The 57,671-nt window shown below is 61.7% G+C and carries 45 protein-coding genes and 11 pseudogenes (1 of these 56 running past the window's edge); 21 read left to right on the top strand and 35 right to left on the bottom strand.

Translation table 11 applies throughout. The annotated features are described in order from the left end of the window. Positions 1–446 precede the first annotated feature (446 nt). Positions 447–761 (top strand): YMGG-like glycine zipper-containing protein, encoded by a 315-nt coding sequence (locus tag NKJ26_RS20500; protein WP_352696715.1) that lies wholly within the window; start codon positions 447–449, stop codon positions 759–761. 464 nt (positions 762–1,225) lie between these two features. Here the strand turns inward: NKJ26_RS20500 and NKJ26_RS20495 are convergent. The 4 genes and pseudogenes from NKJ26_RS20495 to NKJ26_RS20480 all read right to left on the bottom strand — a co-directional run bounded on the left by NKJ26_RS20495 (position 1,226) and on the right by NKJ26_RS20480 (position 4,435). Then, positions 1,226–1,956, bottom strand: a pseudogene (locus NKJ26_RS20495) (IS5 family transposase). Between the two features lie 73 nt (positions 1,957–2,029). Further along, positions 2,030–2,572, bottom strand: coding sequence for a hypothetical protein (locus NKJ26_RS20490; protein WP_352696718.1), 543 nt, complete (start codon positions 2,570–2,572; stop codon positions 2,030–2,032). A gap of 470 nt (positions 2,573–3,042) precedes the next feature. Continuing rightward, complete coding sequence (locus tag NKJ26_RS20485; RefSeq protein WP_352696714.1) at positions 3,043–3,348, bottom strand: hypothetical protein; 306 nt, start codon at positions 3,346–3,348, stop codon at positions 3,043–3,045. Positions 3,349–3,518: 170 nt separating this feature from the next. Next, positions 3,519–4,435: pseudogene (locus NKJ26_RS20480) on the bottom strand (NADP-dependent oxidoreductase). A gap of 220 nt (positions 4,436–4,655) precedes the next feature. On the opposite strand from NKJ26_RS20480, the gene NKJ26_RS20475 reads away from it, so the two are divergent. Beyond that, positions 4,656–6,188 (top strand): hypothetical protein, encoded by a 1,533-nt coding sequence (locus NKJ26_RS20475; RefSeq protein WP_352696713.1) that lies wholly within the window; start codon positions 4,656–4,658, stop codon positions 6,186–6,188. On the opposite strand, the gene NKJ26_RS20470 is transcribed toward NKJ26_RS20475, so the two are convergent. Beyond that, positions 6,162–6,380, bottom strand: coding sequence for a hypothetical protein (locus NKJ26_RS20470; RefSeq protein ID WP_352696712.1), 219 nt, complete (start codon positions 6,378–6,380; stop codon positions 6,162–6,164). The genes NKJ26_RS20475 and NKJ26_RS20470 overlap by 27 nt on opposite strands. 325 nt (positions 6,381–6,705) lie before the next feature. On the opposite strand from NKJ26_RS20470, the gene NKJ26_RS20465 reads away from it, so the two are divergent. Further along, entirely contained in the window at positions 6,706–8,982 is a 2,277-nt protein-coding gene (locus tag NKJ26_RS20465) for a hybrid sensor histidine kinase/response regulator (RefSeq protein ID WP_352696711.1), read from the top strand. A 150-nt stretch (positions 8,983–9,132) separates the two neighbouring features. Here the strand turns inward: NKJ26_RS20465 and NKJ26_RS20460 are convergent, their stop codons facing one another. Together NKJ26_RS20460 and NKJ26_RS20455 are read right to left on the bottom strand one after the other, a co-directional pair. After that, positions 9,133–9,372, bottom strand: a complete 240-nt coding sequence (locus tag NKJ26_RS20460; RefSeq protein ID WP_352696710.1) for a hypothetical protein — start codon at positions 9,370–9,372, stop codon at positions 9,133–9,135. Between the two features lie 164 nt (positions 9,373–9,536). Further along, positions 9,537–11,282: an adenylate/guanylate cyclase domain-containing protein gene (locus NKJ26_RS20455; RefSeq protein WP_352696709.1), complete on the bottom strand. Its 1,746-nt coding sequence runs from the start codon at positions 11,280–11,282 to the stop codon at positions 9,537–9,539. 778 nt (positions 11,283–12,060) lie between these two features. Between NKJ26_RS20455 and NKJ26_RS20450 the strand changes: the two are divergent. Next, positions 12,061–12,180: pseudogene (locus NKJ26_RS20450) on the top strand (IS5/IS1182 family transposase); the annotation flags it as partial. An 87-nt stretch (positions 12,181–12,267) separates the two neighbouring features. Here NKJ26_RS20450 and NKJ26_RS20445 read toward each other — a convergent pair. Next, a complete protein-coding gene (locus tag NKJ26_RS20445; RefSeq protein WP_352696708.1) occupies positions 12,268–12,516 on the bottom strand; it encodes a hypothetical protein in 249 nt (82 codons plus the stop codon). A 139-nt stretch (positions 12,517–12,655) separates the two neighbouring features. Here NKJ26_RS20445 and NKJ26_RS20440 point away from each other — a divergent pair, with 139 nt between their 5' ends. Further along, positions 12,656–12,859 carry a hypothetical protein gene (locus tag NKJ26_RS20440; RefSeq protein WP_352696707.1) on the top strand — a complete coding sequence of 68 codons (204 nt, stop codon included), beginning with the start codon at positions 12,656–12,658 and terminating at the stop codon, positions 12,857–12,859. Here NKJ26_RS20440 and NKJ26_RS20435 read toward each other — a convergent pair. The 10 genes and pseudogenes from NKJ26_RS20435 to NKJ26_RS20390 all read right to left on the bottom strand — a co-directional run bounded on the left by NKJ26_RS20435 (position 12,843) and on the right by NKJ26_RS20390 (position 27,348). Continuing rightward, positions 12,843–13,334, bottom strand: a complete 492-nt coding sequence (locus tag NKJ26_RS20435; RefSeq protein ID WP_352696706.1) for a hypothetical protein — start codon at positions 13,332–13,334, stop codon at positions 12,843–12,845. The genes NKJ26_RS20440 and NKJ26_RS20435 overlap by 17 nt on opposite strands. Before the next feature lie 278 nt (positions 13,335–13,612). Continuing rightward, positions 13,613–13,794: pseudogene (locus NKJ26_RS20430) on the bottom strand (transposase); the annotation flags it as partial. Positions 13,795–13,855: 61 nt separating this feature from the next. Continuing rightward, positions 13,856–14,146, bottom strand: a complete 291-nt coding sequence (locus NKJ26_RS20425; protein ID WP_352696705.1) for a DUF7684 family protein — start codon at positions 14,144–14,146, stop codon at positions 13,856–13,858. Between the two features lie 225 nt (positions 14,147–14,371). Further along, positions 14,372–15,025: a hypothetical protein gene (locus NKJ26_RS20420; protein WP_352696704.1), complete on the bottom strand. Its 654-nt coding sequence runs from the start codon at positions 15,023–15,025 to the stop codon at positions 14,372–14,374. Between the two features lie 32 nt (positions 15,026–15,057). Continuing rightward, the gene (locus NKJ26_RS20415) at positions 15,058–16,239 is read right to left on the bottom strand and encodes a gluzincin family metallopeptidase (RefSeq protein ID WP_352696703.1); all 1,182 of its coding nucleotides are present in this window, start codon (positions 16,237–16,239) and stop codon (positions 15,058–15,060) included. Between the two features lie 80 nt (positions 16,240–16,319). Continuing rightward, positions 16,320–17,042 carry a TfuA-like protein gene (locus tag NKJ26_RS20410; RefSeq protein ID WP_352696702.1) on the bottom strand — a complete coding sequence of 241 codons (723 nt, stop codon included), beginning with the start codon at positions 17,040–17,042 and terminating at the stop codon, positions 16,320–16,322. A 5-nt stretch (positions 17,043–17,047) separates the two neighbouring features. Beyond that, on the bottom strand, positions 17,048–18,202 hold the full coding sequence (locus NKJ26_RS20405; RefSeq protein ID WP_352696701.1) for a YcaO-like family protein: 1,155 nt from the start codon (positions 18,200–18,202) through the stop codon (positions 17,048–17,050). A 23-nt stretch (positions 18,203–18,225) separates the two neighbouring features. Continuing rightward, complete coding sequence (locus NKJ26_RS20400; protein ID WP_352696700.1) at positions 18,226–21,387, bottom strand: ATP-binding protein; 3,162 nt, start codon at positions 21,385–21,387, stop codon at positions 18,226–18,228. Between the two features lie 1,237 nt (positions 21,388–22,624). After that, positions 22,625–26,092, bottom strand: coding sequence for an AAA family ATPase (locus NKJ26_RS20395; protein WP_352696699.1), 3,468 nt, complete (start codon positions 26,090–26,092; stop codon positions 22,625–22,627). Continuing rightward, positions 26,089–27,348, bottom strand: coding sequence for a metallophosphoesterase family protein (locus tag NKJ26_RS20390; protein ID WP_352696698.1), 1,260 nt, complete (start codon positions 27,346–27,348; stop codon positions 26,089–26,091). The genes NKJ26_RS20395 and NKJ26_RS20390 overlap by 4 nt, the downstream gene beginning before the upstream one ends. 132 nt (positions 27,349–27,480) lie before the next feature. Here NKJ26_RS20390 and NKJ26_RS20385 point away from each other — a divergent pair. Beyond that, a pseudogene (locus tag NKJ26_RS20385) lies at positions 27,481–27,907 on the top strand (IS6 family transposase); the annotation flags it as partial. Between the two features lie 23 nt (positions 27,908–27,930). Here NKJ26_RS20385 and NKJ26_RS20380 read toward each other — a convergent pair. After that, positions 27,931–28,554 (bottom strand): annotated as a pseudogene (locus tag NKJ26_RS20380) (tyrosine-type recombinase/integrase); the annotation flags it as partial. Between the two features lie 331 nt (positions 28,555–28,885). Between NKJ26_RS20380 and NKJ26_RS20375 the strand changes: the two are divergent. From NKJ26_RS20375 to NKJ26_RS20360, 4 genes and pseudogenes are all read left to right on the top strand, one after another. Continuing rightward, positions 28,886–31,051: an adenylate/guanylate cyclase domain-containing protein gene (locus tag NKJ26_RS20375; RefSeq protein ID WP_352696697.1), complete on the top strand. Its 2,166-nt coding sequence runs from the start codon at positions 28,886–28,888 to the stop codon at positions 31,049–31,051. 203 nt (positions 31,052–31,254) lie between these two features. Beyond that, positions 31,255–31,431: a hypothetical protein gene (locus NKJ26_RS20370; protein ID WP_352605664.1), complete on the top strand. Its 177-nt coding sequence runs from the start codon at positions 31,255–31,257 to the stop codon at positions 31,429–31,431. Then, positions 31,424–32,731, top strand: a complete 1,308-nt coding sequence (locus NKJ26_RS20365) for an NRAMP family divalent metal transporter (protein WP_352605662.1) — start codon at positions 31,424–31,426, stop codon at positions 32,729–32,731. Before NKJ26_RS20370 ends, NKJ26_RS20365 begins: the two co-directional genes overlap by 8 nt. Before the next feature lie 174 nt (positions 32,732–32,905). Beyond that, positions 32,906–33,137: pseudogene (locus tag NKJ26_RS20360) on the top strand (IS5/IS1182 family transposase); the annotation flags it as partial. 768 nt (positions 33,138–33,905) lie between these two features. Here the strand turns inward: NKJ26_RS20360 and NKJ26_RS20355 are convergent. Further along, positions 33,906–34,211: pseudogene (locus NKJ26_RS20355) on the bottom strand (transposase); the annotation flags it as partial. 184 nt (positions 34,212–34,395) lie between these two features. Here NKJ26_RS20355 and NKJ26_RS20350 point away from each other — a divergent pair. From NKJ26_RS20350 to NKJ26_RS20340, 3 genes and pseudogenes are all read left to right on the top strand, one after another. Then, complete coding sequence (locus NKJ26_RS20350; RefSeq protein ID WP_352696696.1) at positions 34,396–34,908, top strand: nucleoside/nucleotide kinase family protein; 513 nt, start codon at positions 34,396–34,398, stop codon at positions 34,906–34,908. A 19-nt stretch (positions 34,909–34,927) separates the two neighbouring features. Next, positions 34,928–35,102 (top strand): annotated as a pseudogene (locus NKJ26_RS20345) (aminoglycoside phosphotransferase); the annotation flags it as partial. A gap of 209 nt (positions 35,103–35,311) precedes the next feature. Further along, positions 35,312–35,881 carry a hypothetical protein gene (locus tag NKJ26_RS20340; protein ID WP_352696695.1) on the top strand — a complete coding sequence of 190 codons (570 nt, stop codon included), beginning with the start codon at positions 35,312–35,314 and terminating at the stop codon, positions 35,879–35,881. A 159-nt stretch (positions 35,882–36,040) separates the two neighbouring features. Here the strand turns inward: NKJ26_RS20340 and NKJ26_RS20335 are convergent, their stop codons facing one another. Next, the gene (locus tag NKJ26_RS20335; RefSeq protein WP_352696694.1) at positions 36,041–36,691 is read right to left on the bottom strand and encodes a TetR/AcrR family transcriptional regulator; all 651 of its coding nucleotides are present in this window, start codon (positions 36,689–36,691) and stop codon (positions 36,041–36,043) included. A 172-nt stretch (positions 36,692–36,863) separates the two neighbouring features. Here NKJ26_RS20335 and NKJ26_RS20330 point away from each other — a divergent pair, with 172 nt between their 5' ends. Continuing rightward, positions 36,864–37,757 (top strand): NAD(P)/FAD-dependent oxidoreductase, encoded by an 894-nt coding sequence (locus NKJ26_RS20330; RefSeq protein ID WP_352696693.1) that lies wholly within the window; start codon positions 36,864–36,866, stop codon positions 37,755–37,757. 356 nt (positions 37,758–38,113) lie between these two features. On the opposite strand, the gene NKJ26_RS20325 is transcribed toward NKJ26_RS20330, so the two are convergent. Next, complete coding sequence (locus tag NKJ26_RS20325) at positions 38,114–39,181, bottom strand: LacI family DNA-binding transcriptional regulator (RefSeq protein ID WP_352696692.1); 1,068 nt, start codon at positions 39,179–39,181, stop codon at positions 38,114–38,116. A 128-nt stretch (positions 39,182–39,309) separates the two neighbouring features. Here NKJ26_RS20325 and NKJ26_RS20320 point away from each other — a divergent pair, with 128 nt between their 5' ends. The 6 genes and pseudogenes from NKJ26_RS20320 to NKJ26_RS20295 all read left to right on the top strand — a co-directional run. Then, on the top strand, positions 39,310–40,350 hold the full coding sequence (locus NKJ26_RS20320) for an ABC transporter substrate-binding protein (RefSeq protein ID WP_352696691.1): 1,041 nt from the start codon (positions 39,310–39,312) through the stop codon (positions 40,348–40,350). 27 nt (positions 40,351–40,377) lie between these two features. Next, the gene (locus NKJ26_RS20315) at positions 40,378–41,415 is read left to right on the top strand and encodes an ABC transporter ATP-binding protein (protein ID WP_352606229.1); all 1,038 of its coding nucleotides are present in this window, start codon (positions 40,378–40,380) and stop codon (positions 41,413–41,415) included. After that, positions 41,412–42,299 (top strand): ABC transporter permease, encoded by an 888-nt coding sequence (locus NKJ26_RS20310; protein WP_352696690.1) that lies wholly within the window; start codon positions 41,412–41,414, stop codon positions 42,297–42,299. The genes NKJ26_RS20315 and NKJ26_RS20310 overlap by 4 nt, the downstream gene beginning before the upstream one ends. Next, positions 42,292–43,083 carry an ABC transporter permease gene (locus NKJ26_RS20305; RefSeq protein ID WP_352696689.1) on the top strand — a complete coding sequence of 264 codons (792 nt, stop codon included), beginning with the start codon at positions 42,292–42,294 and terminating at the stop codon, positions 43,081–43,083. The genes NKJ26_RS20310 and NKJ26_RS20305 overlap by 8 nt, the downstream gene beginning before the upstream one ends. A 14-nt stretch (positions 43,084–43,097) precedes the next feature. Beyond that, positions 43,098–44,018 carry a phosphorylase family protein gene (locus NKJ26_RS20300; protein ID WP_352606215.1) on the top strand — a complete coding sequence of 307 codons (921 nt, stop codon included), beginning with the start codon at positions 43,098–43,100 and terminating at the stop codon, positions 44,016–44,018. Between the two features lie 60 nt (positions 44,019–44,078). Next, positions 44,079–44,434: pseudogene (locus NKJ26_RS20295) on the top strand (IS110 family transposase); the annotation flags it as partial. On the opposite strand, the pseudogene NKJ26_RS20290 reads toward NKJ26_RS20295, so the two are convergent. From NKJ26_RS20290 to NKJ26_RS20230, 13 genes and pseudogenes are all read right to left on the bottom strand, one after another. Then, positions 44,320–44,763: pseudogene (locus NKJ26_RS20290) on the bottom strand (ATP dependent DNA ligase). The pseudogenes NKJ26_RS20295 and NKJ26_RS20290 sit on opposite strands and share 115 nt — an antisense overlap. 78 nt (positions 44,764–44,841) lie before the next feature. Continuing rightward, entirely contained in the window at positions 44,842–45,402 is a 561-nt protein-coding gene (locus NKJ26_RS20285; protein ID WP_352696688.1) for an ATP-dependent DNA ligase, read from the bottom strand. Positions 45,403–45,456: 54 nt separating this feature from the next. Further along, positions 45,457–48,717 carry an error-prone DNA polymerase gene (locus NKJ26_RS20280; protein ID WP_352696687.1) on the bottom strand — a complete coding sequence of 1,087 codons (3,261 nt, stop codon included), beginning with the start codon at positions 48,715–48,717 and terminating at the stop codon, positions 45,457–45,459. After that, positions 48,714–50,237, bottom strand: coding sequence for a Y-family DNA polymerase (locus tag NKJ26_RS20275; protein ID WP_352696686.1), 1,524 nt, complete (start codon positions 50,235–50,237; stop codon positions 48,714–48,716). The genes NKJ26_RS20280 and NKJ26_RS20275 overlap by 4 nt, the downstream gene beginning before the upstream one ends. Further along, complete coding sequence (locus NKJ26_RS20270) at positions 50,152–50,910, bottom strand: ImuA family protein (RefSeq protein WP_352696685.1); 759 nt, start codon at positions 50,908–50,910, stop codon at positions 50,152–50,154. Before NKJ26_RS20270 ends, NKJ26_RS20275 begins: the two co-directional genes overlap by 86 nt. A gap of 524 nt (positions 50,911–51,434) precedes the next feature. Then, a complete protein-coding gene (locus NKJ26_RS20265) occupies positions 51,435–52,925 on the bottom strand; it encodes a winged helix-turn-helix domain-containing tetratricopeptide repeat protein (RefSeq protein WP_352696684.1) in 1,491 nt (496 codons plus the stop codon). Between the two features lie 112 nt (positions 52,926–53,037). After that, positions 53,038–53,253 carry a hypothetical protein gene (locus NKJ26_RS20260; protein ID WP_352696683.1) on the bottom strand — a complete coding sequence of 72 codons (216 nt, stop codon included), beginning with the start codon at positions 53,251–53,253 and terminating at the stop codon, positions 53,038–53,040. After that, entirely contained in the window at positions 53,237–53,965 is a 729-nt protein-coding gene (locus NKJ26_RS20255; RefSeq protein WP_352696682.1) for a gamma-glutamylcyclotransferase, read from the bottom strand. The genes NKJ26_RS20260 and NKJ26_RS20255 overlap by 17 nt, the downstream gene beginning before the upstream one ends. A gap of 396 nt (positions 53,966–54,361) precedes the next feature. Beyond that, on the bottom strand, positions 54,362–54,598 hold the full coding sequence (locus NKJ26_RS20250) for a hypothetical protein (protein ID WP_352696681.1): 237 nt from the start codon (positions 54,596–54,598) through the stop codon (positions 54,362–54,364). Between the two features lie 140 nt (positions 54,599–54,738). After that, positions 54,739–55,368, bottom strand: a complete 630-nt coding sequence (locus NKJ26_RS20245; protein ID WP_352696680.1) for a LysE/ArgO family amino acid transporter — start codon at positions 55,366–55,368, stop codon at positions 54,739–54,741. Then, positions 55,365–55,955, bottom strand: coding sequence for a DMT family transporter (locus NKJ26_RS20240; protein ID WP_352696679.1), 591 nt, complete (start codon positions 55,953–55,955; stop codon positions 55,365–55,367). Before NKJ26_RS20240 ends, NKJ26_RS20245 begins: the two co-directional genes overlap by 4 nt. Before the next feature lie 17 nt (positions 55,956–55,972). After that, positions 55,973–56,275, bottom strand: coding sequence for an EamA family transporter (locus NKJ26_RS20235; protein WP_352696678.1), 303 nt, complete (start codon positions 56,273–56,275; stop codon positions 55,973–55,975). Positions 56,276–56,452: 177 nt separating this feature from the next. Then, a complete protein-coding gene (locus tag NKJ26_RS20230; protein WP_352696677.1) occupies positions 56,453–56,821 on the bottom strand; it encodes a hypothetical protein in 369 nt (122 codons plus the stop codon). A gap of 299 nt (positions 56,822–57,120) precedes the next feature. Between NKJ26_RS20230 and NKJ26_RS20225 the strand changes: the two genes are divergently transcribed. Next, on the top strand, positions 57,121–57,671 hold the start of the coding sequence (locus NKJ26_RS20225; protein ID WP_352696676.1) for a winged helix-turn-helix domain-containing tetratricopeptide repeat protein. It continues 967 nt past the right edge of the window; the window shows 551 of its 1,518 coding nt (coding positions 1–551); the start codon lies at positions 57,121–57,123; the stop codon falls past the right edge of the window.

Below are 57,671 nucleotides of genomic sequence, written 5' to 3'. Positions count from 1 at the left end.
GCTGCCGTAGCAGGCGACCGCGCTGAGGGCCGTGGTGGCGCCAAAGCTGCCATCCGCCCGACGACCGGAACTCAGGATTTAACGCCTGCAGGGGCGGCCTCACCTCGCCGCCCCAACAGACAGCTTTCGAAGGCCAGAGTATTCACAACAACTAGCATAGCGCTGTTCGGGCATTTGGTCGGGGCGCCCTTGGAACGAGGCCACTCTTGGCCGTCATTGGCAATATCCGGCGAATGACCGTAATTAAATCGCCGCAAATGAGGCTGAAGCCTCCCACGTGGTTAATGGGGCTGGTCTTCTCAAATCAGCTCATCAGAATCTTGCGGCCTATCATCAACCAGCGAGAAACCATGTCTCATATCGTGAGTGCGGCTGCCGCCGTTCCGCCGCAAAGCAGCCTGATCTGACAAGGCATAGGGATTTCAGGCGTTTAAGGAGACCTCACGATGAATCGTCACAAAGCCATTGCAACAATTCTGGTGGCCGCCGCACTTGCAGGCTGCGCGCAGACAGAGGGTCAGCAGCGGGCCGGAACCGGGGCGCTGATCGGCGGCGCCGGCGGCGCGCTCGTCGGCCAGGCGATTGGCGGCAACACCAAGAGCACGGTCATCGGCGCGGCCAGCGGCGCGCTGCTCGGAGCGGTCGTCGGTTCAGCCACGACCCCGCAGCGTCGCGGCGAACAGCTCTGCCGCTACCAGGACCGCTACGGTCGCATCTACACCGCGCCCTGCGACGATCGGTACTACAACGGTGATTATTGATCCGTCTTAGCAGGAGGGGCGACGATTGCGGCGCCGCCCTCCAGCTGATAGTCGGTTTGCGCGCGACGCGCGGCTGCGAAAGAAAGCGTTCAGAACCTTTGAGGCTGCCAGGATCTCGGCGATATCTGCCACCTGTTGCAGCCGGCCAAATACAGAAACTTCTTCAAAGCTGCCGGGTATGAGGCCAATTGACCTCGACATATTTAGTCTGACCGCCTGCAAACCGGGCGTTGCTGAGCAGGGCTCTCATCGGTGATCCAACGAAGCCTGCGCTGCTGTGCATAGCGGCCATCGCTGTGATCATTGTGGGATACGGTTGGCCTCTGCGGGTGTTAGGTCGCTGGGCAGGCCATCGATCTTGACCAAACCGGCCCTGGGGCCACGCCATGAAACGAGCAGGCCGGACTGGCCTCACCCTCGCCGCCATAGTGGCGGCGGGGGCTGGTTGGGCGGGGCATCGCGGTCTAGGACGTAGACTCATTACCGCGTAGCCAGATGCGGATTGCGACGAGTTTGAGGGCGGCAAGGTAGTTTTCTGCCAGCTTGTCGTATCGGGTTGCGATGCGACGGAACTGCTTGGCCTTGTTGAAGAAGCGCTCAACGAGGTTGCGCGACTTATAGAGGAAGGGGCTGAAGCAGATCGGGTCCTTGCGGTTAGCCTTGGGCGGGATGTTGGCCCATGCGTTTCGCTCGGTGACAGCAGTGCGCAATGCGTTGGCATCGTAGCCTTGTCGGCGAGCAGCATGGCACCTTCGGGCAATTCCGTGATCAAGTCCGCAGCGGAGGCGATGTTGCTCGCCTGGCCTGCCGTGAGCGTCAGCTTGATCGGCCTGCCTTGGGCGTCGACAAGAGCATGGATTTGGGTTGTCAGCTCGCCTCGGGATCCACCGAGGCAATGATTGCGATTCCCCTTTTTGCCGTCGCACCCTGCTGATGGACGCGAACAATGGATGTATCGATCATCTGCACCTTGCCGTCATGGGCTTTGGTATTATCGTCCATGAGGCGGTCCCACACACCTGCTTTCCGCCATCGAACGAAGCGATTGTAACAGGTCGTGCGCGCTCCATACCGTTCCGGCAGGTTCGCGCCACGGCGCACCGGATCGCAGCACCCAGAAGATGCCGTTGAGCACGCGCCGATCATCGACGCGCGGCACCCCTCGCGGCTTGTTGGGCAACAGGGGCTCGATCAAGTGTCATTCGAAATCGGTCAGGTCATATCGGCTCATGCCAACGGTGAATCAGCTTGGGGGGAAGAAGGAAAGTCTAATTGAACTCAAGCCTGTTGATTTTGGCGATCAAATCGCTGTCCAAATTCAGTATGGCCTCCGCGACATCGACATGACCCTTAGCAACGGCCTGTGCAGCCATTGCCGACAAAAGCATGGATTGATTCCAAGCATCATTTCGATGGAGGCTCACGACCTCGCCCAGGCTCGCCAGAGCGCGGTGATAATCGTCGGCGCATTCGGTAGGGATCTCAGGCCCTCGACCCGTTCTCCGGGCGACTTCAATTGCTGCAGGTAGCTGGAAGAATGAAAAATCGATGGGGGTTCGCGTCTCGGCTGCGATTTTCACGATGTGCGGAACAGCTGCATAAGAGGCTGAATAAGCGTCACCTTGGTGGCAAAGGCTAGACCAGAGGCTATACCACGGCTCGTCCTGATAGTCTTTCTTGGGGCTGGTGGCTGAGCGCAGCTCCCGCAGCAGTCCCGGAACGTTCGCCGCGCGGCCGTATGCATGCTGCAGTTCGCCCCATCGCTGGTCTTCAAGTGGAGCATCGGGGTATCCTACCTTCCAGAGCCTCACGGTCAAACGCCCTCTGCCATCGCTTCCGTTAGTGGTCCACAATTATGAGTTTACGGCCTAGCGCTGTCTGCCGCTCCGTGGCTGCAATCCGTCGCCTAGCTCGAAGGCCCTCTTCTGAGCTTAGAGCGGGGTTAAATCGTTAAGACGCAGTATTTTTCCCGGTTGCCACGAATCTTGTTGTCCGAACGGTTGAGACGAGGTTACGGCCAAGAAAAAGTCGCGTGCCGGGCCAGAGGTGATCTCCAAAACTGCTTTCTACCGAGCCGAGAGTGATTGCTCTTGCTTCGGCTCATCGCGATCTTCTGAATGTCGTTTTTTGCCATGTCAGATCTCCATGACGGGTGGCCGGGGCCTCTCCCCGAACCTCCCAGGCCGTCAGGAATCTGCCCTCCCCTCTGCCTCCAAGCCCCACACCAGCGTCGACCGCCTGCCGCAACGGTTGATCAATGCTTGGTTCGGGAGTCTGCCCACTACTGGGCGCCGGGCGTCCATTCGGGCAGCGGTGCCAGGCTGCGGTTGAACTGCTTCCACCACGTGGACTCATCTATCTCGCAGCAGGCGAGAAGCATGGCGTGTGCCTTCTCGAAAGCCTGGGTAGCGAGATCGTCGAACGTCATCTGCGCATCGTATGGCACCGACACCACCAGTTCTTGACCGGTCTGTGTGCCGCCTTCGTCGACCTGAAGATAAAGCCAAACGACAAAGTGCGCGCCCTGGCCACTCGCATCGGCATTGCCGATCTTGATGCGGTCGATTCCTGCTGCGGTGACTTTCATCGAGGACCTCTTCGTTCCGATCCACAGTGAACTCCAGAAGTCCGCAGCAACCAGGAAGGTTCCGTAACCATTGCCCCTATGGTGAAGCATTGATGAAGAGCTGGTTAGGCCGTCTCCACCTTCCTATTACCCTGAGGGGCTGGTGACCATCCAGAATGGGCGCGTGCCGCTCATGGACGAACGCGGATGATCGTCTTCCCCGAGCGTCGCTCGGTCGAGTTGAAGGTGGAAACGACCCCCTCGAGGGTCGAGATGTTGCCGATGTTCGACCGCAGTGGTCCGTCCCGCACCCGCTGGACGATCTCAATCAGTGGAGCACGGTCGGATTCGACAACGAAGTCGGTCACCAGGCCGTCCGTGGGCCGCGACGCGGCCGCTCCGATGACGGTCACCAGCGTTCCTCCTGCTCGGATCAGGGCAGCGGACCGCTTCTGGATGTCGCCGCCGATGACGTCGAACACCAGATCGACTCCACCGACGTCTTCCAAGCCGTCGTTATCGAGCTCGACGAATTCATTTGCGCCGAAATCGAGCACCTTCTCACGGTCGGCGGCGCGTCGCGCTGCCGATGACGTAGGCACCGGCCTCTCGTGCGAGTTGCGCTACCATCGAACCGACTGCGCCAGCCGCGCCGTGAGCGAGGACGCTCTGGCCCGCCTGAAGGCGGCCGTGCTGAAAGAGTCCCTGCCACGCGGTGAGACCGAGATCGGCAGGCTCGCGCCCATGATGAAGTCGACATCCCAGGTAGTGGCGCAAGGTTGCGTGCTTCCATGGCTACAGACTCCGCGAGCGTGCCGTCACGATACCAATCTGAGCCGAACACCCGCTGGCCCACCGACAGTCCCGTCGTACCGTAGCCAGGCGGCGGTGACCACTCCGGCCAGTTCGTGCCTGGGGATCGATGGCGTGCGGTCACGGTCGATGTGATCAGTCCAGGTCGAGGGCCACTCGAGCTCGGTCGGGACGAAGCCCGATTGCATGAAAATCTGAACGACGACGTCGTTTATCGCCGCTTGGGCTCAAGCCGCTCCATCAGCTTCATTCCGGGCGCTCCCGCAGCCTGATCCGTTACCACACTTGCCTTCATCAGAAAACGAGGTCGATAGCGGAATGCCCGAGATCACTCGTCCCTGATCACTGAGCAGTTGCGCGCGCGGGCACCGGCAGCGCCAAGCCGCATCGGAGAAATTCGTCCCGACAGCGGACAGAGCGCGCCAGCGACGGGCAGAGGTTTCTGTCAGCTCAGCCCAACGAGGGAACTTACATGGAAAACTGGCGTTAATATCGCGCAATGCGGGAGCGTGCAGATGTTTTTGCTCGCAAAAGATACAATTAAGTTCAGCATTCTTGTGGCGCTTTCAGCTATATTCGTCGATGCGTCTATCGCCCACGGCCTGCTTTGGGAAAATGATCCATACTGGACCTATTGGATAACCAAGACTTTCCTGATCGCAACCGTTTTTCTGTTTGGCACCGCCTTTCTCGGCATTGGCATCATTCCAGGCTTGGTCCTGACGGCGGTCCACACGCTCATTCTGGAGATTTACTATCAATGGCTTGCACCCGTGGGGCTGCCCCAGGAACCCGAATGGCTCGACTTTAATCACCTGTGGACTACCGGCGTGCCGGTGCACTTCTTGGCGATCCTAGGTGGTTATCTGATGGCGCTGTGGCTTTGGCGGCGCAACCATGTTGTTGCTGAGACCGAACGTGGGGAGACGTGGCGGTTCGTTGTCTACGGGCTTGTGACCGCGATGATCATCGTTGCAGCAGACGGTGTTTTGACCCAGACGGTGCTGTTGCGCAACTTCCCAGGCATCACCTTCTTCGTCCAGCACCTTTTGATCAGCTTCGTTTTTGTCTGTGTCTGGACTGCTTACGCCGGTGCCGGTCGGCTGGGCTGGACCATCGGCGCGCTAATGCTCGCCTTCGTCTGGACCACTTACAACATGTATTTGGGGCCACGTGGTCTGCCGCTCGATCAGCCTTATTATTCCGGCTACAGGGATCTTTGGTGGCTGTCGTTTCCGGGCGGTTTCGTTTCGGCACTTATCGGCTGGTGGGTCGGCGGTTGGCTGATGAAGAAGCGGCGCGTAATCGGCGTGGCCGGCATCGGGATGCTAGCAGTCCTGCTGGGTGTCCCTACCGAACCTGCCCACGCTCAATCGAGGGGCACCGACGGTTTGATCGCAACCGCACGGGCTTCTGGCGAGGGTATGCGGGTGACCGGGGCCGATCCGTATGCGATGAACAGCACCGTGCCCATGACCGGCACCATATCAATCCAAACCGTGGAGATGGGCAACCGCTGGTCGCATGTACAGAACACGGATGGTTTGCGAGTCTCGGCCGAGTTCACCGCCGGCGACGTTGCTTATACGGTCAGCATTGACAAGCCGATGCCGCGCCACCCGCTCGGCAACTATACGACATGGTCAGGCGTGGCTTATGAGCACGAAATGCATGGCAATACTGGCGTCGGCACGGGCAAGTTGCCGAAGGTACGGCCCGAAATCGCCCTTTGGGGCTGGGCACAGGTGAGCCGCAACGGGGAAGTGATCGCACGAGAAGCTCCTGCCCACGTCATGGTGATGACCGAGGGTCCCATCAAAGGCGTAATGCTCGAAATCGGCACGGAGGACCAAGGTCTGATCGCAGAGCGGGACGGGTATATCAACGTGATGTGGCCGAAGGTCGAGGCGCTTCAAATGCCAGAGCGACAGGATCGGATGCGACAGATCATTGGCTGGATCGCAATCGTCGGTTTCGTTGTCCTCTTCGGGGGCTTGGCCATTTTTGACCGGAACGACGTCTCACGCGCACGGGCCAAAAAGCTCTGAGAGGTTGCCAAAGGCATTCGGGGTTATGGCGGCGAAGCTCAGCATCGCCGCCGGCTTGAGCTGCCAGTCGTCGCTGACCACCGGCGAGCCAAACTGACTTTGCCTTTCAACCGGCGAAAAGGATTTTGCCGCCGCGGTTTGAGCAATATTGCTGGTTGCACGCACCGCGACCAGCGCCAGGCCGCCGAGCACGGCGAGGGCCTGCGATCAAAGACTTCTCGGGCATTAACGTCAGCCGTCGGGAACTCGGATCGATGTCCGCACCGGGTCGCCTCAAGCTGTAGCGCGAAGGTCAGGTTTGGAGTAGAGTCGGGAACGCCCGGTTCTGGCGCTCTGTGCTCGTTGCCGATGACCGGTTCAAACGGCAAGGATGGCGCTGCTTGTCCTGCTGGTGCAAGCTTCCCCACCTCCGCACCGTACTGCGGTCGGATTCAGCATCTTGCCGGAACTCAGGATAATGACATGCTTGCCTGCCCGACGGCCAGCGTTCCGACGGGTCATCGCGGAGTGCCCGCCCTTGCAGGAAGACGACGCCGATAACGCATTGCAAGAGGCGATCCTCGCTTCGGTGGTTCGCTCATCGCTCGACTGCGTGATCGTCACGGACGAAGCCGGATTGGTTGTGGAATTCAACCCGGCGGCCGAGGCGACCTTCGGCTATTCGCGCGCTGAAGCGGTCGGCAGAGAGATCTCGGAGCTCATCGTCCCGCCGCATCTGCGCAAGGCGCACGCAAACGGACTTGCCGTCTATCTTGCGGGTGGCGCCCCGCGGTTGCTCGGGCGTCGAACAGAGCAGACTGCGATGCGAGCGAACGGGACCGAGTTTCCGGTGGAACTAACGATCACCGAAGCCCGGAGCGGCAAATGTCGCTTCTTCACGGCGAGCTTGCGCGACCTGTCGCAGCGCCACGCTGTCGACGCCGCTCTGCGTGCCAGCGAAGCCCGGTTGGCGGCGTTCATGAAGCATGCTCCCGTAGGCATGTACCTGAAGGATACCGACGGGCGCTATCTGATCGCTAATCCCGAAATGGGAAAGGTCTTCGGCCGGCCGGCCGAGAGCGCGATCGGATTAAGCGCGGCCGACATTTTCGGGCCCCAGGAGGCCGCGATGATCGCGGAAAACGATCGCCGCGTCCTGGAATCGGGACAGGCGATTGCAATCGAGGAATTTCTAGAAAACGCGGTCGACTATGCCTGGACCCTTGTCGTCCGCTTTCCGGTTCTGGGGGCCGATCAGCAGCAGGCGCGCATCGGCGGCTTCGATATCGACATTTCCGAGCAGAAGCGCGCGGCCGAGCGCCTGCTACGAAGCGAGCGGCGCTTCCGAGACCTCACTCACCATCATCCGGTTCCGGTCGTGTTCATAGACTCGCGAACGCGGCAGCTGATTAGCGCTAATCCCGCCTTCCGCGAGATCATGGGTATAGGCCCGCATGACGAGGACCGATTCCGGCGGCACCGCTGGTTCGCCACACGGGAAGACTATCGGCGCCTCAAAGCCCTGTCAGGTCAGCAGCCGCGCGCCGACGGCGTGGAGGCTCAGCTTCGGCGTCTGGACGGCTCCGTGTTTCCCGTATCGCTGAGTTGGCGCCACATCGAGCTGGACGACCGACCGGTGATCGTCGGCAGCATTCTTGATCTCACCGCAACCAAGGCGGCTGAAGCCGAACTGGCGCGGTCGCGCGAGGCATTGGCGCAGAGCGAGCGGCTCAACGCACTTGGTTCGCTCCTTGCCGGCGTTTCGCACGAACTCAACAACCCCTTGGCGGTCGTCGTGGCGCAGGCCCAGTTGCTGGAAGAATTCGTAGCCGGAACCGCCCACGCACAGCGGGCCGGCAAGATCAGGCTCGCCGCCGAGCGCTGCGCGCGCATCGTGAAGACCTTCCTGGCAATGGCGCGACAACGCCAGCCGGAGCGCCGCAGTGTCGACGTCAACGATCTGATCCGCGCGGTTCTCGATATTGCCGGCTACGGTTTGCGCACGGCAGGCATCGAGGTGCAATGCCGGCTCGCCGAGAGCCTGCCGCCTCTGGAACTCGACCCTGACCAGATGCATCAGGTGTTCTACAACCTGATCGTCAACGCGCAACACGCCCTGCAGGAGATACCGGGACCGCGGCGGATCGAGATCGAAACGGCGCTTGAAGGCAATGACCTCCAGATCGTGATCGCCGACAATGGCCCCGGTGTGCCCGCCGAGATCCGGAATCGCATTTTCGATCCGTTTTTTACCACCAAGGCTCAGGGTGCGGGCACTGGGATCGGGCTCGCTTTCTCGCTCGGCGTGGTGCAGTCGCACAATGGACGGCTGGCCCTGCTTGACCGTGCGGACGGCGCGCATTTCCGGTTGCTGTTGCCGGTGGAGGCCTGCACTTTGTCAGATTCAGTCGAAGGTGTTGCGGCGCACTCGGTCGCGGGCATCGGTAGTACAGCCCTTGTGGTCGATGACGAGCGGGAGGTTGGAGAAACGATTGCAGAACTACTAAAGGCTGAAGGTTTTGCCGTCAGGATCGTCGAGGACGGCGCCGCCGCCAAGGCAGCGCTGATGAGTGCTGTTTTCGATGTGATCTTTTGCGATCTGCGGATGCCGAACACCGACGGTCCCGCCTTGTTCGACTGGGCCTGTCAGGCAACCTCGGGCATAGCGGAGCGCTTCGTTTTCGTTACCGGCGACACGCTCGGCGGCGCTGCGGCGCGCTTCCTTGCACGGTCTGGTCGACCAATTGTCGAGAAGCCGTTTTCGCGCGATTCCATCCGGCGGGCACTAAGCTCGTTGACAGACGTTCCGCGCTAGCCAACGACCCTTGTTGCGCGCTGGCGCCTTCGGACAACACCGCAGCTTCAGCGAACACGCATCGCAGTCCAGCTTGATCGCGCAATACCGCATAGCTTTCATCATACACTGCGTTGGCGCATGGGCTCGGATTATACCGCGATGGAGCGCCTAAACACTGAGATAGGCTGGCCGGGGGTTCTCAAGGTAGTTGACCAATTCGCGCTCGGCGCGTCCTACCCCTCTGCGAGCCGCTTCCCGTTCGTCTTCTGGCCGCCCTAGAGAACGATAAACCTGCATAAGCAGGAGAACAGACTGGTAATCATCGGGCTTGATCTCGGCGGCACGTTCGTAGTGGTGGGAAGCCTGCTTGAGCTTGCCTTGCGCGCGCGTCGAAATGATGCGCTTCAAACAGACTGGGATCACTTGCGATAGCCTGCTCGAACTCTTTTTCGGCCGCCTCATATCTTTCGCCGACCGAGAGAGCGAGACCACGCGACGCGTGTCGCGGGCTCAAGGGACGTCGCCTCGCCGGAGATGACGCGCAGGAGAGGGCATCTTTGCAACCGCGACGATCACGCCGGCACGCCGGAGATGCCCAGCGCCTCGACGTAACGCGCGGCGAACACCTTGTCCAGCCACGGGTTGATCTGTCTCTGCAGGGTGAGCGTGTAGGTGGGGAACGCTTCCATCAGCCGCCGCGTCGCCGCCTGCGCCTCGTCGAGCCGGTTGAGTTTAACCAGCGCCATGATCACCACCCGGTGCGAGGAGCCGTAGTTCGGCATCTCGTGCAGCGCGCGTTCTCCCCATGCCAGCGCTTCCTCGTAACGCTCGAGCATAAGGTAGCTCATCCCGATGCCGGAGAGCGCGATGCCCTTCTCGGGGTCGACCGGGCTCAGCCGCATTGCCCTGTGAAAGTGCTCGATCGCGACGAGCGGGCGGCTGGAATGTGCGTTCACCCAGCCGCTGCCCGTATGGCCCTGCGCCGAATTGGGGTTGAGCAGCAGGGATCGTTCGATCGTGCCCAGCGCCATCTCGTATTCCTTCGCGCTGAAGGCGATCACCTGCGCGGCGAAACGCAAGCTTGTCGGATCGTCTCGCGCGTCCGCCAGCACCTCGCGCGCCATGCGCGCCGCGACTCGGATATCGTCGGGCTCGTGCCAGCACTGGCTCACGGATAGGCTGCGGATATAGGCGCCGAGTGCCTTCGCCAAGTTGAAGCCAGGGTCGATGCTGAGCGCCTCGTTGGTGAGCCGGCGCACGTCGGCGAAGCCTTCGCGCGTCATGCTGTAGAAGCGCGGCAGCGCACGAAGGTAGAGGTCATAGGCACCGATGTAGTCGGTCGGCTTCATGCGCGCCTGCTTGATCTCCTCCAGCCGGATGCTCGGTTCGACAGCGCCGACGACGCTCTCGGTCACCTTGTCCTGCAGGTCGAAGATGTCGCTCACGTCGCCCTCGAAGCGGCCGGCCCAGACATGGTGTCCGCTGATCGCGTCCACCAACTGCCCACTGATGCGCACCCGCGATCCTGCTCTGCGGATGCTGCCTTCGAGCACGTAGCGGACGCCCAGCTCGCGCCCTACCTGGCGCAGGTCTACCGCCCGGCCCTTGTAGGTGAAGGACGAGTTGCGGGCGATCACGAAGAAGGAGTTCACCCGGCTCAATCCCGTGATGATGTCCTCCACCAACCCGTCGGCGAAGTATTCCTGGTCGGGATCGCCGCTCATGTTGGTGAAGGGCAGAACCGCGATCGAGGGTTTCTCGGGCAGCGGAGGCAGGGCAGCCACCGAGACGCTGGCGTCGGTCTCGACGCGGTAGGCGCGCACAGGCCGCTCGATGTTCTTGAGGCGCAGGTTGCCGAGCGGCGTGAAGCCGCAGCCGAGTTTGCCCTGAAGGTGGTCGTAGGCCGTGCCCGAGACGACCACGGTGCCGGGATCAGCGATGCTTTCGAGGCGGGCGGCGATGTTGACCGCGTCGCCGTAGAGGTCGCCGTCCTCCTCGCAGACCACGTCGCCGAGATTGACGCCGATGCGGAAGCGGATCCGCTCTTCCTCGGGCGTCTCCGCCTCGTGTTCTGCCAGGGCCTGCTGGATCGCCATCGCCGAGGTCACCGCGTTAACGACGCTCGCGAACTCGCACAGCATGCCGTCGCCGGTGAGCTTGACGATCCGACCCTGGTGCTCTGAGACCAGCGGTCCGAGGAGATCCTTGCGGTAGAACTTCAGCCGCTCGAGCGTGCCGCGCTCGTCGCGCTCCGTCAGGCGCGAATAGCCGACCACGTCGCAAGCCAGGATCGCTGCGAGGTGGCGCTGCGTTGTCATTGCACCGCTCAGCCAAGCGTCTGCACGCGGGCCGCCCCGTGTCCATGCCCTGCCAACTTCCAGACGCCCCATGTGCATGGTATCCATCTCTCCCGGTCGCCGCCCGTCGCCGATACAGAACGGAAAACGCAGCTCGACCTTGCCTTCACGAGATTTCGCTATCCCGCTTGCGAGGCGTGGAGCGTTCCAGTCGCGGCGCTAACAGCCAACCGACGACACGCCCACGCAGCCTCTGGGGACGCTGACACGCCACTCCCAGAAGGTCGGAGATATTTCCTGCCCTGCGTAACCGGTTGACGCCACCGTGGCGGTGCTTTTGTCACCGCTATGTAACAGCGAGATGCCCTACAAACGCGCGCATCGGGCATCACACCAGACGTTCGCGCTTAGAGGTGCTGAGGTCGGCAAGTGGCGCGATCGAGGCGATGCGGACTTCGCCTACTCAGCAGCTGCCAGCGCGGGGTCAAACGGCTTGGTTGGATCTATCTTTCCGGTTCAACCGTTCTCGGAAGAGTGGGAGCTGAATAGCCAGTGCGCTGCGATCCGGATCTGATCTAGGATTGCCTACATGAAGCTGATCTTCCTTCATGGGGCACCGGCAAGCGGCAAGCTGACGGTCGCCAAGGCGTTGCTCAAGCCGCTACGGGCTCGACTGTTGGATCACGCGGCTATCGATGCTGTGCGAACCGTTTTCGACTTTGGCGCTTCCGGCTTTTGGGAACTGGTAGGCACGATCCGCGAATCAATATTGCAGGCGGCGATAGAGCACGCCGAGGCGCGCAACCTCGTTGAGCGCTTCTTCAACAAAGCCAAGCAGTTCCGTCGCATCGCAACTCGATAGGACAAGCTGGCAGAAAACTATCTTGGCGCCCTCAAACTCGTCTCCGTTCGTATCTGGCTCCGCGGTAGTGGTCTACGGCCTAGGTCAATACAGCATGGCATCACCCGATCAGCTTCGAGCGGCGCGAGCACTTCTTGGGCTCTCTCAGCCTGACGTCACTGCGGCCGCAAACGTATCGACGATGAGGAGCTTCGCGTGCCGAAGCTTCTCCTCCCCCTTCAGAAACCGCACGCGACCGACAAGACCAGGCTTCAGCCATTCGGCCTTGTCGCTCTTGAGGCCTACTGGCACTGGCCCACCGGCCTTGCCCTGCACGCGGTCCCACAGACGCTTGCGCTTGTCGGCCTTGAAGGTGACGAAGGCGCCGCCGGCATACTGGCCTTTGTCGGCCATACCTGATCGGCGAGCCCTTGCAGATGATCGGCGAGGATGTCGAGCGGGTCCGTCATGCGCCCCCCGCAGCAACCGGAACTAAACCGATACGTGACGGTTTTCTAATGGAAGGGATCGCAGAGGCAAAGGATGCGGCAAAATGGTTGAGCTTCTGGTTTTGGAACAAGCGATCGCCAGGCAACGAGTGAAGCGAGCGGAACTCTCTCTCAAGCAGGCGAAGATGATGCTCGACGACAACGTTGGGCTCGCCGTCAGTCTCGCCCTTTGCAGCCGCATTCGGGCCGAGCAGGCGAGTGCGAAAGCGGCCAGAAGGCGCCTCGCGAAGATCATCCCAATACACTGAGGATTTGCCGCCATGACAATGCTGTTTGAACCGTTGAACTCGGACGGACACCTTGCGTAGCGTGCTCTATCATTCCGCGAAGTTGTCGATGCTGCACGATCGGGTGCTGAAGCGCTTCGATAGGGTCGACGATGCGGCAGAAAAGGTCCAGGCGGCGGCGGAGTTGTTCGCCGAGGCTGTTCAGCCTTCCGGAAGCACTCAGACGCTCGGCATGTGAAAGCCAAGCCCGCATCACTCGTCTCGATCTTCCGGCCAGCGCTTCCACCACTGGCGTTCGAGCACTGCGGCCACCGCGTCTATGGATGCCGAGCGCGCCGTGTTCGGCTTCGTGCTCGGCCAATAAGCTATCGTCGGGCATTTGCTCCACGGCCTCGGCGAGGTGGCCGAGGGTCCTGTTGATGCCGGCGGAGCGATAGGCCGGTGTCGGACGCTGGTCCGAATGCGGGTGTTCCCCAAGGGAACAGGCGACGATCATGCTCGCCTCCGCAGCGGCACCACATGCGGCGGGTTGTTGTTGGCTGCACCATATCCCGTTCCCTCCACATGCGTTTGGCGAGGCCTGGGATGGCGCTGATGATCTTGGACGTCGGCCGTGTTGCCGCCCAGGCAAACAGGTCGAGCCGCGCCGGATCGTGCTTGCGCTTTTCATGCTGCATCGCTCCGCGTGGATGCTGGCTACATCGTAAAACTGGCCCGCCAGCGCTTCGGCTGTGGACGCACAGTGCAATAGCCCAAGACAGCATGGCAGCCTTTGTGGCAGGTGGTGCGTGGGCCGTATCGCTCGGCAGATCACGCCATGGCGCACCGGATCGCAGCACCCAGAAGATGCCGTTCAGGCACGCGCCGATCATCTACGCCCGGCACCCTTCGCGGCTTGTTGGGGAACAGCGGCTCGATCACGCGCATTCGAAGTCAGTCCGGTCATATCGGCTCATGCGGAGCCTGAATCAGAAAACGGCGTGGCATAGAAGCCGAATTTTCGGAGGGTCAGCGACCTTACAGCCGGACCTCTTCGACGGGATCGCCGCGCTCGAACTCCCATGTCTTTGCCATGTTCAACACATCCTCGAATAGCTCATCCGGATGAGAAGTCGTACATAGAAACCGTGTCTGGTCGCTTCCGTCACCGGCGACAATCTCGTCGATAACGTCTTCGATCCTCGCGCAGCCCGGTCCGACTACGGCCACGAGCGACACACCGTCATTCAGACATTGCTCAACAAAGTCATCGAGCAAGGTTTCGTCCGACACCGGAACGTGAAGAATGAGTTTGCGGGCGAACGGCATAGCCAGATTTTAAACCGGCGGGTGATTGCATTCCAGCGTCTCAATCATTCACCGTTTATGGGTTCACGACCTAAGACAGATTCCTCACCCGCACGGAATGCCTGACGACGCACGCGGACGTCATCAACCCCGACTTGCGGGCCTTCATCAAGGATTCTTCCTCGGCGGCTCCATATTGGTTCGTACTTCGCATCCCTCACGATTTCCGTCACATCACAGAATGTTCTAGTCGTTCAGCTTTCCGCCACGGTGCCCCACGGTCATCTTGGAAGCGTACATCGTCGGTGAGCGCTTGCCTGGAAGGTTCGCCTCGAGGACGATCTGCTCAACGAACCCCTGGTTCATTTCGAATTCGACGCATTGGTTGAGCTTGTCCACGATCCAGACCGCATAGCCCTCTAGCTGCTTCTCGTCATATCCGGAGTCATCGTCGGGAATCTTTGGTTCCGGAGCTGCTGGAATCAGCATGATCTTGGGTTTTGGCAAATCGTACGTGTGCCCTTCATATGCGTAACCGAATATCACCCCGGAGGTGAATTCCGTCTTGGGCTCTGATGGCCTGACGTCGATTGCGCCGATCATGACCATGTAGTTGGCGATGATCGAATTGACAAAAACGTACGAACTGTTGGTTGCATTGTTATCAAATATATTTTTCAGAAATGTCATCGCGTCATCGCCTGTAGGGGGATCAATTCCGATCCTCGCGCCAACAAGAGCAAATTGATTATTTATGATTGCAGTATTTACCTCTGCTATATCATTTGTCGTTTTCAATCGCGGCAAGCCCGGTATGCCATACAAGCGTACTTGCGTCGCATTGAATGCACTGTGGGGATCGCGCGTAGTGTAGGTTGGCCTGTGATAATCGTCGCCCATTTCCCTCGCTCCTTTTTGTTACATCGTTCAGCTCACAAGATCTCCCGCCATCTGAAGTTCTCGTCGAATTTTTCCGCGAGCATCGGCGCGACCCGATCGCTGGCGTCCACCACCATCACCGCGGCCTTTTCGAACGACAGGTCATCCGCATCGAGGCGGGGCCACGCCTGCGCAAGGGCGAGAGCCACCTCGTCCCTTGCTCTGATCAGCATGCTCTTGAACATCAAGGGCCGAGCGCGAAAGGCGCGGGACGTGAAATCCGAGATGCGCTGCATGTCGGACTGGTCGACATCCTTGATATCAATCCCCAGCAGCCGCTTGTCGGCCAACCCCTTGTGCACCAGTGCCGCGTGGTAGACGTCGACGATCGTGTCGAACACGGCCCCCGTGAACGGCCGTGACCTGTCATGGATTTCCGCCGTCACCTCCGACATGCGGCGTGCATTGCTGGCGAGGCGGATCTGCCGATCGCCAGTCAGCTCGGCTATCCGGTTCAATTCATTGAGAACAAGCAGGTTGCCATCGCAGTGCCGCAGCAGCCGGTCCATGCCGCTGTCGAAATTCAGGAAGGACAAGAGCGAGACCAGATCCGAGCTGGCCTCGTGGAACGGTCCGAAATCGCCTTGGGCCAGGCCGCCGGCTGGTGTCCCGAACAGCGAAAACAAGATGGCGTGGCCGACCTCATGTGCGATCACATCGAAGTTGAGTGCATACGGATAGTCGCGTCCGTCGATGCCGCGCTCGCGGCCGAGTTCCAGATAGCCATAGCCCGATTGCGCATTCTCCCAGTCGACGAAGGGGATGATTTCGAGCCGCTCGTAGGTCTCGGCGAAGTACCAGACAATCGATTTGCCGAGGTAGCTTTCCCAGATGTCCAGCACGCGGCTGACCGAGGCGAAAGCGTGCGCAGAAAGGAACTGCCGCGAGGTCAGGGAAAGCTGATCGAAATGGCCGTCAAAGCCAGCCTCTGCAGGCGGAAAGATTTCGCCGACAAACGGTGGCAGATAAGGGTAGTCGTAAGGCTCCTTGTCGAGGAGCGGATCACGAACGTAGATGCGGTGATCTTCCGGGCCGGAGCGGATCAGCTCGGGTGGAGTAGAAATCCATACTGTTTCGGGTGTTCCGTAACCGGAAAGGTGAGGGACCTGCGGGTAGACCAGGAACCGCGTTCCCAGCAACGCATCTTGCGCAACGACACGATCGACCGCGTCCAATTGCTTGCTCCCCTCTGACGCTAACCACGCTATCACGGCGCTTACGCTGCGTAAATCGTGGGCCGCCAAGAGGTCAGGTCCTACAGCGCCAGCCCCGTATCATCCATATCCTTGGAAAAGGCCGACGTTAGCTGTAATTCCGGCATGGGGTGCGCTTTTTCAAATGCTTGCTCCCGCAAAAGTTCGAGTGCCCGCAGGGCATCTTGCTTTTTTTGCTGGACGAAAGCCGCGCCGAGCTCCCTGCACAATTTCTCGACGTCGTCCTTGCCGTCGTGCGCATCCCGGACCATGCGTGCGAGGGTGCGCTCGCGAAAGTTGACGGCCTGTGCCGCACCCTCGAGCTTCGCCTGCTGTTGGGGTGAAATCATGCCGCGCCGGCAAGCAGCGCGAAGTGTCCGGCGCAGGTCAATCATCGCATGCGTCAATGGAGTGAAATTCACCTCAGCCGGTCCATGCAATACCGCTACTGCGTCGTCGGGGGCAAAGGCGAAGCGGCGATACCATCGGTAGATAAGCCCGACGCCCTGCATATGGGGGAACAGCTCGGCTGCTCGAAGGGCACCCATGCTGGCCGCGCCGACGACATGAATGCCGCGGCTGAGGGCCCACAGGATTTCCTTGTGCCGAACCGCGGGCTCGGCCTGAAAACCGCCGTCGATGACAAGGATCGCACTCGGGTCGAAACGCTGTACGGCCGAAACGATCGAGCCTTGCACGGCCGGGGGAAGGCAGACCGCATCAACGACCTTCAACGCGTCGGGATGGGACAGGGTGGGGCCGGTGAAGACGAGTTTCGGGCGCATGGTCTCTATCCCTGCAAGAGCGGCCGCAAGGCGGGGATGACGATCCTGACAACCGACAGGTCGTCGAGCGGTTTCGTTATCACCCGGACCAGGTGAACCGCATCGAATCCTCTCTCTTCGAGAATTGCCAGGAGAACCGACAGCCCGTCCGACGCCGTATTGAACTTCTGCTCGGGGAGCGCACGGAAATCCACGCTGCGCGGGCCATCGCGGAGGAGCCGGCGATGCGCTGCTATCATCTGCCGATCGGGGTATTTCGGATAGAACGCGCGCGTCAGGTCATCGCGCGCGCCCGAGATCGCCGCCAGACGGGCCTGGGCCGCTTCGTAGATGGCGTTCGCCGCCGCGCCGGCGGGACTGAAACCGGCAGCCGAACCATCAGCCGGATGATCCAGAAGGACCTTTTCCGTCGGTTCGTCTTCCAGCAGATGGCACCAAACCACCGGTATGCCCAACGGCGACACAGCTTGCCAAAGGCCGACCAGCACGTTCTTGGCCGCCAAAGTCTCCAGGAGATCGCGCAGCGACGGATCATCGATCGTCTCGGGATCGATGCGTTGACGGTGGAAAAAACCGTGGGTCCGGTATGCCGTGGCGATCGCGTCGCGTTCGATGCATTCAAGCATGCCATGAACGCTGGCATCCGGCTCCTCGAAGCCTGCGGCCAGACCGCTCGTCGATGCCGCGAAAGTGCCGTCATGGGGAAGTGACGGCAGTACATAGGCGGTATGCACGAGCTCGAACGGGACCAGGTCACGGCTGCCGGTGAGAAGATTGTCGGCGGCTACCCACGCCGTCTCCCTGCCCCGCCATCCGGGCGCGGTGCCGTGCTGGAGATGGCGTTCGAAACGATCGGGCGGGATGCCCAATTGATCGGCGCAGCCGACGACTGTGTCGAAATTCGCCACCTGCTCTGCAAAGAAGCTCTCGGCCGATTCCAGCATGGCCGATATGGCGGCTTGCGCCAGGGTGGCGCCCTTGCCTTGCGCGACCACGTTGGAGAGCGAGAAAGGCCTTGTCACCTGCACGACGGGGATGCCGAGCTTGTCGAGCCCGGTAAGGTCGGCGATCCGCGTGATGCCCAGGGCTTTGCGCATCTTTATCAGCCGCGCCAGCGCCTCATCGGGCGGCGGACCCAGGCGTTCATATCGCTCCAGCATCGCGGACGCTCTTGCAGGGCCGGCTAGTGCCGGACGGCCGGTTCGGGATTGACGATCAGCGCGGCGCCCGGCTCGAGAGCGGATTTCGCACGTTCGACCCGGTCGCGAAAGCGCCACGACAGTTCAGGTGCCAGGCCTGATGATTGAAGGATCTCGTATGCACTGAGGAGAAAAGGCACCGCGCTTTGCTCCGCGGCTATGGCGATGCTCTTTTCGAGGGCAGCGATCACGTCCGCCTTCGCGTAGCCCTGGAGAAGAAGTAGCTCCGCCCTTCGCCGGTAGAGCTCTGCCAGCCAGAAGCGGCTGCCGCCGGCCTCGGCCTGCGCCGCAGCCGAGCCCAGCAGCGCCAGCGCCTCATCGATCTCGGCAGTTCGTGTCAAAAGCTCTGCCAGCATGCTGCAATAGACCGGTTCGTCCTCAGGTGTCTGGAACTCGCCATGGAGGCCAAGACCTTGCCGCATTTTTTCCCTGCCGCTCTCGACCTGGCCGGCGTTGCCGTCGCACCAGCCTTCGAAGATTTGTGCGGCGGCAGCGAGGGCGGGCATATGATGGCGCTCCGTCAAGTGGCGCAGATCCGCTATCACGCTTCGCAGCGCCGAAAAATCGCGGCGATAGCAATGCAGCATCGCCTCGTTGAGGTAGGCATGCGCGATGCTGCCGGCATGTCCGGTTTCGTGCGCCCAGCTCCTGGCTTCCGACATCGAATGGATCGCGCTTGCCGGCTTTCCGACGAACCACAACGACAAGGCGCGGTGAGCGAGCCCGCAGACCCTCGCGTCATGCCCGCCGAACAACGCAGCATTCGCTTTGCCCCGGCCGTGCTCATAGAGCGAAAGCCCGACGTCGACGGCCGCGATGCAGCGGTCGTGGCGGCCAAGATTGAAGTCGATTGCCCACACGCAATGCCTGGCCTGGAGTTGCACTTCGGCGTCCTCGACATCCCTGAGATCGCTGAGCACGACTTCGGCGCGCTCGCCGTCCATGACAGTATCGGTAAACCACCAGCCCCAGTAGATCGGGAACCACTTGGCCCGTTCGGCTACCGGCCGCCGCCGGGCGATCACCACGCCGTCCTCGTATAATTTGCGGGCGGGCGCCGAGTTCGGCCCCTCGACAGCGGTCAGGATGGGACCGAGCACGACCATTGCCGATAGCCGCAGCGCGTCTCGCATTTCGGTCGCGGCAACCCGCTCGCAGAGCTCCAACGCATGTTCGAGTATCTGCCTTGCTTCCGCCATTGCCGAGCGGGACGAGCTTTCCGTGCCTGCGATCACAAACTGACCGATCGCGTCCTCCAGAAGGCCTGCGCGCTCGGCGTGCTCGGCGACCTCGGCAGTCCCCAGCCACCCGGCCAGGTTTCGGTTGCGGCTCACCGCGGCAAACAGCCGCCGGTGCAAGGCCTGCCGTCTCTTGCGCAGCGTTGCGTTGTAGATCGTCTCCTGGATAAGCGCATGGCGCACGCCGTAGACGGGAACGCCTGAAGGCCGCACGCGGATCAGGAACCCGGCCTCGCTCAGCGAATTCAGTGCGTTTGCGATGACATCATCGTCGAGCTCCGGCAACAGCGCGCGAAGCAATTCCTGATTGAAACGATTGCCCACGACGGCCGCAGCGCGCGCGACCTCCCGTGCCGGCCCCAGCGTTTCGAGCCTGGCCTCGAGCACGCTTTCGAACATCGAGGCATGACTGCGCGTCGCGGTCTGTGCCAGCCGATCCGTCGCCGAGACCGCGTTCTCAGTCATCCACTGGCAGATTTCTTCGATGAACAGCGGGACGCCTCCCGTCACGCGTTCCACCACGTCGAGCAATTCCGGGGAAGTGGACGGCTTGCCTTGCGGCCACATGGCCGCGATCGCCAGCCGCGTTTGCTCGCGGTTGAGGGGCTTTAGCGCGATATACCTTGGATTCGATGCTGCCAGCCAGCTCCCGGATCCAGGGCGTGTGGTTGCGATGACAAGCGCCCGGAAGTGACGGGCCGACTGTGCAAGGTCAGCCAACAATTGTCTCGACGTCAGGTCGATCCAATGGATGTCCTCGACCAACAGGACGATCGGTCCACTGGCGCACAGGGCTTCGAGCGAGTGGCGAACCGCCCAATTGGCTTTCTCGCGCATCGCCCCCGCATCGATCTCCTTGAGCGCCGGATCGGCTCCCGCAGCGCCGAGCAGGAAGGAGAAGATGTCGATGATTTCGGGATCGCGAACGTCATGATCGCGGAATACTTCCGCCACGGCGCCAGCGCTCAGCTGTCCTTCGTTGTTGGCGAGATCGCTGCGCACGTTCTGCAGCAGCGGATGCAGCGTCGAGCGCAAGCCGCCGGGCGTGCACTGGAAGAGCAGCAGTTTCGCGCGCTGGTGACGCGTGCGCCGGCGCACTTCGTGAAGAATGCGCGACTTGCCGATCCCGGCCTCGCCTTCGATCACCACCACGCCGCCGTTTCCTGCAACGGCGCTGTCCCATGCTTCGGCGATCGTGCCTAGCTCGGCCTCGCGATCGACGAGCGGACTGCTCAGCCGCCCGAAGGCGAAGAAGCGGTCGACCTCGCGCTTGTGGCTCAGCGCATGCCAGATCCGCTCCGGCTCGGCAAACCCCTTGATCGCATGGATGCCCCGGAAGCTGAACACATGCGACCGTCGCGCCAGATTGCGCGTCTCGTCAGAGACCACCACCGTATCCGGCTGCGCGAGGGCCTGGAGCCGCGTCGCCATCGCGAAGGCAGGGCCGGTGACATTGTCATGAGCGGTGTCGGCATCACCCTTTTGAATCAGGGTCATCGATGTCGCGACTCCGACCCGGACATGCAAATCGGCGCAGCCTTTGTCCGAACCGACGCGCCTGCAGGCGTCGATGATTTCGAGCCCGGCCCGGATCGCCAGCGATGCCGCGTCCTTGGCGTCTATTTCGGCAGGAAACAGGGCAACACCGCCATCGCCGACCTCGACCCTGACGGCACCCGAGCACGACGCGACCGCCTGTCTCGCCGCCCGCTGGAAGGCTGATATCAGTTCCTCGAATTCTTCGATATCCAAGATGGCAAGCAGGTCGGTCGATCCGACAAGATCGTAGCAGAGCGCGGTCAGGATCCGCCGCTCATGCCGGGCTTCAGACGCACTGTTGCCGTTGCCGCCCAGAAAACCTGTTGCCACCGACGCCACCGGCAGCGCGACCGGACCCTTCCCCGACATGCTGCGATTTCCTCGCCGAGCGCAGTGACGGCAATGTTAGCAAAGTGCGATGCTGTTCACAAAACACTTAATCGGTGACCGGGGCGGGGAGGAGCCGGTGCCGGTGCATTTCGGCGACGAGTCTCTGAGCACCAGGCGCTGCCGGACGAACGAGGCCTGCCGCGGGGCGGGCTTTTTTGCTGAGGCGCTCTGGCAAAAAATAAGCAGCGTGTCTTAGCGGCTCCATTTTCTGGGCAAACTCAAAGCGCAATTGATCGGCCTCATCGTTCGGCAGCCAATTGGCCATGTTCGGAACACGGTTTGGCACATGCGGGCGTCGCGCTCGGACCAGGGCTCTTCTCGGCTGATCGCGCTTTTCGAGGAGCGACTCTAGCCGGATGCGAACATTTTCCACACTGAGCTGCGCTACGCATCGGATACCAAGCGTCAGGCTTTCACTCGCATTCTGTGATCTTCGGCGCGGCGGAGCGAAAGTTGGACTCTCAGGAGTGCACCGCGGAGTGGCGAGGCTGGTGAGCAAATCGTCGATGGCGGGAATGAATCCGGAAAACCGTCCCGGCTGCTTTGTTGAGCGCTGGCGCCTGTTTCCTGGCCGAGGGACATGACGCCTGCAGCGCCAACCCTGCAACTTAGATCACCCTGTGCTGCGCAACTTCATAGGCAGCACAGATTGCGCGAGCGATGGCCGAGAGGTTTGACGCAGAAGTCCTGAAAATTTCCGTCCTTGAAACGTTACACGCCTACATTGCTAGACGGCATGCCTCCGTTCCGGCAAAGCTGCGAATCGCGGGGCCACTGGCAATCCGCAGGTCGGCGGGTTCAGGCAATGCTCATCGAAAGATGGGCCGCCGACTTCCTTTTGGCTCAAAAGCTCGGCGGTTGCCGCTCTCACTTGCCGTCTCAAATTGATCGGCGGGACGTGGCGCCGCTACTAGCAAGCGATTTCCGGAGAAGGCCAGTGCCGTGCTTCGGGCCGCCTTCCGCGCTCACGCCATACCCATCTCACTTGCCTCCTGCGGCGGGAGACCTCAATCCCGGCTTGGTGAAGGCGCGGCGTGCTCCTCGCCACGCTGGAAGGAAAGCGCACGAGATCGGCCAGGAATGCGACCTGCCCAGCGAAGCCGTCATCAACCGCGCGCAAAATGGCTTCGTCGGCAATCGCTGAGGCATGCCGGCGAGGCATGGCGGGTTGGAATGGCTGCGCCGCTCATCCCGGCGCAGCCAGTTCCCTGCGGATCTATCCAACCTCGTGGATCGCGACGCCCGGCACAACCGTCCTGGCGATCTCGCACAGGTGCCGGTGATGGGTGAGGTAGATCACCTGACCAGCACTTGCCATCTCGCCAAACAACCTGAAAACCTCCTCCGAGCGCACATGGTCGAAGGTTTCCATGATGTCATCCGCAACAAACGGTACGGAGGGCCGGAACTGCGCGAATTCATAGTATCCGGCAAGCCTCAGCGCCAGGTAGAGCTGGAAGCGAGCGCCCTTTGACAGCGCATCGGCGACCTTCGACTGTCCGTCGCGCTGCAACGCGATGAGCACTTCCCCACCCTTCACCGGTTGGGTTGTCAGCCCCGAGTACTGGCCGCGCGTCATCAATGCGAATGCGTCGGATGCCCGTGCCATCATGCCGGAGCGATGACGCTCGCGGTAGACGCGCAGGGCATTGCTGGCCGACATCACACCCAGTTTCAGCTCGATGTAGCGGACGGCCTTTTCCTCGATGTCCAGAAGGACGGTGCGCCTTTCGGCGTCGATGCGGGCAACAGCACTGTCGCCGCCAATGGCGTCCATCTTGTCTGCAGCGCGCGTCTGTCGGATCAGCTGTTGCTGTATTGCTTCGTCAAGATCGCGCAGCCGCTGCTCGCCATCAGCCTTCTCGATCGCCAGGCTGGCGAAATCGAGAGCATCCAGGATAGAACGCGCTTTTTCGAACCCGTCCACCGCGAGCTCGGCCGCCACCTGCTCCTCGAGTTCGGCGACCGCAGTGCGCAGGCGATCCCTGTCGCGCAGCAGCTCGTCGCGTTCCACGACGTCGGACAAGGTGGCAACACCGAAGACACCCAGGACGTCGTTCCTGCGACGCTCATGTGCCGACATCTCAGCATCGAGAACCTCGCGGGCATCCCGCAGGCGCTGCAGATCGTTCACGAGGTTCGCCCTCATCTCGCGCGTACGATCGGCACGCTCCAGGCGCTCGGCAAGCCGGACCGCCAACTGTTCCGGTTCACCGTCCGCCGACTCGTCCGCTTCGGCGGCAACGGCGGTGAGCTCGACAATAAAGTTGTCCCTGTCGGTCTGCATCTTCTCGATGCGGAGCTGCATGGCGTCGCGCTCCTGGAGGTTTCTGGACAGCTCAGCCAATTGGTCGAGGACCATGCCGACGCCGGATGCCGAAAGCCCGTTCTCGAGCCAGGTCCCCTTGAGCGCTTCGGCAATGCCAGCCAACCATTCTTCCTCGCGCCGCTCCGCCACGTCCACGGCTCGTCGCCTGGTGGCCAGCTCTTCCTCCTTGGCGCCCACTGTCTTGAGCGCCTCGGCATGCTGGGCGTCCACCTTGCGCTGCCGGTCGAGGAACAGCTCCGCGCCGGCCATGATCGTCTCCAGGCAGTCGCCGGGGTCCACGCCGATGCCGACGCTCTCCAGCGCTCCGCTCACCTCCAGTCGTATTCGCTCCCCCTCATCGGCCGCCCGCCCGGCCTTCTTGCGGGCAAGCTCGATCTCCTCCCAGGCTGCAAGCGCATCGGCGCGGCCAGAAATGCGGTCCTCGATGCGTTCGATCAGGCGCTCCAGCGACAATTCCCGACATTCTCCAAGCGGATCCCATGCCGCCGCGCGCAGGTCCGACAGGGCGACGTCCACATCTATGTCGACCTGTGCATATTGCTCGCGCAGGCGTGTGATGTCGGCCGAGGCTTCGGCGAGCTCGCGCGTCGTAGCGCGGATTTCGGCAAGCTCCGACGCGTTGGCCAGTCGGCCGGCGCCGGCACTGTCGTCGCGCGCCAACGTCGCGGCGAAATCATCAGCGGTTTCGCCGGTAAGCACACCGCGATGGCGTGCCCAGGCCTCATCTCGCGATCGCCGGATCGCGGCCGCCGCCTCATCGTCGACGACATCGACCGATGCGCGAAGCGCGCCGAGACGCGCCGCGAGCAACTCTTGATTGCCCTCGTACTCGGCAAGGCGTTCGGACAGTATGGCTCTCTTCCTGCCTAGTTCGGTCGACAGCGCCTTCCAGGCGCTGATCTGCCCGGCGCTCGGTACGGAAATCCTGCTCAACGCCGCTGCGTCGCCGGACCATGGGTGCAAGTGGCCGAGTGCGGCCTTCCATCGCACCGCGCCCGCATCGTCCGCCTCACGTGCCGCCTTGATCTCGCCGAGGTGCCCGCTCGCCCTCGCCTTCGACAAGGCCGCGCCCAGCCTTGCCCTGGCCGGCTCGGGCACCGCCCTTTCCTCGCCGACCCGCTCGCGTGCCGTCTGGAGCGCATCAAGCGCCGCTGCGGCTTCGTCGCGGGCGACGCGCAGGCCGGTCGCTATCCCGGATCGCTGGTCAACCATGGTGCGGACAACGCCGACAGTGACTGCAGGCAAAAGCAGCACGGCGGGATCAGGCTCTGAAGACCGTCCCAACGCGGCAAGGCAGCTTGCCACGGTGTTGTTGAGGATTTGCAAGTCCGTCCTGCGATTGGGCAGGTCAAGGCCTGCCGAGCCATAGCGCAGTTTGCCTTGCGCCAGACCACGAACGCGCTCGGAAATCGCAAGGATCACTTCGTCTACATCGACGGAGGCGATTTTCGTCGTCAAGCGCTCGACCTCGTCGGTGTTGCCGGCCGACCGTGTTCTCAGGCTGGCGTCGTCATCGATCAGTCCGGCGACGCTGCCCGTCCAGGTCCGCGGCGGTGAGGCCGTGTCCGGCAGTTCGGCCAGCCGGGTTGCCCTGCGCCGGATATCCGCAAGGACCGGGCCTGCACGGAGGTACCTGGCAATGGCATCCAGCCTGGCAGACAGGACCGAACGTTCGGTGATATTGCGGTCGTATTTTTCCGCCGCGTCCAGGCGTTCGGCTTCAAGGCCTTCGTAGGTCGAGGCCAAGGTATCGATCTGATCCCGGCGCGACTTGAGGTCGGCCAGACGCTTCTTGAGCAACGCAAGCTCGGTTCCGTGCGCCTGCTTGCGATAGAGCGCGTCCGCCTCGGCCTCGAGCGCGCTCAACGTGTCACTCGCATGCCCAAGACCGGCGCTGGCGGTGAACAGCAGCTTGCCCAGGTCGCCACGCGACTCCAGGATCGACTTGCCGCCCGCTTCCAGCGTCTCGTCGTCCAGCGAGAACATGGTCGCGTACGCGTCTCGGGACAGGCCGGCGAGATGGGCGGTTACAGCCACCTCGCTCACCGGTTGGCCCATAGCGTTCAAGAGCGAGTTGCTGCGCTGTTTCGTGCGCGTGAACGTGTGCTCCGCCCCGTCGAATTCGAGCACCCCGCCGATACGCATGGCGCCGTATTCGTGCAGGAAATTGTAGCGGCTGCGCTCCTCGATGCCGAACAGAAGGTCCAGGTAGCCGGAAAGCGCTGTCGACTTGCCGGCCTCATTCAGGCCGAACACGATGTGCAGGTCGGGTCCTGACTCTGGCTTGGGCCCGAAGTCGATCATCCTTTCGGTGAATTTTCCGTAGCGGATGAGGTCAAGGCGCCGGAGCCTCATGGCGCACCGCCTGCCTTGAGGCGGGCTGTGACCAGGTCGGCACCGCTGGCAAGCACCCTGTCGAGGAACAGGTTCAGCCCAGCCTCGTCTCTTCCGGCAAAGTCTCGCCCGTCGGCGGGAAGGTCCGCGATCATCTTCTGGACAAGCGCCCTCGCCTCGGCACGAAAAGCTTCCGAGCCGGCGTCGGCGCGCATGGATTGAGCGAGTTCAAGGATCGGGTCCGCGGCGCCCTCAGCTGCTTCCGTCCTCGGCGCAGCAAGGTCAAGCTCGAGTTTTTCCACCCACGTGTCCCCCACCTGTTCCGCAGCCTGCTCTGCTTCGGCCAACAGCAGGTCCCGGTCGCGGATCAGCGCCCACGACAGAGGCGACGCTCCGGTCAGGGCAAGGCGCACCACGGCGTGGCGCGACCTGACGGAGGCCCGGGTTTCTTCGAGCGCCGAGCGGAAGCGTCCGACGACGTCGGACCATTCCGCCGTCCCGGTCAGGTCGACGCGCGCCCGCTCGAATTGCGCGACGCTGGTCAGCCTTTCCTCGATCTCGACGGAGCGGTCGTCTCGTACCGTCACCAGGGTGACGGATTTCTCGCCGGCCTCGTTGATGTCCCTGCCCTGCGGGATGCCCGGCATCACCACCGTGTTTGCTCCAGGAGGGACCTGGCGGACATGGATGTGCCCGAGCGCCCAGTAATCAAAACCATGGCCGTGCAGGTCGACGACGCTGCAGGGGGCGTAGACATCATGGCCCGGCGATCCGGCCAGACTGGTGTGCATGATGCCGACATTGGCCGCCCCTTCGCGTGCGGCCGGATATTTTGGCAGCAGGCTGTCCGGCGCCTTGGGGCTGGCGAAGCTCAAGCCATGGAACATGACGTCCAGCCCACCGGCTGTCTGGAGCACCGACTGGGCACGGCCGCCGAAGATCGTGACCGTGTCCGGAAACACCAGCTGTTTCGATATCCGCGACAGGGCGTCATGATTGCCACGGATCTTGAAAACCCTGATGCCGGCCTGGTGCAGGCGCATCATCTGCGCCGCCAGGAACCGCGCCGTCTTCATCGACGTCTGGTCGCCGTCGTAGAGATCGCCGGCAATGACCAGCGCATCGACATGCTCTGCCAGGCACAGATCGACAGTAGAGACGAATGCCTGGCGGCTGGCGTCACCGACGAGCTCGGCAAGCTCGCGGTTTCGCAGCGCCAGTGAACGCAGCGGCGAGTCGAGATGAATATCGGCCGTATGTACGAATCGAAATGCCATTGAGGGTCTCCACCCACGAACATAGAGGGTGTTCGATCGCGGTTCGATAGGTGGATTTCGCGACACGCGGTGGTGGCTGAGCACAGTCGGCTGTGTTGCAAAGTTTTGGTAACTGGTCGCGCGGGAGGAACCCTGCATCAATTTTCGGAAAGGAAAGGACGTCAGTTCGACCAGTCCGTCATCTTTTATGCGCTGGTATCTAGCCTATAATCTGAGCCTGCGCGACTTGAAAGAAATGATGGCCGAACGCGGCATCGGCGTCCATCATTCGACGATCCATCGCTGGGTCATTCATTTCGCACCGCGGTTGCTGGAGCGCTTCAACCGCCGCAAGCGTGCCGTCACCGGCAACTGGCATGTCGACGAAACCTACATCAAGGTTCGGTGAAGGATGTATCTCTCTGCCGCGCTATCGACAGTGTCGGCGACATGGTCGGCATTCTGGTTCAGCGAGCATCGTGACCTCCTGTCGGCTAAGCGCTTCTTCAGGAAAGCGCAGCGTGTGCGGCGCCACCCGCTTGGCGAGTCGGCCGCCTGCGCCGCCTCGATGACTATGCGATAGAGCTGCCGCGTGCTGATCGGCTTCATCGCGTGCTGCCCGGGAAACAACCAGCCGTCGCGATGCATCCCTGCTGCCGCCCCGACCCTCCACCATTGCCGAAGGAGAGTGAGCAGGTCCTCCGAGAGCATGGCGTTGCGATATCGCCCGCCTTTGCCACGTACGACGCGCAGCAGCATGCGTTCGCTGTCAACATCTGCGACCTTCAGCATCGACACCTCGGCGACGCGCAGGCCCGCGCCATAGGCACCCGAGAGCGCGGCCTGGTGCTTAAGGCAGGTGGTGGCGTTGAGCAGCCGGGCGACCTCGTCGCGACTGAGCACCACGGGCAGGTTGCGCGGATGCGACAGCCGGACGAGCCGGCGCGCCAGGTCCGGGCGGTCGAGCGTTTGGGTGAAGAAGAGCGTAGCGCCGACACGATGCTGTTCATCGTGGGCACGGGAACGCCGTCTTCCTGCTGGACGATCTGGAACCGACGTAGGTCGTCGGGGGTCGCTGTGTTTGTTGAACGCCCGAGGAAATGTCGCCAGGCGTCCGATACCGCGGGGATCTTCATGTCGTCGATCAGCCGCTGGCTCAGCGGGCTGATCCGTGCATCGAGAATAGGATGGTGCATGGTCAGGCTCCTTGTTCAAGAAGTCCGCCATGCTACTCCAGCCGAACGACGCTCAGCGCGAGCGCGACATCCGGTTCGTGATCTCTATCTGACCCGCGAGCGCCCATCCCGCGCAGCAGGTTCGTTCTCCGGCCCAACCCCGGTCGGGGTATTGTCACTTCAGAACCTGGGCCGCAGCGGACACCAGGCCACCGAGGGACCATTCGCAACCGCGTATCCCCTCACGACGGTACTTGGAGAAGAGCTTATGCATCCCATAGCTTTGAGGATGATCCCGAGACACCGGCGACGGACGCTGGAGAGGTCGGTCGTTTCATTTAGATGAGACCAGGTCTATACTCCACGGAAGACAGGCCAGATCGATGGACCGTAAGCTTTCCGCCATTCTCGCCGCCGATGTTGTGGGCTATTCCGCTCAGATGGAACGCGATGAGGCCGGCACGTTCGAGCGCCTTCGTGCTCGACGCAAGGAACTGTTTGAGCCTGAGATTGCCCGCCAGCACGGCCGCATCTTCAAGCTGATGGGCGATGGACTGCTGGCCGAATTCGGCAGCGTCGTGGACGCGGTCGAATGTGCCGTGTCGTTGCAGCACACCCTGGCGGAATGCAACGCCGCCGTTTCCGAGGATCATCGGATTCGCGTCAGGATCGGGATCAATCTCGGCGAGGTGATTGTGGAGGGCGAGGACCGATATGGCGAGGGCGTCAACGTCGCTGCCAGACTCCAACAATTAGCGGAACCTGGCGGCATCTGTGTCTCGGCAAAGGTCGCAAAAGAGGTTGAGAAGAAATTGTCTTTCGGCTTTGAGCCGATGGGCCAACAGAAGCTGAAGAACATCGCCGAACCGGTGCAGGCGTATCGGGTGCTGCTCGATCCCGCGGTGGCGGCAAAGCCCATGGCTGTAAATCGACACCCACGTTTCAGGCGTAATCTGGCCGTCTCTATTGGGGTCCTTGTCGTCGCAGTCGGCCTTGCAGCAGCGTGGTGGCGGCCGTGGGAGCCACCGCTTCGGCCCGCCGCTCTGACAGCCAATACGAAAGCCGACACCCGGCCATCCCTCGTCGTGCTTCCGTTTGACAATCTCAGCGACGACAAGGCGCAAGGTTATCTGGCTGACGGTTTTACCGAGGACCTGACCACAGAACTTGCACGCGTGCCCGGCCTGTTCGTCGTATCGCGAAACGCGGCTTCCACCTACAAGCACAAGGAGACCAAACCCGCTGAGGTCGCCGCAGCGCTTGGTGTCCGGTACATTCTGGAGGGCTCGATACGCCGGGTCGGCGACGACATGCGTATCAACGCGCAATTGATCGACGGCTCGACCACCGGTCATCTCTGGGCAGAACGTTTCGACGGCCAGTGGAGGGATGTATTTGCGCTGCAGGACAAGGTCGTAGTCAGCATCGCAGGCGCGCTCAAGCTCCGTCTCGTGAGCGTCCAAGGCAAGGCAGATGTCGCGGGCGGCACGCGCAATCCTGCAGCCTACGAAGCTTACCTCCAGGGCATGGAAATCTACAATCGTCGCAATACTCCAGACGAGTTTGCGCAGGCGGTGAGGTTTTTCCAGCAGGCGCTGGAACTCGATCCGGATTTCGGCGCAGCGGCAGCCTCGCTCGCAAGGGCCTATTGGGACATGGACGGGCCGCGGATCAAAGCTTTAACCGTTTCGGACATCGGTGCGCTGTATAACGCCTACAAGTACCTGGGCGAGGCGGCCAAGCATCCTTCGCCGTCCTACTATCAGCTCGTCGCCAGTTTGCTGGTTCGCGAGCATCGGTCCGACGAGGCAGTCGCGGTTATGTTCAAGGCAGTGGCGCTCGACCCGAGCGATCCCCTGAACTACGTCGGGCTGGCAGAGGCCCTGAATTTCAATGGCAGGCCGAACGAGGCGCGCGACTATCTCGTCGCGGCCAACCGTGTCGACCCAGGCGACAATGACCATCGGCGCTACCAGGCTGGGCTGGCTGCATTTGGCCAGGGTCGTTTCGAGGAAGCTGTCGACTACCTCGAAAGGATCGATCTCCAATCGCCTGATCCATGGCCGAAATTCTATGGCCTGCAGGTGTTGGTTTCGGCCTACGCACATCTCGGGCGCAGTGACCAGGTCGCGGCCTATAGTGACAGGCTAAGGAACGTCATGTTGGAACGAAAGGATGGAGGGGCAAATCAGTTGGTCACGCAAAGGTATTTTGTGTTCAAGAACCCGGCTGACGTCGGGCGTCTGCTGGACGGCCTGGACAAGGCCGGTTTGCCGGAGTTACCGGAAGAGGTCGATCGGGATGCGAAGGACCGGCTTACCGGTTCGGAGATCAGGTCGCTCATGCTCAGTCGTGACCTGCGCGGGGGAGGCGCATGGATAGATAAAGGAACCAGTTGGGTGCAGCAGAACTTCCTGTGCGACGCCATTCCGAAAGATCAGACAACCTGCGGCGCGATCTTCCGCAATCCTGCCGGGACGCCGGAGCGACCCAATGAGTATACGGCAGTCTTCCGTTTCGATCGTTTTGAGTTTTCGACCGCCAAATAAGACCACCCGGACTGCCAGCAGTGTTAGAGCGGTTGGCGGAATCGAAGGGGATTGAGGCCAGCATCTGATGACCCGACCTCTTTCCAAGGATCTTCGCGAGCGGTTGTGGGCAACGAAAGTTGTGCCTTCCCAGTGGGATAAGCACATCCAGGAACCTTAATCCTTCTAAGAAGTTATGGATGCACTCTCAGCCGGACAACGTCATGTTCCGCAGGACGCAGACGGCAGGTGTTCTTTTGGCGATCTCTTTAGGCGCCACCGTCGTGTCACGTCTGCTTCAGAGGCACTTTGGCCGTACGGTTCCCTTGATCGTCGTCGGGCAGGTGTTGGCGGCCATCGGCGCCGCTGGTTTTGCTCTGTGGATCGGTCACGATGGATGAACTGACGGCCGCCAGGAAAGACCAGCCGAGTTCCTCTGCCGCTCCCGCGGCGAAGAAGATTCTGGGCAGACTCGGGCCGGGCCTCATCACGGGCGCGTCCGACGATGATCCATCCGGGATCAGCACCTATAGTCAGGCGGGGGCGCAACTCGGGTTTGGCATCGGATGGACGATGCTGCTGACCTATCCTCTGATGGTCGCAATTCAGGAAATCAGTGCGCGCGTCGGAAGGACGACCGGACATGGCATCGCAGGCAATCTGTGCCGCCACTATCCAAATTGGCTTCTGCAATCCATCGTAACTCTTCTGTTCATCGCAAACACCATCAACATCGGCGCGGACCTCAGCGCCATGGCGGATGCGACGAAGCTTTTGATTGGCGGGCCGGCGGTGCTCTACGTCGTGCTGTTCGCAGCGGTTTGCGTGGTCGGAATCGTTTTCGTGAACTACGATCGCTATGCGCTCATCCTGAAGTGGATGACATTGAGCCTGTTCTCGTATGTCGCGGTCGTATTCGCCGTGCGAGTTCCCTGGGGCGAAGCACTCGGTGGCGTGCTGGTTCCCAGAATCATCTGGAGCAGCGAGTTCTTCACCACACTTCTCGCGATCTTCGGCACGACGATTTCGCCCTATCTCTTCTTCTGGCAGGCGTCACAGGAGGCTGAAGAGGTCCACGCAAAACATCACAGAAAATCGTTGTTGAGGGCTCCACGTCAGGCGCTCGACGCGTTCTCGCGAATTCGCGGCGACACTCTCATAGGCATGGCATTCTCCAATATCATCGCGTTGGCGATCATCTTCGCGACCGCGGCGACCTTGCATAAAGCCGGCACCACCGACGTCGAGACATCCGCTCAAGCGGCCGAAGCGTTGCGGCCGATTGCCGGCGATTTTGCCTTTGCCATCTTCGCTTTCGGCATCGTCGGTACTGGGTTGCTAGCGGTGCCGATCCTGGCCGGCGCGGCGGCTTACGCCATTGGCGAAGCGAGACGATGGCCGGTGGGATTGTCGCGCAGACCTAAGGAAGCTGTGGCGTTTTACAGCACTCTTGCCGCAGCGACGGGGCTCGGAGCAGCGATCACGTTCAGTCCAATTGATCCTATCAAAGCGCTGTACTGGACAGCTGTTATCAACGGTGTCGTCGCCGTTCCGGTCATGACGGTTATGATGGTCATGACGGCGCAGCCGAAGGTCATGGGCGACTTCACCATCAAGGGGTGGTTGCGCTGGCTGGGCTGGGCCTCCACGATCGCCATGGCGATGTGCATGTTCGGGATGCTCATCAGTTGGTTCATGTGACAGCCATCGATCAGCTTCCGCCGTTGGCAGTCGGGACGATCTCGCTTCGAAACAAAGCTCGACGAATGCGGGCTCTTCTCAACGGCCAAGGGTTGTCGGCCAACTTGTCATCGCGAGTGGCAACGCGACGGAAAATGCTTCAGCTTGAAGAGTCGGCCGTGAACTATCCGCAAGTTGAGGCGCTCCAAGGGCGGCCAATTCGCTCTGCATACAAAAGCACTGCCCGGCAATCCCTATGACGTCACACACTGGTGAGTGTCATCCCCGATGTGGAAGAGACCATCGGCAACGAGATCGGCCGCATCTCGCCGACGCCGGCTATCGCGGCCACAACGCACCGCAAAGCCACAAGCAGCGGCCAGAAACGCCGTACCGCCGCTCGGCGGTCGAGTCCTCTTCTGGGCACCAATCCCTTGGCAATTTGCCAAGTAAATCAACGATGCCAGTAGGCTGCGGGCCCCTTCTGTACACAGAGCTGTACACGGAGGAGCCGCATGGGAATTATTTTGCGATACGCGCAAGAGATGGCGAGCGGGAGCTGGCGTTACCGCCGCAGGGTACCTGACCGTCTCAAACCCAGCCTGGGCAAGACCGAGATCACTATTTACCTTGGCCTTTCCGTCTAGGCCTTACTATAGACGGTAAAATTGTCAGCCCCAACCCCATTGTCCCACCCTATCGACAGGTTGAGCGCCAAAGCGACGCTCTTTGGATTCGCAGGCGTCCAGTGCTCCAGCCCCTCCTCTGGCGTTACCACCCTGATACCAGAGCGAATTTCAGCTTCGGTGTAGCCTTCTCTGATGAGACTTTCAGGAATTGAGCCAGGTTTTCTTGTTCTTTCGCCAAGATTCCGCGCATCGACGCTGCGCAACCGTAGTTGGGACTCGGAGCAGATATTCGACATCAATCACCAGCATTCAGCGGCAGCCCAGCGCGGCGCAGCTATCTTCCGGGATGGAAATACCATCAACTAGACTGTTAGACGACTGCTTCCACCCATCCCGGCCATTGGCGGCAGCCAGTTGATTGAGTTTTGACCTAGGGCTCCCGCAGGGTAAGCAGGTCCGCGCGCATTTGTCTCTGTTCCTCGCCCGGCCGCGCTGTTAGACGCCTGTCTGCCCCAGACGCGGGGTGGCCATATCGAGGAAGACGAGCATTGACGAATTGGGAGGCCAGCCTGTTGGTGCGCCCGGATTGATGTGCTGTCGACCATTTGAATGTTGCCGTCGTATGCTGCCGCGATGGAATCCATCATGCCGCTCCACACGCGGGCCTTTCGCCCGCGCACGAAGCGATTGTAGGTGGTCGTGCGCGGACCGTAGCGCTCTGGCAGATCGCGCCATGGCGCACCGGATCGCGGCAGCCAGAAGATGCCGTTCAACACGCGACGGTCAACCATGCGCGCCACGCCACGCGGTTTGTTGGGGAGAAGCGGCTCGATCAGGCGACACTCGAAGTCGGTCAGGTCATATCGGCTCATGCGGACCTGAATCAGATTCCGCCGCAACATGAAAGCCGCCGGTCGGCAAACGACCCCATTTCGGACCTTCACAGCAAATCCGCAAAGTCCTGAAAGCTGCCTTTGATTAGGCTAATTCGTTGGGTGAACCGTCCGCACATAGAGTCTCTTCTCGCCGAATTGAAAGCCGTGGTAAACGGCGCCCATGGGCATCAAGAACTATCTGATCGAGGGCGGTTCCGGCACTGGAAAAACGTCTGTCGCTACCGAACTGGAACGGCGCGGCTACCACGTCATCCATGGTGACCGGGTCTTGGCCTATGTCGGCGACCCCGAGACAGGCCAGGCACTGGCCGGACCACCTGAAGGCGTCGCGGACCGCTTCGCCTGGAGTTACGCGCACTGGATTTGGCCTGTCGACAAAGTCCGATCCTTGGTCGCCGACACCACCCACCCAGTCACCTTCTTCTGCGGCGGCTCCCGTAACTTCCATAAGTTCCTGCACCTATTCGACAAGGTTTTCCTGCTCGATATAGATGTCGAGACGCTGAACCGACGTCTGGATGGACGGCCAAATGAGCCGGGTTTCGAGCCAGACGAGCGTGCGTTGGTACTCCGCTACCATGGGACCCGCGAATACCTTCCCGCCGGGATCAATGTCGACACGGCCGGCACCGTCCCGAGTGTCGTCGACGGTATCATTGCCCAACTGACCTGAAGCCTTGAAAGTGTCGCGAATGCGATGGGAAGCACTCGAAATATTTGGGGGAAAGACGCCAGCCGGCTGGAGCGGCTCACTGGCGGAGTCGCCAATGATGTTTGGAGCGTGCAAGTCGGTCGGCGGTTTGCAGCAGCCCGCCTTGGCGGAGCGATGCTGATCTGGCTTGGGAGACCGGGCTCCTCCAGCACCTCGGAGCATTAACCGGTGTGGTGGGGGGGATCGATCCCGCGCTTGTCCACCGTCCCGGGACTGAGGACGAGGCTCGAGGACTGCGGTTGCTAGCGGCATGCCGAGCGGTTGCTGTGGAAACCGTCGACTCACCGCCGAGAACAACCCATTTGTGATCGTTGACACTCAGTGTGTATGATGATTAGCTGTCCTCTGTCCGAGGACAGAGGACATGATGAAGAGGCAGGATATTGTCGTTCTGCTCAAGCTGGCGAGCTTGGAGGACAGCGCAAAGGATATCGGTGACGAATCTACGCCGCTCGGGCTAGCCGCGGGCGAGCATCCTTATTCTGTGCGCGGCCTCGAGGCAGCCCTCGGAATCAGCAAAACGGAGATCGGCGCTTCGCTCAAGCGCAGCATTGCGGCGGGCCTCGCGATCAAGGACAGGAAGACAGACCGGCCTAAACCGAGCCGGCGCCATCTGCGCGAGTTCATCGTCCACGGTGTGAAATTCGTCTTTCCGGCGAAACCAGGCGCCATGCAGCGCGGGTTGCCGACGGCGTTCGCTGCCCCTGTGCTACGTGAATCCCTGCACAGCGCTGGCAATCTCATCTGCGTTTGGCCCTACGCGCATGCAAAACAAATGGGTCAGTCGGTCGACCCGCTGTTCAAAAGCGTGCCGGAGGCCTGCGAGAAAGACAGGCGGCTCTACGCCTATCTGGCCCTCATCGACGCGATCCGCGTCGGCAATCAACGCGAAAGCAAGCTCGCCGCCGACCTGCTCGTACACAGGCTGGGGTGACAGTCCGGGGTCCGTTGAAGATTGTTGAAGGCCGTCGCCGAGGCACTCGGCGAGGAGTTGCGCGCGCGCGCCTGGTCTTCGTCGGCGGCTGCACGACCGCGCTCTACATTACTGACCGCATCGTTCTCGAAGGGGTGAGAGCTACCGATGATGTCGATCTTATCCTGCCGCGTGGTCGTTGCCACCGTGGGCGGCGATGAACATGGCGACGGCCGACCGGCAATAGGATTCGATTTCGTTGTCGTCCTCTGCTCGCGCCTCATCGAAGCGTGCGATAATCAGGAGATCGGATCCTTTGAAAAGCGCGGCAAACAAGCGGGCGGACCGGAGAGGATCGGGCACGTTCAGGACCGCCTGCGCATGCAACTGACGCAACAGGGCCTCGATTTGGGCGATGACATGGGCGGGGCCGGCTTCGTAATGGAGCTTGCTTAACGACTTTTGATTCGTCTTGTCGGCCATGACCATGGCTTCGACACTGCGGACGTCTGATCTCAACAGCGTGCGAAGCAGGGATGATCCCACCGCCATGAGCTGATCTTCGGCCGAACCGTCGACGCCTTCAAGAAGGGCCTGTGGTGCAAACAACTGATGGCAGCCGGTCGCGATGGCCGCGCTGAACAGCGCCTCCTTGTTCTCGAAATGCCGATAGATGCTGAGCTTGGATATCTTCGCCCGCTGGGCGACCTTGTCTAATGTCGTCGCCTGAAAACCCAATTCCACAAAGAGTTCGCACGCGGCGTCGACTATCGTTTGGCCAAGCGCCTCGTTGGCGGGCCGGCCGCGCCGGGCCTGACTATTTTCGCTCATGACAATTCCAGTCCTTGACAGTATCATTATTCCTGGATTACGATACCATTCAGTATCAGAAATATGCAAGCCAAGATTGGATTTCTACCCTGTCTTCCAAACCGAGTTTCCCTGCACGGCTTTCGCGCCAGACCAAATCTACCCCTCCATCCACGACACGGAGCCTATCACCATGGATGACGTCATCATCATCGGCGGCAGCTTTGCCGGTCTCGCCGGCGCCTTGCAGCTCGGCCGTGCCCGCCGCAAGGTCACCGTTCTCAATACCGGCCTGCCGCGCAACCGCTTCGCGGGTCATTCGCATGGTCTGCTCGGCCACGATCACAAGCCGCCGCTGGACATCCTGGCCGAGGCGCGGCAGCAGCTGGCGCGCTATCCCACGATCAGGCTGGTCAATGCCCGGGCCGACAGCATCTCCGGCGCCATCGACGATTTCTCCGTCCTCACTGGCGATGGCGAAAGCCTTGCGGCGCGCCGCCTGATCCTGAGCTATGGCGTCGCCGACCAGATGCCTGATGTTCCGGGCTTTGCCGAAGGCTGGGGCACTTCCATCGTGCCCTGCCCCTATTGCGACGGCTTTGAAGTCGCCGACCAGCATTGGGGCCTCGTCTGGTCCGGCCCGCAGTCGCACAATCATGTCAGGCTGTTCCACGATTGGACCGACACGTTGACGCTCTTCGCCGATGGTCACGACATTCCGCCCGATATCCGGGCCGATCTGGCGCGCCGCAACATAGCTGTCGTCGATGGCCGGATCATCGAGATCGCCCATCGCGGGGGCCATCTCGCCACCGTCAATCTCGAGACCGGCCGCAATGTCGCGGCCGACATCCTGTTCGCCCATCCGCGCAACAAGCCGTCCGCAAGCCTGCATGAATCACTGGGCCTCGCCACGGTCGATACGCCCGGCGGCATCGCCCTCAAGGTCGATGAGCGCCGCGAAACCAGCATTCCCGGCATCTACGCCGCCGGCGACCTCGCCAACCCCCTCATGGCCTCGGTCACCACGGCATCATCGCACGGCGCGCTGGCGGGCATCTTCGCCCAGCAGTCGATGCTGGTTTGAGAGCACAGATTCCCCTCTCCGGCACCGCCCCCTACGTCGTCGCCACCGTCGGCTGCCCAACAATACCAGCCAGTCTGCTGCCGGCCCCAATTGAGCCGTCGGCACGCCCTCATTGGGGTCGTTGGGAGCGGCGGCCGTAGATCCCAGAAGCAGTCGTTCGATCGAGTTGCCCGGTCTAAGGCGGACGGATCCGACACTGATGGTCGCTGCGTAGCCGCAGCAGCGTGACCGGCAGGAACATCGAGGTTAGGTGGGAACGGTTGCGAGGAGCGAACTCGCCCCCATGGTTGTTCAAGGTCGCCCGACGGTATGCCGCGGGTGATGCATGTTTGACAAGGTTTCAAAGTCGGCCCCGACTATTCGCCGGGGTCGAACTCACCTTTGAACAAGACTGTCTCCACCGGCCCGAGGGGATTGACGATCCGGCTCTCCAGGACTTCGACAAGTTTGCGTCCAACCGCCGCCATATCCACGAAATGAACGCCGATCTTCGCAGGCAGGAAGCGCGATAGCCGCGTGCTGTCCCGAGTGACAATGTGGATGTCACTGCCTGGCGCGAGACCTCTTCTGCCAAGAGCGTGTAATGCCCCCAGAAGGCCCAGTTCGTTGGCGCATGCCAAGCCCGTCGGCTGATCTGGCCAGGCCAGCATGCGATCGAACCAGGCTGCGCTCGATTCCATGGTGAACATTCCATGACCGATCAGCGACTGGTCGATCGGAATACCAGCCTCGGCCATTGCGCGTGCGTACCCGGAAAGACGCATGGCACTCGCCTGGTCCCCCGGAACGAGAAGTTGCAGCGCAATGCGTCGGCAGCCCTTGTCCATGAGCCGCCGGGTCGCCTCGTAGGCAATCTGTTCATTGTCGATGTCGACATAAGGATATGCTGTCTCCAGGTCAGTTCTTCCAAACGCGACGAATGGCATGCCTCTATCCAGCAATAGCTTAACGCGCGGATCGCCCGAGACCATGCGCGTGATAATCAGTCCGTCTGTGCTGCCCGCCTGAAGCTGTCGCTGCACACTCTCGACGGGATCGTCATCGGGCGTGGTGGAATAGATGGACAGACTATAACCCGCTTGCCGCGCCGCCAGCGTCATGCCTTCGATCAAGGGAAGCTTCAACAGATCGGACAGATGGTCTTGTGTCTCCATCGGGTATACGGCCGTCATCGTCAGCGTGCGGCCGGTTTTGAGCGCGCGGCCATGATGATTTGGCACATAGCTGACCCGCTTCGCCGCCTCTTTGACGCGAGCGATGGTGGCGGGATGAACTTCCGGCCCATCCTTTAGAGCGCGCGACACCGTGGTCACCGAAAGGGAAAGTTCCGCCGCGATCTGTTTTAGATTGGCCACCTCGCCCGACCTCATTTTGTGAAAGCGCCGGCTGATCTTGCTGACCGTCACAACGTTACCGGATTCCACCTCACGGTCAATCCAAGCTCTCGCTAAAGCAGCTTGACTCTGGCACGCCGCGATGCAATCGTAACGTTACGATTACAAAGAAGCGGCTATTTTAAGCGCATCTTGACAAATCCTAGGGAGGAGAACCTATGTCCTGGCTACGCATTTCCTTGACGGCATTGGCTATCTCGGCGGCCGTGCCGGTCTATGCCCAATCAGTCACCATCACGACCGCGGGTGGCGACTATGGCAACGCCATGAAGGAGGCCATGTGGGCCCCTGCTGCCAAAGAGCTTGGCTATGATGTCCGCGAGGAGACCCTAAGCGACGGCCTGGCCGCCCTGAAGATGCAGGTCACCTCGGGTGCGGTCACGACCGACGTCATTCACCTGGGTTCACCGGAAGGAGCGCAGGCCGCCGCACAATCGCTGCTGGAGCCGCTCGACTACAAGATCATCGACCCAAAGGCCGTGCCGGACGGCGCAAAGTCCGACTACTGCTATCCGTTCGACTCCTATGGCACCGTCTTGTCGTGGAACACCAAGACCTATGGCGAGAACCCGCCGAAGACATGGGCGGAGTTCTGGGACGTTGCCAAATTTCCCGGCCGTCGTGCGCTGCGTGCCAATGCCCAAGACTCGATTGAGATCGCGCTGCTCTCTGATGGCGTAGCACCGGCGGACGTCTATCCCGTTCTCAGCACGCCGGAGGGTCTGGATCGCGCCATCAAGCGGCTTGAAGCAATCAAACCAAATGTCGCGGTGTGGTGGACTTCGGGAGCGCAGTCGGCGCAGTTGCTGAAAGATGGTGAGGCGGATTTGGTCGTTACCTGGAACGGGCGGGCCCAAACCGTGAAAGCGGATGGAGGCGCGGCCGACTACACGTTCAAGGGTTCGGTCATTGGTACCGACTGTCTTGCGGTGCCGAAGGGGGCGCCGAACAAGGAAGCAGCTATGAAGCTCATCGCGGCGATGACACAGCCCGCGCGCGTGGCGAAGTTGACCGACTTCATAGCCTATGGCCCGGTCAATCCTGCTGGCTATGAGGGTGGCCTTATCCCCGAAGACCGTCTCAAGACCCTGGCGACCGCGCCCGAAAATGCTGGCACTTCGGTGTTTTCGAATTCAGATTGGTGGGTCAAGAACGGTGAGGCTGCCCAAAAAGCCTTTGATGAGATGATGGCCCGCTGAGTCTCAGCTCTAAGGCTTGAGCACATGATGAAGTCGCTCCCGATCACCATCGACAGCGTCAGCAAGTCTTACGGGACCTACGTCGCACTGGATGATGTTTCGCTCCACATTCAAGCTGGCGAATTCCTCACGCTGCTAGGGCCATCGGGATCGGGCAAGACCACGCTGCTCATGGCTTTGGCCGGTTTTGTCCGGCCGGATTCCGGCAAACTCTTGTTGGGCGATCGGGACATTACTCGCCTGGCCCCCAACAAGCGGGACATCGGCATAGTGTTCCAGAACTACGCCCTGTTCCCCCACATGAACGTCCTGTCGAACGTCGAATATCCGTTGGCGCTGCGAAAGATGCCGAAGGCGGAGGCCCGTCGGCGAGCGCTTGACACATTGGCCCGCGTGAAACTGGAAGGTCTGGCGGAGCGCAACATTGCCGCATTGTCCGGCGGTCAGCGCCAGCGGGTGGCGCTGGCGCGGGCAATCGTCTTCGAGCCTCGCGTGATGCTGATGGACGAGCCGCTGTCGGCCCTCGACAAGAATCTGCGCGAAACCATGCAGTACGAAATCCGGCGTCTGCATGACGATCTGGGGATCACCACGATCTATGTGACGCATGACCAGCGCGAAGCGCTGATCATTTCAGACCGGATTGCGGTGATGAATTCCGGCCGCATCCAGCAGATCGACACGCCGCAGCGGATTTATGATCGCCCATCGACCCGCTTCGTCGCGGAGTTCATGGGTGAGGCCAACATTGTGGCCCCAGGCCTGGTGCGCAGAATCGACGGCGCCGATGCCTCGGGCGCCACTTTGATGATCCGCGCGGAAAGCTTCCATCTTGATGCAAGGCACGCCGGGCGAGATGGGATGGCGCTCGACGGAACACTACGCGCCAAGGCGTTTCGCGGCGAGAACTGGCTTTTGACTCTGGTGCTGGATGGCGGGCAAGAGGTTCTTGTCTGCATTCCGGCGGCCCTGGCCAGCGGCTGCGGCGAGCTTGCCACGGGCGCGCGGGTGACCGCTTATGCGCCAGCAGCGAAAGTTCACCCGTTGCCGGAAGCGAAAACGTGACCGCGACCGCAACCGCGGATCCCGCACTCGCGGCAGACGCCCTGCGCGAGCGGCGGTTCTTCCTGTCGCTTTCGCTGCCAGCGTTGTTCATCGTTGGACTGGCGGCGGTATTGCCTATCCTGTGGATCATCCGGCAATCCTTCCTGACCACGGGAGGCGAATACACTTTTAGCAATTACGAGAAGGTGCTTTCGAGCGGGCTGACATGGTCGGCACTCGTCACAACCCTTGAGCTATCCTTGGCCACGCTGGCGATCTGCATTCTTCTCGGCACCCCGCTGGCGCTCGCTCTGGCCAGCGCCAGACCAAGGGTCGCCAATTTGCTGATGGCCTTCGTGATGCTGCCATTATGGACCTCAATCCTGGTGCGAACCTATGGCTGGCTCGTGCTCTTGCGGCGCGATGGCTTGATCAACGCGGCTTTGACAGGTTCAGGTCTGACAGCGGAGCCATTGCCGCTGGTCTACAACTTCACGGGAACGCTCATCGGCATGGTTCACTACATGCTGCCGCTCTTTTTGCTGCCCGTTTATGCCGCGATGCGCGATATCGACGCAAACCTCATTCGCGCGTCGTCGAGCATGGGAGCCTCTCTCGGGCAAGTGATCCGCACAGTCATTCTGCCTCTTTCGGCCGGCGGCATCTTCTCGGGTTCGACGATCGTCTTTATCTACACCATAGGATTTTTCATCACGCCGGCGGTGCTTGGCGGCGGCAAAGTTAATCCTCTCTCTACCCGGGTCGAGCGTACATTGTCGACCTTTCAGGATTGGGGTTCGGCGAGCGTCCTGGGCATTCTGCTCCTCGTTGTCATGGCGATGATCGGGATGATGTTTCTGGCGGCACGGCGACTGTTGACGCGCAACGGTGCGGCCCATGCTTGAGGCCTATCCTGACAACAGGCTGTTCCGCATTTTCCTGTGGGGCTTTTCCGTACTCGTGATGGCGTTTTTGATGTTGCCAACGCTCGTGGTCGTGCCGCTGTCCTTTTCGGCGTCCAATCTTCTCGAGTTCCCGCCGCGCGCATACTCGTTGCGCTGGTACGAGACTTTCTTCGGGTCGGCGACATGGATGACCGCACTCAGGACGAGCCTGATCCTTGGGACATTGACGGCGGTGGTCGCCGTACCGCTGGGGCTGCTGGCCTGCATTTCGATAAATCGGCTTGGCGGAAAGGCCGCCATTATCATTCAGGGCATCCTGCTCACCCCGTCCATTGTGCCGGGCATCCTTCTGGCGATCGGGCTCTTCTTTGTTCTGGCGGCGCAACGTCTGGTCGGGACGCTGTTCGGTGTCCTGGTCGGGCATGTGGTGCTGGCCATTCCGGTCGCATGCATTGTGTTGTTGCCCGCTCTGGCCCGCTTTGACTGGAACCAGGTGCAGGCGGCGCGCAGCCTCGGCGCGAACTGGGCGAGAGCCATTGGCGGAATTATTGTCCCGCAACTTGAGATCAGTCTGTTGTCGGCGACATTGATGGCCTTCCTGACTTCGCTAGACGAGTCCGTCATTTCCATCTTCGTCGCAAGCGGCCAAAACAGCACGCTGCCGAAGCTTATGTTCCTGTCGCTGCGCGATCAGATCGATCCGACCATCGCGGCGATCTCGACATTATGGACCGTCATCGTCGTGGCCGTCGTCCTGATTGTGAGCCTTCGCCAAAAATCCTGACCGAGACTGGAAACATGCCTACACATCATCACCCAGCCGCCGATCTGGCGTATCAATCAACGGACATACCTCAAGTAGGGTTGGCCATCATCACCGGCTCGGCAAACTGGGGGCTTGCCTTCCCGGAAGATATCGAATTCGAGGGTGCGCGCACCTTGCGGCGCGACATGAGTTTTGAAACGCCTTTCGGTCGCTCCGACCACTGGAAGCTTCTCGAGTTCGATGCGTCGATTACAGCCGAAGGTAAAACGAAACGTGCATTGTGCATGTATTCGCACGGCAATCCGCGCGACCATATCGACCATTCCTGCCATCGCCGTGCGTTCTGGGTCTTGATGAACGCGGGTGTACGGCAAGTCCTCGCCTGCTCGACCGTCGGCGCCGTCAACAAGGCGATCCAGCCCGGAGACATGGTGGTGAGCGCCGATATCATCGAACTATCGCAGACCCCGTTTTCACTGCTGCCCGGCCGCCAGAGCTTCGACTGCTCGGGCAAGCAGATCGTATGTCCAAGATGTGCGGCATTGCTGGCCGAGACCGCCCGGCGCCATTGGCCTGCCGAATGCCGGGTCCATGGCATCGAACAGCAGTTGGTCGCTGCCCACTGCTACGGGCCGCGATTGACAACCCCCGCTGAAGCTCTGGCGTATCGAAACATGGGAGCGGACGTGATCAACCATTCAATTGCGCCTGAGGCTACCTTGTCGCGCGAGATCGGCGCGTGTTTCGTGCCTCTTGCGTTCGTAACGGCAGGCTTTAATGACTATATGGACCGCAACCGCCAGGAATTGCTACAAAAAGACGTATTGCCGAAGCTCTCGATGACCGCCTCGCGGGTTGCGCTGGAGACCGCAGCGCGACTTCCGGCCAATCCGGAATGCTCTTGCCAAGGGTTAAAGTCGCCCCAACCAGCAGAGCGTTCCAGCCGGTTCTGAGGCGCGGGCGGAATCGCCGATTGAAGCGGGGAGTGGGTCAACGACAGACAACATAGTTCGATACCTGGTCTGGATATTTCGAAGGCAGTGTTTCAAGTCCACGGCGTGCGCGCGGCGGGCGAGGTTGTCGTTCGCAGGAAGCTGACCCGTGGGCGCGTGCTGGCGTTTTTCGAGAGTTTACCGGGATGCCTGGTCGGGATCGAAGCCTGCAGTTCCTCGCATGATTGGCGAGAGAACTTACTGCGCGTGGCCATGATGTGCCGCTACTGCCGGCACAGTATGTGAAGGCGTATCTGAAGCGTCAGAAGAACGATGCCGCAGATGTAGAGGCGATCTGTGATGCGGTGACCCGACCGACCATGCGCTTCGTGCCGGTGAAATCGCCCGAGCAGCAGAGTGTGATGATGCTGTCGCGCGGTACCGAAGCTTCAAGAGAGGCGTGTTGTGACGCCTGCCGCTCACCTTGATACGAAACCTGACGCAGGAGATTGTCTTCCGTCCAGGTGAGATAGGCGACCTCGACCACCATTTCAGGCCTGACCCAATGGACGCGCGACAGCTCAAGCGGCGAGCCGAACCGGCTCTCACGTGGTGGTGGGGCGTCGAGGGGCATTCGATCTACTTAAAGTGGTCCAAGCTGGCCCGCCAATCGCTTGAGCTCTGCAACCGTGATGCCCGTGCCGGCGCGGCCCGCGTACATCAGACGACCATCATCGGTGTAATAGCCGAGAAGCAGCGAGCCGATATGCGGGCGGCTTCCCCTCGGATCGGTCCAGCCGACGACGATGAATTCCTCTCTGTTGAGACATGCCCGGCCTGCGCTTCAGCGATCACGTGATCGGCGACGGGCCTGCGTTCCGCAAGCACGCCTGCCGGCTCTTTGACTTGACCCATAGCCCGCGATTGCCGGATGCATAGGCGCTGTCGATCCGCTTTGAGATAGGCCTTCCAGCCGCCCCTTGCGGTCGATGAGCGGCAGCTTCGCAATGCTTTCCCCGTTCAGGAACAGAAGATCGAAAGCAAAGAAGGCAAGATCGCCCGTGCGGCCCTCGTCCATAGCGGCCCGCAGGCGGCTGAAGGAGGTGACACCGTCGGCCCGAACGGCGCACAGCTCCCCGTCGACATACGCTCCTTTCACCGGGAGCGCGCGCAGGGCCGCTATCGTCGCTTGATAGCGATGCGACCAATCGAGGCCGGTGCGGGTAAGCAAGCGGATGTCGCTGCCGTCGATCCGCGCGTGCATGCGGTAGCCGTCGTACTTGATTTCGTGAAGCCAGTTCGGGCCGTCGGGCGCTTCGTCGACCAGGCGCGTCAGCTGGGGCTCGATCCATTTCGGCGGATGCGTTTTGTTCGGCTTTGTGGGATTCACCGTCTTGCGCGCCAATTGAGAAAAGCGTCGTCATGCGGGCGAGACTACCACATGATAACCGCTGCAGCTTTATCGGAAATCCCGCGTCTTCACCTTGATCCGTTCGATGTGCTCGTATGGATCGACGATATCGCGCGTTTTCGGCATGCCGCGCGGATCGATGCCCGATCCGCCATGATGGGCCTCGTCACCGCGGCCGTGTGGCAATGGAAATGGCGTGTCGCGGTTTCCGACGCTGGCGAGTTCGGCCGAAAGATCGGTCAACTCGTGGGCGACGAGATGCACCACCTCCCCTTCCCGCTGGATGCGGCCGCGCACGCCGAGCATGGCCGACGAAAGAAGCACGCGCCGGAATTTCTCGAACACCTTGACCCAGACAACGACGTTGGCGGCGCCGGTCTCATCTTCCATGGTGAGGAACATGACGCCTTTGGCCGAGCCTGGCCTTTGCCGCACCAGCACCAGGCCGGCGGCCTCGAGCCATCGTTTGTCTCGCGCCTGCATGGCCTCCTGACAGGTCACGATGCGACGGCGACGAAGATCGGCACGCAGGAACGACATAGGGTGGCTGCGCAAGGTCAGCCCGACATGGCCGTAATCCTCGACCACTTCGCGTCCTGCAGTCATCGGCCTGAGTGCAATGGGAGGCTCCTGGATCTCCGGCACGGTTTTCTGTTCGCGGGACGTGGCGGCCGCAAACAGGGGCAACGGTTCATCGCGCAGCGCCTTGATCGCCCAGAGCGCGTCGCGGCGGGCAAGGTTCAGATTCGGCAGAAAGGCATCGGCCTCGGCGAGTTGGACAAGCGACGACGCCGGCACGCCGGCGCGGCGCCAGAGATCGTCTACCGAGGCGAAGGGCTCATCGGCCCGCGCCGCAATGATCGCCGCCCCGTCATCATTGGCGAGACCCTTCACCATGCGCAGGCCGAGCCGGACAGCGAAGCGGTCTTCGGCATCGGTCGGCTCCAGCGTGCAATCCCAGCGGCTGGCATTGACGCAGACCGGACGCACCTCGACGCCATGATCGCGAGCGTCGCGTACGATCTGGGCCGGCAGATAAAACCCCATTGGCTGCGAATTCAGCAACGCGGCACAGAAGACATCCGGATGCCAGCACTTCATCCAGGATGAGGCGTAGGCGATCAAAGCGAAGGAGGCGGCGTGGCTTTCGGGGAAGCCGTAGCTGCCGAACCCTTCGAGTTGCGAGAAGGTCTTTTCGGCAAACTCCGGGGTGTAGCCGTTGGCGATCATGCCGTTGATCAGCTTGTCGCGGAATTTCGAGACGCCGCCAGTGTGCTTGAAGGTGGCCATGGCGCGCCGCAGCTGATCGGCCTCGCCGGCGGAAAAGCCGGCGCAGACCATCGAGACCTGCATCGCCTGCTCCTGAAACAGCGGCACGCCAAGCGTCTTGCCGAGCACGCGCTCGAGCTCCGGCCTTGGAAACGTCACCTCCTCCGTACCATCGCGCCGGCGAAGGTAGGGATGGACCATGTCGCCCTGGATCGGGCCGGGACGGACGATAGCGACCTCGATGACCAGGTCGTAAAATGTCCTGGGCTTCATGCGCGGCAGCATCGACATCTGCGCCCGGGATTCGATCTGAAACACGCCAAGTGTGTCGGCCTTGCGGATCATCGCATAGGTGCGCGGATCCTCGGCCGGGATCGTCGCCAGATCGAGGACAATGCCCTTGTGCTCGGACAGGAGATCGAATGACCGCTTCATACAGGTGAGCATGCCCAGGGCTAGGACATCCACCTTCATGAATTTGAGGGCGTCGATATCGTCCTTGTCCCATTCCACGACCTGGCGATCCTTCATCGCCGCCGGCTCGATCGGCACGAGGTCGTCAAGGCGATCATGGGTCAGTACAAAGCCGCCCGGATGCTGCGAGAGATGACGCGGCGTGCCGGCAAGTTGCTCGGCGAGTTCAAGGGTCAGCCGCAGCCGGCGATCGCCGAGATTGAGATTGAGCTCGCCGGCGCGCTGCTCATCGACCGCTTCGCCATGGCCCCAGACCTGCGAGGACAGAAGTTTGGTCATGTCCTCGGGCAGGCCGAGCGCCTTGCCGACATCGCGGACAGCACCTTTGGTGCGATAGCGAATAACCGTGGAGCACAATGCTGCGTGATCGCGACCGTAGGTCTCGTAAACCCACTGCATGACGATCTCGCGCCGTTCATGCTCGAAATCGACATCGATGTCGGGCGGCTCGCGCCGTTCCTGCGAAACGAACCTCTCAAACAGGAGGTTGTTGCGTTCGGGATCGATGGAGGTGATGCCGAGCACATAGCAGACCGCTGAATTGGCGGCCGAGCCGCGGCCCTGGCAGAGGATGTCCTGGCTGCGGGCGAAGCGAACGATGGAGTTGACCGTCAGGAAGTACGGCGCATATTTGAGCGTCTGGATCAGCCGCAGCTCGTGCTTCAGGATCTTGATCACCTTGTCGGGCAAGCCCTCGGGGTAACGGCGGGCCGCACCTTCCCAGGTCAGTTTTTCCAGCGCCTGCTGCGCCGTGAGGCCCGGCATCGTTTTTTCCTCGGGGTATTGATAGGCGAGCTCGTCGAGCGAGAACCGGCAGCGGCCGGCGATTTCGACGGTGCGCGCCAGGGCCTCAGGATAACGGCTGAACAGCCGCGCCATTTCATCGCCCGGTTTGAGATAGCGATCGGCATGACGTTCGCGCCGGAAGCCGGCGTCATCGATGGTGACGTTGTGGCGAATGCAGGTGACGACATCCTGCACCATGCGGCGGGCCGGCTCGTGGAAAAGCACATCGTTGGTGACGACGGTCGAGACGCGCATCGCGGCCGCCAGGTTAGCCAGCTCGTAAAGCCGGAGCTGGTCGTTCGGACGCCTGCGCAAGGTGAGCGCCAGATGGGCGCGATCGCCGAAAGACTCGCGCAGCCGCCGCAACCGGACGGCGCAAAGATCATCGGCTTCGTCCGGCACGAGCACCGCCATCAGTCCCTCGCCATAGGCAACCACATCATCCCATTCGAGATGACACTTTGCCTTGCCGGCCCTGCCCTTGCCGAGCGACAGCAGCCGGCAGAGCCGCGAATAGGCCGGCCGGTCCGTGGGATAGGCCAGGATCGACATGCCGTCGGCGAGATCCAGACGGCAGCCGACGATCAGCCGGACGCCTGTCGTCTTTGCAGCTTCATGCGCGCGCACGATGCCGGCAAGCGAATTGCGATCGACGACGGCGAGCGCCTCGATGCCAAGCAATGCCGCCTGCGCAAACAGCTCTTCGCAGCTGCTCGCTCCCCGCAGGAACGAGAAATGCGAGGTCACCTGCAGCTCGGCATATCGGGTTGAGCCAGTCATCCGAATATCCCGTGCATGAACCATTTATGCGATCCGGTCGCGGCGTCTTCGCCGTCGCCGGCGCGATAGACCCAGTAGCGCTCGCCGTTCTCGTCTTCGACCTGGAAGTAGTCCCGCACCGCAGCCAGCTCCCCGTCGCGCTTCCACCATTCCCCGAAGACGCGTTCCGGGCCGTCCGCCCGTTTCACGCGCCGGCGAACGCCGCGCCAGGTAAAGGTCACGGGCGGATGGTCGGGAAGAAGTGCTACCGTCTCGATCGGCTCAGGCCGCGGCAGCAACCGAGTTGGACGCGGCCAATGGTTGGGCCAGCCTTCACCGGTATCAGGCGCCATTGGAGCAATGCGTTGAACCGACCGTTCGGGAACGTCGCTCTGCACCGGGGCGAAGCGATAAAGCCGGTCCTCGCCGACACGGTTGGCGAGGACGTCGATCACATCCGAAACGTCTGGCTCCGGCGCCTCGGCGAGCGTGGAAATCATCTGCTTGGCCCGCAGCGGCTCGGCAACGGTCGCGGCAAGCCGCATCAGCTCGATGCCGAACCCTGGATCGATCGTCTCGATTTTGTCGGTGAGAAGCCGGGTCAAGCGCTTCACATCGCGTACGGGCATTGCCGTGCCGACGCGGATCGCCTCGATCCGATTATCGACGCGGAAGAACAGAAGGTCGAGCCGGCGCGCGCCAAGCCCTCGCGTCTCAAGTGCGGCGCAAAGCTCGGCCACCAGCTTGCCGGTATAGCGCGCAATTGTTTCTGCCGCGCCGATCGGCTCGGCAAAATTGCGGCGCACTTCGACGATTTCCTGCGGCCGGATCGGCTCGATCGGTTCGCTCACTCGTCCAAAGGCCTGGTCGAGGCGGCGGCCGGGCTCCGGTCCAAAACGCAAGGCGAGCGACGCGCGCGGCGTGCCCGCGAGATCCGCGATTGTCTCGAAGCCAAGCCGTCTCAGGCTATCGATCGTCGCGGCGGGAAGGCGGAGCGCAGCGATCGGCAAAGGCAAGATCGCTTGTGCAATGGAGCCGGATGGAACCACAACCGTCTGCCGTGTACCGAAGCGGGCCAGTGCGTGGGCTGCTCCCCAGCTATCGGCGACCGCGCAGCGTGCCGCAAAGCCCGATGCGCCAAGCCGCTCGACCATCTCCGTGAGCATCGCCGCCTCGCCGCCATGCAGATGGTCGGCGCCGGTCGTATCGATGACAATGCCGTCCGGTGGATCAGCAGCGACGATCGGAGCGTAGCGGCGCAGCGCCCACAGCGCCAACCGCTCGAGCGCGATTTCGTCGGCCTCGGGCTCAGCGTCATGAATCGCGAGACCCGGGATGAGAGCCTGCGCCTTGCTCGCCGGCATGCCGATACGCAGACCGGCTGCGTGTGCTGCAGCATCAGCGGCAAGCACAACACGGCGGCGGCCGTCGCGGCCGATGAGGACGAGCGGCGTCTCAGGCGGAGGCGCGGCGGCGCTCGATTTCCTTCTGAAACGGTCTGTCGGCCACATCGGAAGGAAGAGCGATACGACCCTTGGCATCGCAAGCCTCCACTATAAAATCTGCACTCTCTCCTGCCCGGCATCGGATCAGTTCAAGCTGCCAGCGCGCACGCCCGACTCCCTGAACCGGCAATGGCGTCGACGGCAGGACCGACACCCGCCAGCGGGTTTCGGCGGCTGTCGGCTGACCAAAATCGGTTGCTTCAGTCTGTCGCCGCCAGCGGCGAATGGCGATGCCGATGGCGCCGGAGCTTTCGGCGGCAAGCTGAAGCCGCCGTGACGCCGTCATCGAAAGCCGTGCAATCTCGGCAACGACAGCGCCAAAACCGCCACGAAGACCCTCTTCGAAACAGGCGAGAACGGATTTCTCGTCGCCGGCTTCGACATAGATTACCCGTCCCGGAGGAAGGCCGGCCTGTTCGATTGCAGGCGCGAAAAGATCGGGCCGGGTAACGCACCACAGCACCTTGCCCATCGTGCGCGCGGCAATACCGGCAGCGAAGAGTGCCGCGGCTGCGCCATCGACGGCGCCATTGCCACCGCCCGCGACCTCGTGCAGACCGCCAAAAGCCAGTCCCCCTCCCGGCAGAACCCTGTCGATCGCGGCCACTCCGAACGGCAAAACCGTACGCGCGCGCCTATTTCCACCTTCGAGACGCGCGATGCGTTCTCGAAGCTCGGAAATGGCAGCGGGGGGCGCCGATACACTCATCTGACCCTTGAAACGCGGAAAACCTGTGATAGGTTCTACATTTGTTCTCGTCTTGGCCAAGAGTCAACCGGGATGATGTCGTGCCCCTGCGGAGGAGTTATTCGATGCGCGAGCCATATCCTTCAGTGCGAAAATGCGAGTTCCATTTTCGGAGTTTTGGGCGCCACGGGTGCCCGAGAACATGCTTGCCCGAAACACCCTCATGGAAAACGCACGCCTGACACCCTCAAGCTGCGCCCGCCGCTGATCTGGTCGCGAAATGAGGCCGACATTTTCGCCAGCGCGTTTGACGACAGCTTGAGACGACAGAAATGAACCCTGCCCTGAACTCACCTCGAATGAGCTCTTGGGCTGAAGGGTGCTGGCCCGCTCCTGCTGCGCAAGGAAGAAGAGCAGTCACTGGTGTCAAGCTGGCATTCAGACAACCAATGGATCGATCAGGCACTGACTCGACCATCACCAGCGTGACTAATTCGAACTCGGTGAAGCCTGTGCCAGCCATGATGTCGAGCGTCTAACTTGAACTATCCAGCAGTCTCGCTAGCCCCCCAACCTGCAAGTTCGAGACCGGACCTTATCCGTTCCCGATCCTCGACACGCTCGAAGCGAAGATCAGCGACGATGGCCTGCACGGTCAAGTCAGGCTCCAGCTGTCGTCCTTCCACTGCGCACCGCTGGGCCCTGTCGATGTCGCCCTCCAGGGCATAGCATGCGGCAAGCCGAGCCCAAAACCATCCGCTCTTGCGCGGCAGGCATGAAAACGCGACCACCGCTTCCTGATAACGGCCAAGAACAAGCAGGGCCTCGCCCCTGTCGAAATAATACCATGTCGGGTGCATCGGATTGAGATGGATAGCTTGATCAAGCAGCGCCAGGCCGGTCTCGCCATGGCCCCGGATGGCTTCGAAAAAGCCGGTCTGGGCCAAGGTGTCAGCATCGTAGGGATTGAGCTCAAGCGCGCGGGCGAAATGCTGTGCTGCGGCGTCGAAGTCCGACAGGTAGAGCAGGATCAGTGCGAGAATGCGATGGCATCGAGCCTCATCGGGACTGAGGGCCGTGGCATGGAGAGCCCGGTCGCGCGCTTGGTCCAGCACAGATCGGGGTGCGGAGCTGTAACCGCCTATGATTGTATCGGCCAGAGCGATGTAGGCGTGGGCGAGCCCCGAATCCGGATCGCTTTCGAGCGCCTTCAGCAGATGGTCGCGGGCCTCGTGGTTGACCCGCTCGCCATAGCTGCGCAGCAGCGCAATGCCGCGCAAGATGTGGACATAAGCCGTCACGTTGGCAGCAGGTGCGGGGGAAATGCGCCGCATGGCCGCGCTCTCGATGTTGGCGACCAGCGCGCCGGCAATCCGTTGCGCCACCGTTTTTTGAAAAGCGAAAATCTCGCTGACCTGAAATGAAAAAGTGTGCGCCCAAACCCTCCGGCCGGAGGCCGTCTCCGATAATACCACGCGCGTGCTGTAACCATCGGGAGTGCTTTCAACTGTGCCCTCCGCGACGTAGTCGGCGCCGAGACGTTCGGCGGTCGCCCAGATGTCCTGCACAGAGTGTTCGGCGAGTGCGAAAGCCGAATGGCGCGCCAGCACCGCAATTGTCTTGAAATAGGACAGTGCGTTGGTGATCTCCTCGACCGCCCCATCAAAGAGTGGCTTTGCCGTTGCATCGTCAGCGTTAATGTGAAACGGCAGGATGGCCACCATCGGTTCGGGCGTCCGTCCGGTTACGACCGCAGTGGTGGCCGGCGCCAGCGAAACGGACGCGAAGTCTTCGGCAGGCTGAAACATGTAGCCGCGTCGAGGAACGGTGCGGACCAGGGACTGCATCTCGTCGCCTATGCACTTGCGCACGTCACGGATGCACTGCGTGAGGGAATCCTCGGTCACAATGGCATGGGGCCAGACCGCTTGGAACAGCTCGTCCTTGCTCAGCACACGGGCGGGATTGCGCACCAGGAATGCAAGCAAGTCGAAAGTCTTTGGCCTGACCGGCACGATCTGGCCGTCGCGCCGCAACGTGCCGCGCTCGAGATCGAGAACCGCGCTGCCGATCTTTTGTGCCAAGCCTTTGCACCATCGCCGCGCCTAAATGCGCCACGACCATCGGAGCGGCAGAAGCCGGTAAAGGTCAAGTCCGAAAGACGCTGGAAAAGCGTTTCCAAAGCCCCGGCCGTCCTTCGCCAGCAGCTATGACTGTGTCATGAGGCATCAGCCAATCGAGATAATGCAGCATTTGCACCGTTTCACCGCCACAAAGGTCAATATTACCCGTTGACAGGATACGGTGCACCGCCTCCCTGGCAATATCCGAAGGGGGAAATGGTCCATCAACCTTCGCATGCATGATCGATCTCCACGGTTGAGGATGGCAAGGGCGCGCTCGATTGCAGCGACGCCAGGTAAGCTGCGACCTTGCCCTGCAGCCGCCACAAGGTTGCGTCGCGGATGTTGCGCGCTTCGAGCTGAATGACGGTGCGGCGAAGATAATCGGCGCAACTCCCGACATGGCCGGCGGCGAGCGACAGGATCTCGACGGTGGTTTGCTCGGGCAGCGCTGGCGCATAACCGGGGCCACTCCGATCGGCGACGAAGGCGATGGCCCGCAAATTGCCGCCTGCGGTTCGAACCGAGACCCATCGCGGAATGTTGGTCGGCGGGTCTGCCGACATCTCCCGACGCAGCAATCGGTCGATGGCCGCGTCGATGTCATGGTCGGATAGGCGGTAGATGACACCGCGGCAACTGCCACCACGGTCGAGCGCAAGCATCAGACCCGGCCGCTCGCGGGTGCCGCGCCAGCGGGTTAGCCACAGCGAAAACCGCCGGTGCCAGCCGTCGACGGTCGCCGGCCGTTCCTCGAGGGCGTCGAAGCAGGGGTTCCACAGAAGCGAGCCATAGGCGAACACCCACACGTCGCGCGGACGGCCTGCAAGCAACCGCCGGCGGATCTCAAGGTAGTGGTGATCCTCCAGGCTGCGCTGCCCCGGCGCCGGGCCGGCGTCGTCGATCTTGCGACCGACCTTGGCGATGAGATCTTCCGTAAGGGCGATTTTCATGACCGTTCTCAGGTTGGTATCCCGCAAGCATCGCAGCGGCAGAGGCTCGCGTCCTGAACGGGTGCTGATATTGTGCTGAAATCGAATGTGAATGGCGCCCGCAACGATGATGTTGCGGCTATTTTGGAAAGCCTTGCTTGAACTCGATGCGGGTGCCGTGAACCGGACTTGTGTCGACGTTGCGAACGGCATGTGCCGGCTGGGGCGCCAGACGCGACGGTGAGCGAAAGCACGCGGATCACGTCGTCCTCGTAAAGCACCTGGTGGTTGCTCGGCGCCGCCGCCACGGCGTCATCGGGAACCCCTTTGTCGGACTGATCGGCAACTATTCCGGCACCGATCATCGACCGGCTCTGCCCTGGCCGATCGGCGCCTCCGAAACATCCGGCATGACGATCAGCTGGCCTTCGCAGATCGTTCCTGTTCCCGCGCTTCGCAACCCCCGGGTGCTTGAAGCGGCGTGACGGCTGCGCCCTCGCCGACCACCTCCGCGACGACATGGCCGTCCATGTCATTGCCCGTCCCGCGGTGATCGAGTAGCGCGTGAATTTCGGTTACGCTGTCGAATGTGCCACGTGTGGCGTCATAGCCGATGCTGGTGGTGTAGCCCTTGAATTCATTCAACCGTTTCACGTCAAGTCTCCTTCGAGATTGCGCGATTGGGCGACATCGCCCGGCGCTGGCAGTTGGAACGGTTTGGCGGAGCCAGGCTTACGGATCCTTACGCAAGCGGCATCGCGCCGGACCCGAACCCAAAAGCTGCATCCAGACGTTCATTGCGAAACGAGCCCCATGGCCATGAACAGAGCGACAGCGGACAGGATGAGGCCGGAGATCAGATCAAAAATGCGCAGATTGGCGCGGCTACGCAGCAGCGAGGCAATGAGGCCGCCGCCCAGCGCATAACCGTAGCAGCACAGCGCCGTCATCAGGATCAGCGCCGTGACGAATTCGAGTCGTGCGCCGCCTGCCGCGAAGGACTGGCCAAGTGCGGCCGGAACCAGCAGCAGTTCGACATAGGTCAGCGGGTTCATCCACACCACGCCCATGACGCGGGCGAGACACGAGCGGCCGGTCTCGGTTTTGCCGGAGCGGTCCTCGACCTGGCCGGCAGTTGAAGCTGCGCGGAAGGATTGCCAGGCGAACCAACTGACCGCGACCAGGCCGAGCCAGGACAGCGCCGTCCTGAACACCGGAGCAAGGCCGGCAATCGAGTCGCCGAGCAAATAGGACGCGGCGATCAGCGCGACATAGGTTCCCCAGACCAGGCTGGCTACAAACATCACCCGGCCGCGCAGTAGGCCCTCCCGGATCATCATCAGATTGTTGGGTCCAATCGAAGCCATCGACGCCATGCCGAGTGCTAGCCCGGTCTGGAACCCGTTTGCGTCGGCAAAGCTCATGGGGTTTCCTCCAGCGTTAGCGTGATCGGACCAGCGGATTTCACCGCTTCGGCGGAAAGGGTGAGATAGAAAATGGCGGCGAGCATCATCGCGGCGCCGATCGCACCCATCGGCGAGACTCGCTCGCCAAGGAACAGCGCCGCACCCAGCGCGCCGAACACGCTTTCAGCGCTGACGATGACGGCCGCGTGGCTGGCCGAGGTGAAGCGCTGGGCGATGGTCTGCATGCCGAAGGCCGCGGCGGTCGAGAACAGGCCGAGGACCAGCAACTGCGGCCAGGCGTCGAGTGCGGCGGCGGTCGACAGATGGCCGCCAGCCAAACCGAACGGCAGGGTGGCGGCGGCCGCGCCGAGGAACTTCGCCGTCATGGTGGTAAAGGGGCGGGCATGCGCCTGCATGTACCGTCCGAGTTCGACCGTCCACAGGGCATAGCAGGCCGCCGACACCACGACCGCCATGTCGCCATGGCTGAAGCTGGCAATGCCACCGGTTAGCAGCAGCGCGCCGGCCAGCGACAGGCCGGCGGCGAGCCCGACCGCCGTTGTCAGCCGCTCGCCAGTCAGCAGCCAGGCCGCAAGCGGCGTCATCACTGTCGCCGTGGCGATCAGGAAGTTGGCATTGTGACCGTGCCGAGATAGGCGATCTGCTGTAGCGCGATTGATACGGCAAACAGCGCGCCCACCCTCGCCAGGCCGGCGCGAAATCCTCTGGTCGCCGGCATCCGGGTCGTTGCCATCCGGCTTTCCCAGAGCATCAGCGGCAGCACCAGCAGTCCGCCGATCAGACAGCGCATGCCGACCGTGCTCAGCGGGTCGAGATGGTCGAGCACCGTCTTCTGCGGAACATTGCCGAAGCCCCATAAGGCGGCGGCAACCAGGAGAAGCAGATTGGCATGCAGCTTTGACATCAGTCATTCTCTGCCGGTTGAAACCAATTGCGGGATTGCTCAGGCTCCGGCCGCGTCGAGAACCTTGCGGGGATCCGGTCTGCATGTCCTGAAGGCACGCTGAAACTGTTCTGAAAGAGTGACGAGCAAGCGCGATCGACGCATCCTGAAGGCGCCCTGCGTAGCCGGTCGCTGATCTCAACTCATCGACATCAAGTTGGCGATCAGGCCTGCTTTGACGTCGAGCACGGGTGTTGGCGCATCGGCTAATGGATGGCCGATGTCTCCCAACTGATCGATCCTCAAGCCTGCAATTTCTCTGCGTCTTGCAGCGGTGTGTCGCCACATCCTGGAAGCTGAGATCGCCAATGCTGTGCTTTCCTGGAAGGACGTTCGGAAGCTGCCCCTCCACTGAATATGACTGCCGCGAGTTTCAGTATGAGCCAGTTTGGCCTCCCATTTCTGGAATACGGGGAAAGCTTGCAGCCATCCGATCCGTATGTCCTGAAGCACGCTGAAACTGTTCTGAAAGAGTGTCGGGGCAAACGCGATCCACACATCCTGCAAGCGTGTTGCGCCGGCGGTTCGCTGCCCTCACTTCATCGACATGCTCTGAAAGGGTCCCGGCCTTGCCTCTGTCCGTGAGGCGACGTGACGCCGTAGAATATCGTCCCTGATGAAGCGAGGAGGCCGGACCACCGGAAACAGACACTCCTGCGTCCGTCATCTTCCGTCATTTGAAGTATGCCTGAAGTATGTGATGCTGAAGTTTGCTGAGCCGCCGAAGATGCATCTGCACAAGGGCGATGTTACGACTGCGATCAGGGTTCTGAAGCAGTTCTGAGGACGGGCAACCGAAGAGCAAGATGAGCCAAACGCAGCAGCCGATCTACCGCTTCGCCGGGTTCAGCCTCGACACGGCTGCCGGCCTGCTGCGCGACGGTTCGGGCGAGATCGCGCTCAGGCCGAAATCATTCGCACTGCTGATCTATTTCATCGAGAACGTTGGCCGGGTGCTGAGCAAAGACGAACTGATCGCCGCCGTATGGCCTGACGTCACCGTTTCGGACGACTCGCTCACGCAATGCATCACCGATATCAGGCGTTCGCTCGGTCCGCGAGGAGAAGGACTGATCCGGACCGTAGCCCGTCGCGGCTATGCCGTCGACGAAGACCGGGTCGAAACGGTTGCCAAGCCATCAAACCCGACGTCTGGGCAGGAGACAAATCTGTCCATCGCGGTGCTGCCATTTCAAATTCTGGCCGACGATGGAAGCGGGTTTCGCTTTGGGGCAGGACTGCTCGAGAATATCGTGGCCGACCTGACCAGGTTTCGGGATCTCGATGTTCTGCAGCAAGCTCGGGGATCGGACGCCTCCCAGGAAGCCGAAGAGGCGGCCTCTACTCGGCGAGCGGA

It is taken from the genome of Mesorhizobium sp. M0152 (genome assembly GCF_040322415.1).
GTDB lineage: Bacteria > Pseudomonadota > Alphaproteobacteria > Rhizobiales > Rhizobiaceae > Mesorhizobium.
This window is presented reverse-complemented; position numbering and strand designations above follow the sequence as displayed.

What these genes read in the sequence shown, in the direction of transcription:
- NKJ26_RS20500 (WP_352696715.1), top strand. Translation starts at nt 447, where the DNA reads ATGAATCGTCACAAAGCCATTGCAACAATTCTGGTGGCCGCCGCACTT.
- NKJ26_RS20485 (WP_352696714.1), bottom strand. Translation starts at nt 3,348, where the DNA reads ATGAAAGTCACCGCAGCAGGAATCGACCGCATCAAGATCGGCAATGCC.
- NKJ26_RS20475 (WP_352696713.1), top strand. Translation starts at nt 4,656, where the DNA reads ATGTTTTTGCTCGCAAAAGATACAATTAAGTTCAGCATTCTTGTGGCG.
- NKJ26_RS20455 (WP_352696709.1), bottom strand. Translation starts at nt 11,282, where the DNA reads ATGACAACGCAGCGCCACCTCGCAGCGATCCTGGCTTGCGACGTGGTC.
- NKJ26_RS20445 (WP_352696708.1), bottom strand. Translation starts at nt 12,516, where the DNA reads ATGGCCGACAAAGGCCAGTATGCCGGCGGCGCCTTCGTCACCTTCAAG.
- NKJ26_RS20440 (WP_352696707.1), top strand. Translation starts at nt 12,656, where the DNA reads ATGGTTGAGCTTCTGGTTTTGGAACAAGCGATCGCCAGGCAACGAGTG.
- NKJ26_RS20435 (WP_352696706.1), bottom strand. Translation starts at nt 13,334, where the DNA reads ATGATCGTCGCCTGTTCCCTTGGGGAACACCCGCATTCGGACCAGCGT.
- NKJ26_RS20425 (WP_352696705.1), bottom strand. Translation starts at nt 14,146, where the DNA reads ATGCCGTTCGCCCGCAAACTCATTCTTCACGTTCCGGTGTCGGACGAA.
- NKJ26_RS20420 (WP_352696704.1), bottom strand. Translation starts at nt 15,025, where the DNA reads ATGGGCGACGATTATCACAGGCCAACCTACACTACGCGCGATCCCCAC.
- NKJ26_RS20410 (WP_352696702.1), bottom strand. Translation starts at nt 17,042, where the DNA reads ATGCGCCCGAAACTCGTCTTCACCGGCCCCACCCTGTCCCATCCCGAC.
- NKJ26_RS20405 (WP_352696701.1), bottom strand. Translation starts at nt 18,202, where the DNA reads ATGCTGGAGCGATATGAACGCCTGGGTCCGCCGCCCGATGAGGCGCTG.
- NKJ26_RS20400 (WP_352696700.1), bottom strand. Translation starts at nt 21,387, where the DNA reads ATGTCGGGGAAGGGTCCGGTCGCGCTGCCGGTGGCGTCGGTGGCAACA.
- NKJ26_RS20395 (WP_352696699.1), bottom strand. Translation starts at nt 26,092, where the DNA reads ATGAGGCTCCGGCGCCTTGACCTCATCCGCTACGGAAAATTCACCGAA.
- NKJ26_RS20390 (WP_352696698.1), bottom strand. Translation starts at nt 27,348, where the DNA reads ATGGCATTTCGATTCGTACATACGGCCGATATTCATCTCGACTCGCCG.
- NKJ26_RS20375 (WP_352696697.1), top strand. Translation starts at nt 28,886, where the DNA reads ATGGACCGTAAGCTTTCCGCCATTCTCGCCGCCGATGTTGTGGGCTAT.
- NKJ26_RS20370 (WP_352605664.1), top strand. Translation starts at nt 31,255, where the DNA reads ATGTTCCGCAGGACGCAGACGGCAGGTGTTCTTTTGGCGATCTCTTTA.
- NKJ26_RS20365 (WP_352605662.1), top strand. Translation starts at nt 31,424, where the DNA reads ATGGATGAACTGACGGCCGCCAGGAAAGACCAGCCGAGTTCCTCTGCC.
- NKJ26_RS20350 (WP_352696696.1), top strand. Translation starts at nt 34,396, where the DNA reads ATGGGCATCAAGAACTATCTGATCGAGGGCGGTTCCGGCACTGGAAAA.
- NKJ26_RS20340 (WP_352696695.1), top strand. Translation starts at nt 35,312, where the DNA reads ATGATGAAGAGGCAGGATATTGTCGTTCTGCTCAAGCTGGCGAGCTTG.
- NKJ26_RS20335 (WP_352696694.1), bottom strand. Translation starts at nt 36,691, where the DNA reads ATGAGCGAAAATAGTCAGGCCCGGCGCGGCCGGCCCGCCAACGAGGCG.
- NKJ26_RS20330 (WP_352696693.1), top strand. Translation starts at nt 36,864, where the DNA reads ATGGATGACGTCATCATCATCGGCGGCAGCTTTGCCGGTCTCGCCGGC.
- NKJ26_RS20320 (WP_352696691.1), top strand. Translation starts at nt 39,310, where the DNA reads ATGTCCTGGCTACGCATTTCCTTGACGGCATTGGCTATCTCGGCGGCC.
- NKJ26_RS20315 (WP_352606229.1), top strand. Translation starts at nt 40,378, where the DNA reads ATGAAGTCGCTCCCGATCACCATCGACAGCGTCAGCAAGTCTTACGGG.
- NKJ26_RS20305 (WP_352696689.1), top strand. Translation starts at nt 42,292, where the DNA reads ATGCTTGAGGCCTATCCTGACAACAGGCTGTTCCGCATTTTCCTGTGG.
- NKJ26_RS20300 (WP_352606215.1), top strand. Translation starts at nt 43,098, where the DNA reads ATGCCTACACATCATCACCCAGCCGCCGATCTGGCGTATCAATCAACG.
- NKJ26_RS20280 (WP_352696687.1), bottom strand. Translation starts at nt 48,717, where the DNA reads ATGACTGGCTCAACCCGATATGCCGAGCTGCAGGTGACCTCGCATTTC.
- NKJ26_RS20275 (WP_352696686.1), bottom strand. Translation starts at nt 50,237, where the DNA reads ATGCCAAGGGTCGTATCGCTCTTCCTTCCGATGTGGCCGACAGACCGT.
- NKJ26_RS20270 (WP_352696685.1), bottom strand. Translation starts at nt 50,910, where the DNA reads ATGAGTGTATCGGCGCCCCCCGCTGCCATTTCCGAGCTTCGAGAACGC.
- NKJ26_RS20260 (WP_352696683.1), bottom strand. Translation starts at nt 53,253, where the DNA reads ATGCATGCGAAGGTTGATGGACCATTTCCCCCTTCGGATATTGCCAGG.
- NKJ26_RS20255 (WP_352696682.1), bottom strand. Translation starts at nt 53,965, where the DNA reads ATGAAAATCGCCCTTACGGAAGATCTCATCGCCAAGGTCGGTCGCAAG.
- NKJ26_RS20245 (WP_352696680.1), bottom strand. Translation starts at nt 55,368, where the DNA reads ATGAGCTTTGCCGACGCAAACGGGTTCCAGACCGGGCTAGCACTCGGC.
- NKJ26_RS20240 (WP_352696679.1), bottom strand. Translation starts at nt 55,955, where the DNA reads ATGACGCCGCTTGCGGCCTGGCTGCTGACTGGCGAGCGGCTGACAACG.
- NKJ26_RS20235 (WP_352696678.1), bottom strand. Translation starts at nt 56,275, where the DNA reads ATGTCAAAGCTGCATGCCAATCTGCTTCTCCTGGTTGCCGCCGCCTTA.